Genomic DNA, 55,098 nt, shown 5'->3' with positions numbered 1-55,098 from the left:
CATCTATCCCGGGCGCGCCAAAACGGATACCGAACATGATGCGGATGAAATAGAACAGGAACGCGCCGCCCACGCAGATAATGATCGACGGGATGTACCCATTGCGCGTGAACCCGCTCCGCTCGCTGGCGTAGCCCACGATGCCTGCGATCACCACCGTGCCGAAGAGTTGCAGGAACATCGCGTCACTCCAGTCGCATCCCAGGGGCAAGCGCCATGCCCCGCAGGAACTCGCCCGCATCCTGCGCCGCGCGGCCCGCGCGTTGCAAGCGCAAAAGCCGCACCGCACCGCGCCCGCAGGCCACGGTCGCCACGTCATCCAGCACCTCGCCCGGCGCGCCCTGCCCCTCGGCTAGGCACGACCCCAGAAGCTTCACGCGCTCATCACCGGCCATGCACCACGCGCCGGGAAACGGCGACAGGCCCCGGATCAGCCGATCCACCTCCTCAGCCGGGCGGCTCCAGTCCACCCGCGCCTCGGCCTTGTCGATCTTGGCGGCATAGGTGATCCCGTCTTCCGGTTGCGGCTCGGGCTCCAGACCGTCCAGCCGCCCCAGCGCCTCGACGATGAGCCTTGCCCCCAGCGCCGAGAGCCTGTCATGCAAGCCGCCCGCCGTCTCCTCCGGCGCGATCGTCACCGCCTCGCGTATCAGTACCGGCCCGGTATCGAGCCCCGCCTCCATCCGCATGATGCACACGCCCGTTTCGGCATCGCCCGCCATGATCGCGCGCTGGATGGGCGCCGCCCCGCGCCACCGCGGCAGGAGCGAGGCATGGATGTTGAGACAACCAAAGTGCGGCGCATCGAGCACCTCCTGCGGCAGGATGAGGCCGTAAGCCACCACCACCGCCACATCCGCCCCGAGCGCGGCGAACTCCGCCTGCTCATTCGCGCCCTTCAGGCTTGCAGGATGGCGCACCGGCAGGCCCAGCGCCTCGGCCCGCGCCTGCACCGGGCTCGGGCGTTCCTTCTTGCCGCGGCCCGCCGGGCGCGGCGGCTGGCAATAGACGGTCACCACCTCGTGCCCCGCCGCCGCCAGCGCATCCAGAACCGGCACCGAGAAACCCGGCGTTCCCATGAAGATCACGCGCATGCCGCCCCCTTCATCTTGCCATAAATATCCAAATCACAAGCGTTCCATACGCATCGGCCTCAGGTCAGTTTCCGCGCCCGCCGCAGCAGCATGTCCCGTTTCACCCGGCCCAGCCGGTCGAAATACATCCGCCCCTGCAAATGGTCGATCTGGTGTTGCACGGATGTTGCCCACAGCCCCACGAAATCGCGCTCCTCCATCGCACCATCGGCATTCAGGAACCGCACCGTCACCGCGCGCGGCCGCTCGATCGTCGCCGCGACGCCGGGCAGGCAGGGGCTCGCCTCCTCGTGGGGGCGCAACTCCACGCTCGCGTGCAGGATCTCGGGGTTGGCCATGCGCACCGCCTGCCCCCGTTTCGTGCTCGCATCCACCACCGCCAGCGCGCGCATCTCGCCCAGTTGCACCGCCGCCAGCCCGACACCCGGCATCGCCTCCATGACCGCGATCATCTCGTCCCACAGAGCATGCACCCCGTCGTCGATCTCCGTCACCGGGTCCGCGGCCATACGCAGCCGCCGGTCAGGCCAGCGCAGGACCGCCCGCGCGCTCACGCGCGCGCCTTCTCTCGCTTGAGCTTGACCATCCGGCGGGTGATCATCTGCCGCCGCATGGCTCCAAGATAGTCAATGAACAGCTTGCCGTTGAGGTGGTCGATCTCGTGCTGCACGCACGTCGCCCACAACCCGCCGAAGCCTTCTCGATGCTCGGCCCCGTCGGGATCAATCCAGCGCACCTCCACCTCGGCGGGGCGCGTCACGTCGGCATACTGATCGGGGATCGACAGGCAGCCTTCCTCGTAGGTGTTCATCTCCTCGGAGGACGCCAGCACCTCGGGGTTGATCATCACCAGCGGACGCGGGGCCTCGCCCTCCTCCTTGACGCAATCGAGCACGATCAATCTCGACAGCACCCCCACCTGTGGCGCGGCGAGCCCGATGCCCGGCGCGTCGTACATGGTCTCGAGCATGTCATCGGCGAGCTTGCGCAGATCGCCGGTGATCTCTTCGACCGGCGCACAGACCTTCTTGAGCCGCGGGTCGGGATGGATGAGGATGGGCCGTTTCATGGCGCTGATTTAGGGGATCGGCGCGCGTTCCGCAACGCCCTTGCAGCCGCCGCGCATTCGGCTAGCCTGCGCCTCGGCAACGAGCAGGAGACAGGCATGGATTTCGACGAGATTATCGACCGGCGCGGCACCCATTCCGACAAGTGGGACATGATGCAGGCCAAGTACGGCATCTCGCCGCAGGACGGCATCGCCATGTGGGTGGCCGACATGGATTTCCGCCCGCCCGCCTGCGTGACCGAGGCGCTCAACGGCATGGCCCGGCACGGCATCTACGGCTATTACGGCGATGATCGGGGCTATCGCGCCTCCATCCGCTGGTGGATGAAGGAGCGCCACGGCTGGCAGGTCGAGCCGGAATGGATCTTCACCACCCACGGCCTCGTCAACGGCACCGCGATGTGCGTCGATACCTTCACCGAGCCGGGCGACGCGGTGGTGCTCTTCACCCCCGTCTATCATGCCTTCGCCCGCGTGATCCGCGCGGCGGGACGCGAGGTGCGGGAATGCCCGCTCGTGGATAATAACGGCCGCTACGAGATGGATTTCGCGGCTTATGACGCCCTGATGACCGGCAACGAGCGCATGGTCATCCTGTGCTCGCCGCACAATCCCGGCGGTCGCGTCTGGACGCGCGCCGAATTGCAGGACGTGGCCGAATTCGCTCGTCGCCACGACCTCATTCTCGTCTCCGACGAGATTCACCACGACCTTCTGATGCCCGGTCAGCGTCATATCCCGATGGCCCATATCGACGGCGTCGAGGACCGGCTGGTGATGATGACGGCGACCACCAAGACCTTCAACATCGCCGGGGCCCATCTCGGCAACGTGATCATCGCCGACGAGGGGTTGCGCGCGCGCTTCGCCAAGCGGATGGCGGCGATGGGGATATCGCCCAATTCCTTTGGCCTGTTCATGGCCGAAGCCGCCTATTCACCGGAGGGCGCGGAATGGGTCGATGCGCTCTGCGCCTATCTCGACGGCAACCGAACGCTCTTCGACGCGGGCGTCAACGCCATTCCGGGGCTCAAATCCATGCCGCTCGAGTCCACCTACCTCGCCTGGGTGAATTTCTCCGGCACGGGCATGGACCCCGCCGAGTTCACCCGCCGAGTGGAACGCGAGGCGCGCATCTGCGTCAACCACGGCCCAAGCTTCGGCACCGGCGGCGAGGGCTTCCTGCGATTCAACATCGCCACGCCCCGCGCGCGGGTGGCCGAGGCAGTGGAGCGGCTGCAGGCGGCTTTCGCGGATTTGCAATAGGGCAAGCGCCGCGTCATCCGCGCGTCACGCGACCCGCCCTCTCGCGGAACGCCGCCACGATCTCGCGCGGGTCGCGGTCGGCCTCGATGGCCAGCCGCCGCAGCCCGAAATGCACATGCGCCATGTCCTGGTAGTAGCGTGTATAGGCGTAATTCGTGGCCGCCCCCGCCGCCGCGCCCAACAGCGGCACGCTCTGCGCCGCAAGCTTCTGGCCCAGCACCGCCGCCAGCCTCGGCGCCACCCGCGCGATGAGCGCCCGCAGCGCCGCCCCGGTCAGCGTCACGCGCGCCCCGATGAAGCCCAGGTCGCTGCCGTCGTCATCGCTGAGCGGCCCGGCGGTGCCGAACACCTCGACCGAGGCGAAGCGCACCCCCGGCTCGGCCGGATCAAACCCGTGCGCGGCGGCCTCGTCCTGGATCGCGCGCAACAGCACCGTCACCGTCACCGGTAGTTCGGCGAGCGCCGTGGGCAGACCTCCCATGCCCCCAGCCGCGCCCATCACCGTAGTCAGCAGCCGTGTGCGTCCCTGCGACATGTCGGGCACCGAGTCGCGCGTGCCATGCGCCGCCTCTGCCGCACCCAGCAACGCGCGTTCCGTCACCGTACCCAGCCGCGCCCGCGCCTCGGCCGGCAGCCGGTCGAGCAGCCCCTCGGCCTGCGCGCCGATGAGGTTGAGCACGTCCATCGCGCCACTGCCTGCACGCGCGTGCCGCGCCACCAGCGCGTCGAGCCGCGCTTCGACCGCCGGTTCTTCGATAGGCCGTCCAAGGATTTCCATGCCGTCCGCCTCCCAGCTCCTGCCAAAGAAATGACGGCGGCCGCGCCGGAATTCAAGCTGCGGGCGCCACCGCGCCCGCCACCCCGTCCCACGCACCGGGAGTAAGCGCCAGCCCCAGCACCCGCGCCGGGTTCGTCGGTGGTGGCATCTCGACCTTGTCGAGCCGGGCAAAGCCGAAACGCCCGTAATAGGGCGCGTCGCCCACCAGCATCACCCGCGCCCAGTCAAGCGTGCGCGCGCGCTCGACGCTCTCGCGGATGAGCCAGCCGCCCAACCCCTCGCCCTGATGGGTGGGATGCACCGCCACGGGGCCCAATAGCAGGGCGCGCGCCTCCCCCACCCGCACCGGCCAGTAGCGGATCGCACCCGCGATGATCCCGTCCTCGCGCGCCACGAGGCACAGATCAGCCACCGGCGGCACGCCCTCGCGCAGCCGGTAGGAGGACAGCGCCTCGCGCCCCGGCGCGAAGCACAGGTCATAGAGCGCCTCGACCTCCCACAGATCCTGCGGCCCCTCGGGCCCAAGCTCGACCATGACGCACCGCACCTTTGCGAGAATTGACTGGCACGCCGCGTAGCACGGCGTTACCGCTTGCACAAACCGGATCACCCCCGAAAGGAGACCGCATGTTCTACCGTCCCGAGGATGGGCATGGCCTGCCGCACAACCCGTTCAACGCCATCGTCACGCCGCGCCCCATCGGCTGGATCTCCACCCGCGACGCCGAGGGCCACGACAATCTCGCGCCCTATTCCTTCTTCAACGCGGTGGCCTATGTGCCGCCGCAGGTGATGTTCGCGTCAACCTCGGTCAAGCCCGACCGCGACGGCACCAAGGACAGCGTCGCCAATATCCGGGAAACGGGCGTGTTCTGCGTCAACGTGGTGAGCGAGGCGCTGACCGACGCCATGAACCGCACCTCGGGGCCATGGGGCCGCGAGGTGGACGAGTTCGCCGATGCCGCGCTGGAAAAGGCCGCGTGCCAGACCATCGACTGCGCCCGTGTCGCCGCCAGCCCCGCCGCGCTCGAATGCCGCCTCACGCAGATCGTCCAGCTTCCCGGCGAGGCAAATTTCGTCGTGTTCGGCGAGGTAACCGGCGTGCACATGGACGATGCCTGCCTCAACGATGGCCGTTTCGACGTCACCCGCTACAATCCGCTCTCGCGGCTGGGCTACATGGATTACACGGTTGTGCGCGACACGTTCAGCCTCCAGCGACCGGAATAGGGCGGGCGGGTCTGGCTTGGAGCGGACGTTGAAAAACGGAATCTTGAAAGAGACCTCAGCGAAACGCCTCGTTTGAACGGTGAGGTGGGATTTGTTTCCCCCGGGATGGTTTTGGGCCGGTTGTTAGGCTTCGGTGGTGGCCTTGATTGGCAGGTGAGATTGGTGAGGGAGCCGGGTTATCAGCCGTATCTCGCTTTGAACCCGGCACCTTTCCACAGGTTCCAGCCGATGGCCGCAAGACTGGTCAGGGCTTGCATTTTGGCAGCCCCGAGGAACCGGGTTCGGCGCAGGCCCCAGTGCCGCTTCCAGTGGCCAAAAATCGCCTCCACCCGCCCGCGTGTGACGCCGATTTCAACGTTCCGGGCACGCTCCTGTGGCGTCAGCTTGCGCCTGCGGACCCCGTGCTTCTGAACCCGATCGCACATCCCGTGATGCGCCAGAAGCGCCCGGGTTCGCGGCCCGATATAGGCGCTGTCCGCATAGAGGGCGGTCTCGTCGCCGACCATCAGATCACACAGGCTGTCCACTTCGGCCCGGTTCCCGGGGCTCACGGTCACGCGCCGCACGAACCCGTCCTCGTCGGCATTGACAAAGGCCTGCCAGCCCCAGACCGCCTGCCTGCGGCCCTTCACGGTGATCTTCACCGCCGAGCCCGCCTCCGGGTCTTGCGTCGAGAGCTTGCTGCGGGCCGCCTCGACCACGGTTGCGTCAACGATGGCCACCCGGCCCTCCGCGAGGATCACCCGGGCCTCCTCCAGCATGGCTACGAGTTCCGCAAGAATGCCGTCCAAACGGTCCCCCAGCCGCGCCCGGAACCGCCCCAGCGTCGAGGCCTCCGGCACGCCCGCATCCAGCTCCAGGCGGCAGAACTTGCGAAACAGAAGGTCCCGGGCCAGCTGAGCCGAGAGCTTCACGTCCGACAGATCATACCAAAGCCCCAGCAGCAGCGCCCGGAACAGCGTGAGCGCAGGATAACCGGGACGACCGGTCTGAACCTTCTCTTCTCCCGCAGGCAAAAGCGCCGCAATGCGGTCCCAGTCAATCAGCACCTCCACCTCATCCAGGGCACAAAGCGCCGGGTGGTCGAACAACTCCTGCGGAGCAAACAAGGCGGGCTGGGTCGAAAAACTCTGTCTCATGACAAAACATACCCCACCAAACCATCTCAGGGAATCCCAAGAGTTTCGCTGAGGTCTCTGAAAAGATTCCGTTCAAGAAAGTTTTAAACTTTCTTGACCTTACCTTGCTGTGCGGGTCCCCCGACACTGACGGCCTACGGCGGCTCAAGGCCACAAACGGCCCCGACATCCCTCACCCCGCCGAGATTGCCGCCCCCAGCTTTGCCGCCCGGCGGCTCTGCGCATCGCGCCCCAGCGTTCGGCACAGGATCAGCACGGGGATGAGGCCGAAGGCCACCAGCACCAGCGACGGCACCGCCGCCTCTGCCAGCCGCTCGTCCGAGGCCAGCCGGTGCGCCTGTACCGCCAAGGTCTGGAAGTTGAACGGATGCAGGATCAGCGTCGCGGGCAATTCCTTCATCACGTCCACGAACACGATCAGAAGCGCCGTCAGCACAGAGGTCCGCGCCACCGGCAGGTGCACCCGCCGCAGAAGCCCCGGCCCCGGCTGCCCCAGCGACCGCCCGATCGCGTCTAGATTGTAGGGCACCGTGGCCATGCCGCTGTCATAGGCGTTGAGCGCGGCAGCCATGAACCGCACCACGTAGGCCATCACCATCAGCCAGATCGACCCGGTGATCAGAAGCCCGGTGCGGATGCCGAAATACTCGCGCATCACCGCGTCGAGCGCATTGTCGAACGCCGCCATCGGCACCATCAACCCCACCGCGATCACGCCCCCGGGCACCGCATAGCCCAGCCCCGCGCCCACCACCAGCGCGCGCGAAGCCCGCCCCGGCCGTGTCCGCGCGCGGAAACCCACGAGCACCGCGCCCAGCACCGTCAGCACCGAGGCCACCGAGGCCAGAACCAGCGAGTTGGACATGAAGCCGAGATAGCGCGACGAAAACAGGTCCTGCCCGGAACCCACCGCCATCACCCCCAGCATCACCACCGGTAGCACGAAGCCCAGCAGCACCGGCAGGAAACAGAAGGCGAACGCGCCCGCCGCCGCCGCGCCGCGCAGGTGCGGGCGCTCCATCGTCTCGAACCGCCCGCCACGCCCGGCGGTGCGCGCCCGGCCCCGGCTCGCCCGTTCCAGCCCCGCCAGCAACAGCGCGAAGGCCAGCAGGCAGAGCGCAAGCTGCGCCGCCGCCGCCCGGTCGCCAAGGCTGAACCACGCCTGGTAGATGCCGGTGGCAAAGGTCTGCACGTTGAAGAACGCCACCGTACCGAAATCGGCGATGGTCTCCATGATCGCCAGTAGAACGCCGCCCGCGATGGCCGGTCGCGCCATCGGCAGCGCCACCCGCCAGAACGCCTGCGCCGGCGACCGCCCGAGCGTCCGCGCCACCAGGAATGCATTGGCCGATTGCTGCCGGAACGAGGCGCGCGCCAGCAGGTAGACATACGGGTAGAGAACGATGGTCAGCATTGCCGCCGCGCCGCCAAGCGAGCGCACCTCGGGAAACCAGTACTCGCGCGGGCCCCATCCCGTCACCGCACGCAGCGCCGTCTGCACCGGGCCGGGATGATCGAGCATATGGGTATAGGCATACGCCATCACGTATGCCGGAAACGCCAGCGGCAGCGCCAGCGTCACCTCCAGGAGGCGCACACCAGGAAAGCGGTAGACCGTTACCAACCATGCCGACCCCGCGCCGATGATGGCCGTGCCCACCGCCACGATCGCCACCAGCTTGAGCGTGTTGGCCGTGTAGCGCGGCAGCACCGACCACAGCACGTTCCGCCATGTGTCGAGATCGCCCGTGAACGCCGCGAGCGCCGCCGCGACGATGGGCGCGAGGCACAGGATCACCACGATCCAGGCGAGGCGGTGCAGGAAGGTCTCGCTCATCTCGGGGGACGGGCTCCGGGGCTAATCCGACGAATTCGATCAGTATTCGCCCCGCCCCGCGCGGTCAAGCCGCGCCGCCCTCAGCCGTTCACCGGCAACGCCGTGGTCGAGAACACCGTGCGCAGCGCGAAGCTCGACTGCATCTTGGCCACGCCGGGCAGCCGGGCGAGGTATTGGCGGTGGATGCGGGCGAAATCCTCGGTATCCTCGGCCACCACCTTGAGCACGTAATCCGCCGCCCCCGCGGTCAGGTGGCATTCCAGCACGTCGGGCACCCGCGCAACCGCCTTCTCGAAGGCGTCGAGCACATCGTCAGCCTGCGTGGTAAGCGTGATCTCGACGAAGATAACTGCCGGCACCCCCATCCTGCGTGCGTCGAGCAGGGCGACATAGCCGGTGATATACCCTTCCGCCTCCAGCCGCTGCACCCGCCGGTGACAGGCCGAGGCCGACAGGCACACCGCCTCGGCGAGATCGGCGTTCGAGATGCGCCCGCGTTTCTGAAGCACGCGCAAGAGCCGCCTGTCCGTGTCATCCAGCGCCATCCTGCAAGACCCTCCCCCGAAACACCGTTATCACCGAAGTATATTCACAAGATCGTCCGCCAGGCGAGTGAAATTTCAACCGCCTTGCGAGCCATCCGCGCCACAATGGATCAGAAACCCAAGGAGGAGACCCAAATGAAGATCGGCTGCCCCAGCGAGATCAAGCCCCAGGAATTCCGCGTCGGCATCACCCCCATCGCCGCTCAGGAGGCCGTGGGCCGCGGCCACGAGGTGATCGTGCAATCCGGCGCGGGCGCGGGCGCAGGCTTCGACGATGCCGCCTACGAGGCGGTGGGCGCGCGCATCGTCGCCACCGCCGAGGAAGTGTTCGCCGAAGCCGACATGATCGTGAAGGTCAAGGAGCCGCAGGCGGTAGAGCGCAAGATGCTGCGCGAGGGGCAGCTTCTCTTCACCTATCTGCACCTCGCCCCCGACGAGGCGCAGACTCGTGACCTGCTCGCCTCGGGCTGCACGGCGATCGCCTACGAAACGGTGACGGATCGCTCGGGCGGCCTGCCGCTGCTCGCACCGATGTCCGAGGTGGCAGGCCGCCTCGCGCCGCAGATGGGCGCGTGGACCCTGCAAAAGGCCAATGGCGGGCGCGGCGTGCTGATGGGCGGCGTGCCCGGCGTGGGCCCCGCGCGCGTGATCGTGATCGGCGGCGGCGTGGTCGGCACGCACGCGGCCCGCATTGCCGCCGGGATGGGCGCGGACGTCACCGTGCTGGACCGCTCGCTGCCGCGGCTGCGCTATCTCGACGACGTATTCGGCGACATGTTCAAGACTGGCTATTCCTCCGCCGGGCTGCTGGACGAGTTGCTGCCGCAGGCCGACATGGTGATCGGCGCAGTGCTCATCCCCGGGGCCGCCGCGCCCAAGCTGGTGCGCCGCGACCAGTTTCCGATGATGAAGCCCGGCGCGGCGCTCGTCGACGTGGCTATCGACCAGGGCGGCTGTTTCGAGACCTCGCGCGCCACCACCCATGCCGATCCGGTCTACGAGGTGGACGGGATCATGCATTACTGCGTGGCCAACATGCCGGGCGCAGTGGCCCGCACCTCGACGCTGGCGCTGGGCAACGCCACCATGCCGTTCATGCTGGCGCTCGCCGACAAGGGATGGAAGCGCGCCTGCGCCGACGACCCGCACCTGCTCGCCGGGCTCAACGTTCACGCGGGTCAGCTCACCTACGCCGCCGTGGGCGAGGCGCTCGGCATCGAAACCGTCCCCCCGGAAGCACTGCTCTGACCCGCCGCCTCCGGCCCGCCCGCGCGGGCCGGGGTCGTTTTCAGGATACTCGCGTCGCAATTTGAACTGGACCGGGCGCGCCCCCTCGCTTAGCGTCACTGAACAAAAAAACGCCGACAGGGGGGCGTGACATTGACCAAGTTCATCCTGCGCCGCGTGGGCGTCATGCTGCTCACGGCGCTCTGCCTGACCTTCATCGTCTTTTTCCTGACGAATCTCTATCCCAACCTCGAAAAGCTCGCCAAGACGCAGGGCAATTTTCGCATGACCGACGAGGAGGTAGCGAGCTATCTCGGGCGCAACGGCTATCTGCAGCCGCTGCCGGTGAAATACGGGCAATGGCTGGGCGTCCTGCCGGGCTGGACGCAGGAGGGTCGGGACGGCACCCTGCGCGGGCGCTGCATCGACCAGGACACGCCCGCCGCCGACGCTCCGCGCTTTTGCGGAATCCTTCAGGGCGACTGGGGCTATTCCACCGTGTTCCGCACCGAGGTGAGCGGCATCATCGGCGAGAAGCTGGGGCTGACGGGGCGGCTGATGCTGTGGGTGATGCTGCTGATGGTGCCCTCGGCGCTGATCCTCGGGGTGATGGCGGGGATGCGCGAGGGCTCGCGCACCGACCGGACGCTCTCGACTTTCGCGATTACCACCACGGCAACGCCAGAATACGTCTCGGGCGTGCTGTTCATCGCCATCTTCGCCAGTTCCGCCGTGGGGCTCAAATGGTTCAAGGGCACGGCGACGAGCGCGATGGAGAATCCATCATTCGAGAATTTCTTCCTGCCGGTGTTGACCATCGCGCTTTACGGCATGGGCTATATCGCACGGATGACGCGCGCCTCGATGGCCGAGGTGATGACCGCGCAATACATCCGCACCGCCCGGCTCAAGGGGGTGAGCTTTCCCAACATCGTGCTCAAGCACGCGCTGCGAAACGCGCTGATCGCGCCCTTCACGGTCATCATGCTGCAATTTCCCTGGCTCCTGAACGGGGTGGTGATCGTCGAGACGCTGTTCAACTACAAGGGCTTCGGCTGGACGCTGGTGCAGGCGGCGAGCAACAATGATATCGAGCTGTTGCTCGCGGTGTCGGTGGTCTCGGTCATCGTCGTGCTGGTGACACAACTGATTTCCGATATCGGCTACGTCTATCTCAACCCGCGCATCAGCGTGACCTAGGAGGCTGCCATGGACCTGCTGAGCTGGGGCGAAATCATCCTGCGCATCCTCGGGCAGTTCACGCCGGTATGGATCGCGCTCATCGTCACCTTCGCGCTGTCGGTTACCTTCAAGCGGCGGCTGGGGCTCTACGGCAAGCTGTTTGACAGCCCGATCGGCATGGTGGGCTTCGCGCTCGTGATGTTCTGGGTGTTCACCGGCATCCTCGGCGGCGGCTTCGACATGATCACCACCCATGACGTGCTCGACCAATCCGCCTCGATGAAGAACAAGGTGCCCGGCACCCCCTATACCAAGATGATGGGCGAGGCGGCGGAGGGCGCCTATCCCTATTACCTGCTGGGCGGCGATAACCTCGGGCGCGACGTGTTCAGCCGCATGGTGGTAGGCGCGTGGGAGGTGATCAAGATCGCGCCCTTCGCCAGCCTCTTTGCCTTCATGGTGGGCATCACGCTGGGCCTGCCGGCAGGCTATTATGGCGGGCGGCTCGACACGTTCCTGTCCTTCCTCGCCAACCTCATCCTCGCATTCCCGGTGATCCTGCTCTTCTACCTGCTGGTCACGCCCGAGATCGTGCTCACCGGCATCCCGGTCTACATGGCAGCGGTGCTCTTCATCTTTCCCATCGTGTTCCTGGTGCTCTTGTGGAACTCGCGCTTTCACACGCAGCCCAGAACACGCAACATCTACGTCGGCATCACGCTCGTGGTGGGGCTGTGGCTCTACTCTGGCATCGCGTGGAACGCCGACCCGCTTGGCCTGATCGGCTTTCCGCCCAATTTGCTGGTGGTGTTCGTGGCGGTCGTGTTCGTCAACTCGCCCACCGTGTTCCGCATCGTGCGCGGCCTGACCATGGACATCAAGACGCGCGATTACGTCGCCGCCGCGCAGACCCGCGGCGAGGGGCCGTGGTACATCATGCTGTGGGAAATCCTGCCCAATGTGCGCGGGCCGCTTCTGGTCGATTTCTGCCTGCGCATCGGTTATACCACGATCCTGCTCGGCACACTGGGCTTCTTCGGCCTCGGCCTCAGCCCAGAGAGCCCGGACTGGGGCAGCACGATCAACGAGGGGCGCAAGCTCCTGTCGCTCTACCTCCACCCTGCCCTGCCGCCTGCGCTGGCGCTGCTGAGTCTCGTGCTGGGGCTCAACCTGCTGGCCGACGGGCTGCGAGAGGAAAGCCTGCGGGATTGACGGTATGTGTAACGTGAGAGGATATAGGCAAGCCAATAACGATACGCTTTCGCATATCATCTTTGTAGGTGCTTGCCCAGGCAGAATGGAAGGCGAGGATAACCGACCATTTTCTCCAAGAGGGCGCGCAGGAGCTTCGCTGCGAACACTGCTTTCAGTTTTGCATGATCACTACAATGAGACATTTAGATCAGCATGCATTGATGATTATTCACTCGCTAATGCACATACAAAAGTAAGAGTGAGAGGCACACCATCACTTAAAGAGTTGCGCGATCCTGATAACTTGGAGAGACTCAGAAGGATTTTTAATTCCCACTCCGATACAATACTCATCGCGCTTGGCAAAGACGCGGAAATCGCATGCAGAGAAGTCGGAAAAGAGCCGTCAGTAATTTACCCTCATCCAACCTCGCGTAAAGTAAACAAACCACGCAGAGGATCTTGGGAAAGAAATTGGAGATACTGGGTTGAGACAATAAACAATCCCTTTCTAGGTGGGCCAAACCAATGAATGTTGACAGTCAGCAGCCGATCCTCGAGATCGACAACCTGTCGATTTCCTTCTTCACCCGGCTGCGCGAGATACCCGCGGTGATGGATTTCTCCGTCTCGGTGCAACCGGGCGAGGCTGTGGGCCTCGTGGGTGAATCGGGCTGCGGCAAGTCCACCGTGGCGCTGGGCGTGATGCAGGACCTGGGCGTCAACGGACGCGTCGTCGGCGGCACGATCCGCTTCAAGGGCCGCGACCTGGGACAGATGAGCGCCGCCGAGCTGCGCGACATCCGCGGCAACGAGATCGCGATGATCTACCAGGAGCCGATGGCCTCGCTCAACCCGGCCATGAAGGTGGGCCGTCAACTGATCGAAGTGCCGATGATCCACGAGGGCATATCGGAAAAAGACGCCTGGGCGCGCGCGCTGGAGGTGGTGAACGATGTCAAGCTGCCCGACCCCGAGCGAATCCTCAAGAGCTACCCGCACCAGCTCTCGGGCGGCCAGCAACAGCGCATCGTGATCGCCATGGCGCTCATGTCCAAGCCTTCGCTCCTGATCCTCGACGAGCCCACCACCGCGCTCGACGTCACGGTCGAGGCGGCGGTGGTGGAGCTGGTCAAGGATCTGGGCCGCAAATACGGCACCTCGATGCTGTTCATCAGCCACAATCTCGGGCTGGTGCTGGAAACCTGCGACCGCATTTGCGTGATGTATTCCGGCGAGGCGGTCGAGACAGGCAGCATCAAGGACGTGTTCGACAAGATGCAGCACCCCTACACGCAGGCGCTGTTCCGCTCGATCCCGCTTCCTGGCGCAAACAAGAACGAACGGCCGTTGAAGGCAATTCCCGGCAACTTCCCGCTGCCGCACGAGCGCCCGCCGGGCTGCAATTTCGGGCCACGCTGCGATTACTTCAAGGCAGGGCTGTGCGACGCGGGCGATATCCCGATGGCGGTGATCGAGGGCGACGACCGCCATTTCACCCGCTGCGTGCGCTTTGCTGACATCGACTGGCACGCCCCGGTCGAGGCGATGGCGCAACACGAGGCCAGAGAACCGGGCCGTGTCGTGCTCAAGATGGACAAGCTCAAGAAATACTACGAGGTCGCGGCCAACGCGCTCTTCGGTGGCGGCGGTGCGACCAAGGTGGTCAAGGCCAACGAGACGCTCAGCTTCGAGGCGCGCGAGAGCGAGACGCTGGCCATCGTGGGCGAATCGGGCTGCGGCAAATCCACCTTTGCCAAGGTGCTCATGGGGCTGGAGACGGCGACCGATGGCGAAATCCTGCTCGACAACCGCAATATCGAGTCCACCCCCATCCAGAAGCGCGACACCCAGACCGTCGCCGATATCCAGATGGTGTTCCAGAACCCGTTCGACACGCTCAACCCGTCGATGACCGTTGGCCGCCAGATCATCCGCGCGCTCGAGGTGTTCGGCCACGGTGCCACCGATGCCGAGCGCCGCAACGAGATGCTGCACCTTCTGGACCTCGTCAAGCTGCCGCGTGAATTCGCCGACCGGATGCCGCGCCAGCTCTCGGGCGGGCAGAAACAGCGCGTGGGCATCGCCCGCGCCTTTGCCGGCGGCGCGCGCATCGTGGTGGCCGACGAGCCGGTATCGGCGCTCGACGTCAGCGTGCAGGCGGCGGTGACCGACCTGCTCATGGAAATCCAGCGCGAGCACAAGACGACGCTGCTGTTCATCTCGCACGACCTTTCGATCGTGCGCTATCTCAGCGACCGGGTGATGGTGATGTATCTCGGCCACGTGGTCGAGCTCGGCACCACCGACCAGGTCTTCTCACCGCCCTACCACCCCTATACCGAGGCTCTGCTGTCGGCGGTGCCCATCGCAGATACCAGCGTGGAAAAGACCCACATCGTGCTCGAGGGCGACGTGCCCTCGGCGATGAACCCGCCGCCCGGCTGCCCGTTCCAGACGCGCTGCCGCTGGAAATCCGAGGTCCCCGGCAACCTTTGCGAGCGCGAAGTGCCCCCGGTGCGCGAGCTCGCCCCCGGCCATCAGGTGAAGTGCCACCTCTCCGAGGAGGCGCTCGCGCGGATGGAGCCGGTGATCCGCATCGCCGCAGAATAGCGCGCCGCCCCGTCCCCCTGGCGAAACCGCGCTCAGCCCCGCCGGATATCCGCGCCAAGCGCCGCCATCAGCGGCTCGAAGACAGGGAAGGACGTGGCAATCGGGCTGGCGTCATCGACGCTGACGGGGCTTTGGGCGGCCATACCCATCACCATGAACGACATGGCAATGCGGTGGTCTAGATGGCTGGCGCAGGTCTGTCCGCCCGGCACATTGCCATGCCCGCGCCCCTCGACGATCCACCAGTCGGGGCCATCCTCGACCGCGATGCCACCTGCGCGCAGCCCTGCCGCCATCGCCGCGATCCGGTCGCTTTCCTTGACGCGGAGTTCCTTGACACCGCGCATCACCGTCCTGCCAGTGGCAAAGGCCGCGACGACCGACAGCACGGGGTATTCGTCGATCATGCTGGCGGCGCGTTCGGGCGGCACCTCGACCCCCGACAGGTCGGGCGAGAAGCGCGCGCGCAAATCGGCCACCGGCTCGCCGCCTTCTTCGCGCTCGTTCTCATACGCCAGATCGGCCCCCATCTCGCGCAGCGTGGTGAAAAGCCCCGCGCGCGTCGGGTTGAGCCCGATATTGGGCACCAGAACGTCCGAACCCGGCGTGATAATCGCCGCACAGACCGGGAACGCCGCCGATGAGGGGTCGCGCGGCACCACGATGCTCTGCGGACGCAGCTCCGGCTGCCCGGTCAGGGTGATGACCCGGCCCTCCTCCGTCTCCTCCGTCACGATCTGCGCACCGAACCCCGCGAGCATCCGCTCGGTATGGTCGCGCGTCGCCTCACGCTCGATTACCACCGTCTCGCCCGGCGCATTGAGCCCTGCGAGCAGCACGGCCGATTTCACCTGCGCCGACGGCACCGGCACCTCGTAGCGCACCGGCACCGGGTCGGCTGCGCCCACCACCGTCATCGGCAGCCGACCGCCCGCGCGCCCCACCGCCCGCGCACCGAACAGCGCCAGCGGATCGGTCACCCGCGCCATCGGGCGCTTGTTGAGGCTCGCGTCGCCGGTAAAGGTGGCGGCAATGGGCGATGTCGCCATCGCCCCCATGATGAGCCGCACACCGGTGCCCGAATTGCCGCAATCGATCACCTGATCCGGCTCGGCAAAGCCGCCCACACCCACGCCGTTCACGCGCCATGTGCCGTCCGCGTCGCGCGTCGCCTCGGCCCCGAAGGCGCGCATCGCCTTGGCCGTGTCGAGCACGTCATCGCCTTCCAGAAGCCCGGTGATGACCGTTTCGCCCACCGACAGCGCGCCCAGGATGAGCGCGCGGTGCGAGATCGACTTGTCGCCCGGCACATGCGCCGTGCCGGAGAGCGGCCCGGCGCGGTGCGAGGTCATCGGGATAGGGATGCCGTGGCCGGACATGGGCGCGCTCCGCGAAAGGAAAATCGCCTGCCTGATAGCGCAGGCAGGCGACCGAAGTCCATCGCTCTCGGGTCGAGATCAGCCCACGTCGAATTGCAGCGGGCGGATCTGCTGGAACTTGCCGGTTTCGTGCAGTGCCGCGATCGCCGCATCGGGCACCGGCACGTCCACGTATAGCAGCGCGATCGCCTCGCCGCCCGCGTCCGACCGGCCAAGGGTGAAGTTGGCGATGTTGACGCCGTGCTCGCCCATCGTCTGGCCCAGCGTGCCGATGATGCCCGGCACGTCCTCGTTGGTGGTATAGACCATGTGCCGCCCGATCTCTGCGTCGATATTGATGCCCTTGATCTGGATAAAGCGCGGCTTGCCATCGCTGAACACGGTCCCCCCGATCGAGCGCTCGCGCTTGTCGGTGACCACGGTGATCTTGACATAGCCCTCGAACGCGCCGGACTTGTCCTGCTTGGTGGTGCTGATCTTGACGCCCCGCTCCTTGGCCACCACGGGGGCCGAGACCATGTTCACCTCGGGGTTCACCGATTTCATGATGCCCGCCACGGCGGCACAGGTCAGCGCCTCTAGGTTCATCTCGGACGCGACGCCGTCATAGAGGATGTTGATCGCCTTGATCGGCTCGTCGGTCATCTGCCCGATGAAATTGCCCAGGTGATCCGAGAGCTTGATCCACGGCCCCATGATCTTGGCCTCCTCGGCAGTGACCGAAGGCATGTTGAGCGCGTTGGTCACGGCCCCGGTCAGCAGGTAATCCGACATCTGCTCGGCCACCTGAAGCGCGACGTTCTCCTGCGCCTCGGTGGTGGCCGCGCCGAGATGCGGTGTGCAGACCACGTTAGGCAGCCCGAAGAGCGGGTTATCCACGGCGGGTTCCTCGGCGAAGACATCGAACCCCGCGCCCGCCACATGGCCCGATTTCAACAGGTCGGCCAGCGCATGCTCGTCCACCAGACCGCCGCGCGCACAGTTGATGATGCGCACGCCCTTCTTGGTTTTCTCCAGGTTCTCGCGGCTCAGGATGTTGCGGGTCTGGTCGGTCAGCGGCACATGCAGCGTGATGAAATCCGCGCGCTTGAGCAGCTCCTCAAGCTCGACCTTCTCCACCCCCATCTTGTCGGCCTTCTCCTGGCCCAGGAACGGATCATAGGCCACCACCTTCATCTTCAGCCCGCGCGCACGGTCGCAGACGATGCCGCCGATATTGCCCGCGCCGATCACACCCAGCGTCTTGCCGGTCAGTTCCACCCCCATGAAGCGGGATTTTTCCCACTTGCCCGCATGGGTCGAGGCCGACGCCTCGGGTATCTGCCGCGCCACGGCGAACATCATCGCGATGGCGTGCTCGGCGGTGGTGATCATGTTGCCAAAGGGCGTGTTCATCACGATCACGCCCTTCTTGCTGGCCGCGACCTTGTCGATATTGTCGGTACCGATGCCCGCCCGCGCGATCACCTTGAGATTGGTTGCGTTGGCGAGGATCTTCTCGGTGACCTTGGTGGCCGAGCGGATGGCCAGACCGTCATAGTCGCCGATCACCTCGGCCAGCCTGTCCTTGTCCTTGCCCAGGTCGGGCTGGAAATCCACGTCGATGCCGCGGTCGCGAAAGATCTGCACGGCGGTTTCAGAGAGTTTGTCGGATACGAGAACCTTGGGAGCCATGTGTCTGGTCCTTTGATGAAACATTTGGGGGAAAGGCCCGAATTCCTCAAAGGAATTCGGACCGATTTCTTTTCAAGAAATCGGCGTCACGCCGTCTCTGACAGCGCCACGATCTCGGCCTCGTAGGCCCATTCGATCCACGGCATCAGCGAAGCGACATCCGTGGTCTCGACCGTGCCGCCGCACCAGATGCGCAGTCCCGGCGGCGCGTCGCGGTAGGCGCCGATGTCATGGGCCACGCCCTCGGCGTCCAGCCGCTTGACCACCGCCTTGGCGAAGGCAGCGCCGTCGGTGATGCGCCCATCGGTGAACTTGAGGCACACGGATGTATTGGACCGCACCGCCGGATCGGCGGCGAGAAAGGCCAGCCAGTCGTGGTTGGTGACAAAGGCCTGCACGGCGGCGAGATTGGCGTTGGCCCGGGCGCGCAGACCCTCGAGCCCCCCCACGGACCGTGCCCAGTCGAGCGCGGCGAGGTAGTCCTCCACCGCCAGCATCGAGGGCGTGTTGATCGTCTCGCCTTTGAAAATACCCTCGTTGAGCTTGCCACTCTTCGTGAGCCGGAAAATCTTGGGCAGCGGCCAGGGCGGGGTATAGCTTTCCAGCCGCTCCACCGCGCGGGGGCTGAGGATCAGCATGCCGTGCGCCGCCTCGCCACCCAGCACCTTCTGCCAAGAGAAGGTGGTGACATCCAGCTTGTCCCACGGCAGGCGCTGCGCAAAGGCGGCGGAGGTGGCATCGCAGATCGTCAGGCCCTGCCGGTCGGGTTTGATCCAGTCGCCGTTGGGCACGCGCACCCCCGAGGTGGTGCCGTTCCATGTAAACACCACGTCGTTGTCGGTATCGACCGATGCAAGGTCCACGATCTCGCCATACTCGGCGGTTTTCACCTGCGCCTCGAGCTTGAGCTGCTTGACCGCGTCGGTCACCCACCCTGCGCCAAAGCTCTCCCAGGCGAGCATTTCCACGGGCCGCGCGCCCAGCAGCGACCACATCGCCATCTCCATCGCGCCGGTATCCGAGGCGGGCACGATGCCAATCCGGTAGTCGTCCGGGACGCCGAGTATCTCGCGCGTGCCGTCGATGGCGGCCTTGAGCCGCGCCTTGCCCACGGCGGCGCGATGCGAGCGCCCGAGCGGCGCGTCGGCCAGCATATTTACATTGTATTCGGGGAACTTGGCGCAGGGGCCAGAGGAAAAACGCGGATTTTCCGGCCGCGCGACCGGTTGTTCAATAGCCATTTCTGCTATCCTTCCAGATAAGCGCCCCTCGTTGGGGAGGGGTGTCCCACGGACGCCTCTACAGAAACCCCTTAAAATCAGCAAGTCCTAAAGCATCTTGCCCTGCGGGTTCTGGCGACTTGTCGCAGAATGAAACGGGAACATTCGGGACCAAGTGGCACAAAACTGACACAGGATGTTCGCGGATTGTTGCTGCGAGGGCGGCGGCATGAGCGGGCGCGTCGGGGAAATCGCGGCTGGCCGTAAATGTGACACGGATCAAATCGCGGCTGGGTGTAAATCTGGCAGGGCGCGCGGATACATCAGCGATTATCGGCCCTACGCCAAGACCCGCGCGCTCCTTGATCAGGTGCAGGCGGTGCTGGACGAGTATCGTCAATACTGGCCCCTGACCTGTCGGCAAATCTTCTATCGCATGGTGGGGGCGCACGGATACGACAAGAGCGAATCCGCCTATGGCCGCTTGTGCAACCATCTGGCCAATGCGCGGCGGGCGCGGTTCATTCCGTTCGACGCGATCCGCGACGATGGCGTGACGACCTATCGCCGCGATCACTTCGACGACCGCGACGACTTCCTGCGCCACGTGCGCAGCATGGGCCGGAGATACACCCGCAACAAGCTGGCAAGCCAAGAGCTTCATATCGAGGTCTGGTGCGAGGCGGCGGGCATGTTGCCCCAGATCGACGATGTATCAGCACCCTTTTCAGTGCGCGCCTATTCGTCGGGCGGCTTCGATAGCCTGACTGCCAAGAAGGATTTGGCTGACCGTATCGTCAGGATCGAGAAACCCGCGATCATCCTGCACCTGGGCGACTATGACCCGAGCGGCGTTTCGATCTTCGATAGCGTAGCGCAGGACGTGACTGCCTTTGTCGAGGCCGACCGGCCACACGGGCACGTGACAGTGGACTTTCACCGTATAGCGCTGACCCGCGCGCAGGTGGCCGAATACGATCTGCCCACCGCACCAGCGAAGGCGAGCACTCATTCCAAGAACTGGAACGGCGGCACGTGCCAGCTTGAAGCACTGCCCCCCAACATCATCGCGGACATTCTCAAAGAGGCGCTTTGGCAGCACATCGACCCTAGCCAATACCTTGAGGATTGCGAGGCCGAGAAGGCCGACCGCGAACAGATAACCCAGCTGCTTTTGCCAGCGAGTTGAACACCACCGCGCCCCAGCATCATGGGCGTGGTGCTGGAGCGTCAACCCACCGGAGCAGACCGGCCAGACCGGGCATATCCTCAACCCGCCCTAGCTTCTGACCGCTGAGCGAAATCAGCGGGGAGGTTGCCGGTCCTCTGTCCATCCCGGCCCAAGGTGATCTGGCCCGCCCCATCGGAAATAGCGGGCAATGAACAATCAAATCCCGGCTCTGGTGTCCCCATTCCAACCGGGTCCGTGGCGCGGAAGCCCCGTGAGGGTCCAACGCCGTGGCAACCGAGAGCACCGGAATAGACCCCCGGTGAAGTCGGCCCACGGTGGTGCAGCCCTAGAAAATGCACCGGCAGACACGTCGAGAGGCGTGGCCCGCGAGGGCGAGGCAACCGAGTATGCGGCCCGAGCGGCCCCGGATGGTCCCCGGCGTGGCAACCCTGAGCCCAGGGCATACCACGGCAGAAAGGGGGAGAGGTGTGTCTATTCGCATTTGGGGTATTATAATACCGCAATCCATGATAGAACACACCGTGAACGCTCACTTATCGAGGCGGCACCATGTTCAACATCGACGATATGCTCATGTGCAAGCGCGGCGGGCATTTCCGCGTGGAGGTCGCACCTTCAGGCCGGGCCGTGATCACCGTTGATCGACCGGGCGAGCCGCAAGAGCACATTCTCTGCGTCAGCCCCGGCCATGCCAACCAAGCCCGGATGCAGCTGACCGATGAGGGACTGACCGGCTACGTCAGCGCCGCGAGGTAAGCCATGGCGCGTGCGCGGCCTGTGGTCCTCACCTTATGCCCGGCTTGCCCACTACGGCAGCGGCAACCGCAAGGGCACGTTCTGGCGCGACGATGCGGCCGCACAATGGCGACGGATCGTGCAAGAGGCCGTGGCCGAGGCCAAGAGGGCGCATCCATGAGCGGTTTGGTCCCAATGCCCGGCGTTCTGTCGTGGGGAGGTGTCGCGGTGCGGGGTGTTCCTTTCTCTCTCCGAAAAATTCGGGGGAAAAATAATGGCTAGGGCATCGAAAGAGGCATCGGCGGCGCTGCGGTTTCTGTCACGATTGACGGTGCCCGAGGGGCGGCGGGCTGGCCGCAAGCTGCGGCTGGCGAGTTTTCAGAAAGACTTTGTGCGCGGTGCTTTTGCCAAGGATTGCGCGGTGGGGTGCCTGTCCATCGGTCGCGGCAATGCCAAGACGGCGCTTTCGTCGGGCATCGCTCTTGGCCACCTCATGGGCGAAATCGCGCCCCAGCCGAAACGCGAGATCATATTCGCGGCGAGGAACCGCGATCAGGCAAAGACGGCGTTCGGATTCCTGATCGGGTTTATCGAGGGTCTGCCCGAGGAGGAGCAAGAGCAATTCACGATCCGGCGCGGGTCCAAGCTGGAGGTGGAGACGGCAGAGAACGGCGGCGGGCTGGCGCGCGTCATCGCGGCGGATGGCAAGTCGATCCTCGGGGGGGCACCGACGCTGGCCATACTTGATGAGCGGGCCGCATGGGAGCGTGAGAAAGGCGACAATCTGGAGAACGCTATCTTGTCCGGTCTGGGCAAGCGCGATGGCCGGGCGCTGATTATCTCGACCAGTGCCCCGGATGATGTGAACACCTTTTCGCGGTGGCTTGATGAACCGCCCCCCGGCACCTTTGTGCAGGAGCATCGGCCCGAGCCGGGCCTGCCCCCTGACGATCTGGAAAGCCTGCTGGTGGCGAACCCCGGCGCGCGTGAGGGCATAGGTTCATCGCCCGAATGGCTGGTGGCGCAGGCGCGGCGGGCCATAGCGCGGGGCGGGTCTGCCCTGTCGAGCTTCCGCAATCTCAATCGCAATGAACGTGTCGCGTCCGATGATAGGTCGGTGCTGATCACAACGGATGAATGGCTGGCCGCTGAGGTCGCGCCGGATGCTCTGCCCCCGCGTGAGGGGCCGTGTGTCCTGGGCGTCGATCTGGGCGGCAGTAGGAGCATGTCTGCGGCAACGCTTTACTGGCCCGAGTCGGGACGGGTGGAGGCACTGGGGGCATTCCCCGGCACCCCCGGCCTTGCGGATCGTGGCGCGGCTGACGGCGTGTCGAGCCGGTATTGCGAGATGGCCGAGCGCGGCGAGTTGATCACCATGGGCGAGGCCATTGTGCCGCTCGACAAGTTTCTGAGCGCGGTGGTGGCGCGTCTCGACGGGCAGGCGCTGGCCGCGATTGTCGGAGACAGGTTTCGCCATGCCGAGTTTGTGGACGCGCTGCGCGGGGCCGGTCTGGAGCGGGTGCCCTGCGTCTGGCGCGGCATGGGATGGCTCGACGGCGCGGCGGATGTTGAAGGATTCCGGCGGGCGCTATTCGAGCAAAAGGTGCGCACGGTGCCGTCGCTTTTGCTGCGCTCTGCCTTTGCGGACGCGATCACGCTGATTGACCCGGCGAACAATCACAAGCTGGCAAAGGGCAGATCGACGGGCCGGATCGACGCGGCGGCGGCAACGGTGCTGGCCGTGGCGCAGGGCGCGCGGATGCTGGCCCGGCCAGCGGCAAGAGGAGGCCGGATAGCATGGGCATGAAGGACGCGGCATCGCGGATCATCGCGCGTTTCGGGCAAGCGGGCACGCTGCGCCAGATCGTCAACACCGGCCCTGAGTGGGCACCAGTCCAGACCGAAGTTGATACGGCAATCACGGTGGCGGTTGTCGATTATGCGCAAGAGGTGCGCGACGGAACGCTCATTCAAAGCGGCGATCTGCGGGCGCTGGTGAGCGTCGAGGGCCTGAGCGTCACCCCGACAACGGCGGACAAGCTCATCGTCGGCGGCGTCGAGTATGTCATCGCGCGGGTTTCACCGCTGGCACCGGACGGCGTGGCGCGGTTCCATGAATTGCAGGTGCGGACATGAGGCCCCGTTATGATCGGCACGGGGCCAAGGTCTACCGCGATAAGCGGTGGCCAGCTCTGCGCCTTGCCGCCAAGCGGCGGGACGGCTGGTGCTGCGTCCAGTGCGGCTCACGATATCGGCTGGAGGTCGATCATATCAAGCCGGTGCGCGACCGCCCCGATCTGGCCTTCGATCTGGACAATTTGCAAACGCTCTGTGGCGTCGATCACGGACGCAAGACACGGCTGGAGGCCGGGCATCCCGAGCTTTCCCCCGAGCGCCAAGCGTGGCGCGATCTTGTCGCTGACATGCGGCGGAACCCTTCGAGCAACATAGGAGAATGACATGCTTGAGAGTGTGAAAATCCAGCGTCGGCAATCGGAAATCCGATCCGCGCTGGCCGAGCTGGTCGGCAAGGAAAGCCCGGCCGAAGATGAAACCCGCCAGATGGAGACGCTCGACGGCGAGTATCGGGCAAATGAGACCCGCTATCGCGCGGCTCTGGTGGCCGAGGACACCGAACGCCGCGAGGCCGGGGCCGATCTGGAGACCCGCGAGGGCCGGGAATGGGATGATCTAGTATCCGGTTTCGAGCTCCGGCAGGCGGTGTTCCACCTGGACGAGGGCCGCGCCTTCACCGGGCGCACTGCCGAGGTGATCGAAGAAATGCGCAGCGCCGGCGGTTATCGCGGCGTGCCGATTCCGCTGGCGGCGATGCTCGAAACCCGCGCGGGCGAAACGATTGCCTCGGGCACGCCTGACCCGGTGCAGACCATGCCTATCGTTGACCGGCTGTTCGCGCAGACCGTGGCCGGGCGCATGGGAGTTGCAACGATCAATATCGGCCAGGGCGAGCGAGAATATCCCGTGGTGTCGTCCAGCATCGCGGCGGGCTGGGCCGATGGCGAGCTCGCCAACGTGGCGGGGCCGACCGCCTTTACCACGGTGGACAAGTCCCTCGCCCCCGATAGCAATTTCGGGGTGCAGCTGCGCATGTCGCGCAAGGCGATGAAGCAAAGCGGGGCCGGGCTGGAACAGGCCATGCGGCGCGACATGCTCAACGCCATGCAGGTGGGGCTCGACAAGGCGGTGTTCCTCGGGACCGGGGCCAACGGCCAGCCGCTGGGCATCATTCCGGGGAAAACGACCTACGGGATCACCGAAACCGACGCGGCGGCGGCGGCAACCTACTCGCTGTTCCGGGCGGCGGCGATCCGCTTCATGCTCAACAATGCAGCGGCCAGCCCGGCGGATGTGCGGCTCCTGATGCGGCCCGAGGTCTGGGGCGATCTGGACGGCGCAATTTTCGATAGCGGCTCCGGCATCACCGAATGGGACCGCCTGTCGCGGGCCATGCCGAACACCGTCACCACGTCCAACGCGCTCGACGCTCCGGCGGGGTCGCCTCTTGCCAGCACGGCGGTGATGAGCACCACGGCGGGCGGGCTTCCCCCGGCCTTCATGGCGATCTGGGGCGGCATTGACCTGATCCGCGACGTCTACACCGACGCGCAATCGGGCGGGCTGCGGATGACGGGGATCGTGACGGCGGATGTCACCGTGCCGCGCGGGTCTCAGATCGAGATCATCACGGGCATCGAATAATGCTCTGGGGTGGCGTGGCAGGCGGCGGGCTTGAGGTCCGCCGCAAGAAAGGTGGGGGCGTCCGATTGGCCGGGCGCTTCCCCTACAATTCGCGTGCGGTCCTGTCGGATGGCGGCAGGACCGGCAGGCCGCGCAAGGAACAATTCGCCTCGGGCGCATTCCGGCATTCCATCGAGACAATGCAGGAGGTGCACCTGCTGGTGGGGCACAGTTTCGACCGGCCCCTTGCCAGCCGCGGCGCGGGCACCCTTGAGCTGACCGATACACCCGAGGCGCTCACTTTCGCGGCGGATATTGCCTCGGAATTGGAGGATGTGTCCTACGTCCGGGATGCTCTGGCGCTCTTGGCCGTAGGGCAGATTGCCGGGATCAGCCCCGGTTTCAGGATTCCGCCCGAGCGGACGGTGCCCAACGCCGAGACGGTGGAGGAGGAAGACCCGGCTGAGGGTAACGCGCTGATCCGCACGATCAACGAGGCGATCCTGTTCGAGCTGTCGCTTGTGACACGTCCGGCCTACTCGGAAACGCAAATCGAGGCGCGCAACTGGAGCCTCGCACCGCAAGCTCGGATATTCACGCGCAAGCGTCATGCAATCGAGAGGTGGCGGTGATGGATATTCTCAAACGACAAGAGGCGATTCCGGCCAGCTATCCTGCAACCCCGGCGGGCTTGTCAACGGCAGCGGCGGCGCTCGACGCTGACATGATCTGGCAGCGGATCGAAAGCTACATCGCGCACCGCTGGACCGAGCGGCAAGTGATCTGGACGGTGGAAGGGCCGGGCGAGTTTGTGCCCGATCTGACCCCGGCGACGATCACGGCGCAAGAGGTCTGGGACGGCACGGCATGGATCACGGCCAGCCTTGATGCGTCATTCATGGGCGGCGTCGTGCTGGCCGGTGATGGCCCCTACCGGATCACGGCGGACGTGGGCGGCGGCACGGTGCCTGCGGCGGTGGACGAGGCGTTTATCAGGCTGGCCGGTTATATGGCCGACGTCTCGGATCGAGCGGGCGTGTCGAGCTATTCGGTCGGCATGGGCGGCGCTATCGAGGAAAGCTATCAGCGCAACCCGGCATGGATGGCGCGGGCGATGCAAAACTCAGGCGCGGGCGATCTGCTGCGCCCATATCGGAGGGCGTGACATGGGCCTACTCGACATATTCAAACGCAAGGCCGAGCCTGTAGAGCAACGGGCCATGGGCACCGGCTTCACGGCTGAGGTGCTGACCGCGCGTGAGGCGTATATCTCGGGCACCCGAGGCATCGGGGAGCTTACGAGCACCGTGCAAAGCTGCGTGTCGCTCTGGGAAAACGGGCTTTCGCTGGCCGATGTAGAGGGCACCGATCTACTCGACCGGCGAACGCTGGCAATGGCCGCAAGGGCGCTGGCACTGCGCGGTGAAGCGGTGTTCGTGATCACCGATCAGGGGCTGGTGCCAGCATCCGATTGGGATTTGAGCACTCGCAACGGCAGGCCGCGCGCCTATCGTCTGAGCATCCCCGAGGTAGGAGGTGGCAGGAGCGAAACCCGGCTTGCCGCCGAGGTGCTGCATGTCACCACGGGCACCGACATTGCAGCCCCATGGGCCGGGCAGGCACCGCTGCGCCGGTCGCAGCTCACGGCGGCAACGCTCGACGCGATCGAGCGGGCGCTGTCGGAGATTTACGCGGATGCGCCTATCGGTTCGCAGGTCGTGCCCATGCCTGAGCAACCGGATACAGATAACGCGACGCTGGCCCGAGGTTTTCGCGGGCGGCGTGGTCGCGTCCTGTTGCGTGAGAGCGTCACCGTCACGGCGGCGGGTGCCCCGGCCCCGCAAACCGACTGGCACCCGCAAGACCTGACGCCCGATCTGGACCGTGCCAAGCTGGGCGAGGCGCTCACGGCTGCGCGCGGCGCGATCTGCATGGCCTATGGCATTCTGCCGTCGCTCATGAGTCCGAACCTTACCGGGCCGCAAACTCGCGAGATACAACGCCAGCTCGCCACGTGGACCTTGCAACCTATCGCCGGACTTATCGCGCAAGAGGCAAGCGAAAAGCTGGGCCAGCCGGTCCAGATAGACGTGATGCGCCCGCTCCAAGCCTTCGATGCAGGCGGGCGTGCCCGCGCGGCGGCGGGGATCGTCCAGGCGCTCGCGATGGCGAAAGAGGCGGGCGTCGATCCTGACACGGCGATGAAGCTGGTGGGGTGGGGCGATGAGTAATGGCCAAAGCAGAAACCAAAGCGAGAGAGGCCGAGCGGGGGCGTCTCGCAAAGCAGCGCGCGGATGCTCTGGAGGAGCGTCTCGCCAATGCCATGCGGGCCGCGTTCGCCTCGGGGGAGATTGCCTATATTGGCGGGCTGGAGGGGCCGCTGCGCCATGGCATCCGGGCCAGCCTGTGCCTTTCGGGCTGGAATTGGTTCGACGCTGACAGGGCCGCGCAAGCGACGGTGGAGGGCGCGCTGCGCAGGGTCCGTGCGGTGCGGCCAAGCTGGTATGAGGGCCAGCCCGAGCACACCATACAGGCGGGAACGCTGATCGAGCGGACGCGGTGTATCAGGTGCCACAACCCCCTGCCCGAGGGGCACCACAAGTATTGCGGGAGGCTCTGCGCCAACGCGCATTTCAAACAGATGGAGAACCTTCGGAACGGGAGCGAGGAAACGGTTGTGCGGGTGGTGACATGGAACCTCTAGACATGCGGCCCCGTTGCATCATCTGCGGCGTCGATATGTGGCCATGCAAGGCCAACAAGGTCTATTGCAGCCCGAGGTGCATCCGGGCGCACAACACCATGCTGGAGCGCGAGGCCAAGGCCGAGGCGCTCAAGGATCGTCGGTGCGAGACCTGCCACGCGCTCATGCCCGTAACCATGCGGGCCGATGCGCGGTGGTGCAGCAAGGCGTGCAAGAATGCGGTGCCGCACTACTACCGGGGCACCCGCACCTGCGGCTGGTGCGGCGGCTCTTTCCGGGCGGTGAACAAGGATCAGGTGACGTGCTCGCTCAGCTGCGGCCAGCGGCTCCGGCAGAGTAAGCGACGGGCCAAGGGGTGATCGGTCAATTTCCACCCTAGGCTATCAACCTTCACAATCCGAGGTCTGACTTTGCCATCTGATGAATGCGGTTGAGCTCTTCCTTCGGCAAATCCAGAATCGCTAAGGCTGCGCTTACCTCACTAAGAGCAATATTTGCAATTTTCCTTACGTCTTCAGCGTTCCATGGCGAGTTGTCCAACTTGATGGATTCCTCGACGGTTGTGAGTTTTATCATCAGCGTCATGAGAATATGGGCCAAGTCTTCACTGCTCTGGCCGCTTAACGAAATGGTGTGTTGCATTCGTGCATTTCCTTTTGTGCCTTTGGTTTTTCTTCGTCTCGCGCCAAGGGTCGAGCGTATGTCCCAAGTTGGGACAGACGGGGAAGCTATTCATCCCGAAGCTTCACGCCGGGAATAAGCCCGTCTCTAATGTCGTCGTCAGAAATTCCGCGCCTCTTGAGTATATCGGTTACGAACGCCTCAACTTCATCCTTTGGGACGTTCTCAAGCATGAATTGAATCAATGCTTCATCCCTCTCTGACAATCGCGGCGCGGGATACTTCTCTTCAAGCGTGGCAACGATCTCGGCATTCATGCTGCGATTATTCGCCTTCGCAGCTGCCTTCACCCGATCCTTCAGGTCGGGCGGCATCCGTAGACCATAGGGCGGCTCTTGCTTAGGCGCTGAGTCTGACATGGTTTCTATTAGTAGAAAAAATCCCTTGCACGCAATGCCTACTAATAGTAGTTTTTTGAGAGACTACGGAGGCGACCAATGACGCAACAACTCAAACCCTACGGGCTGCGTATGCCCGACGATCTGAAAGACCAGGTGAAAGACGCGGCGGCGCGTGAGGGCCGTTCCATGAATGCGCAGATCGTCCAGCACCTGCGCGAAATCTATCAGCCCAGCCAAGAGGAGACGGCGGCATGAGCGATCAGACACTTTCGACGATGGGACATGACGCCTGCAAGCTGGCTTCCATGCTTGAGGGGTTGGACGTTCTCATCAATGAGGCCGATGGTGATCGGGCGGACCCCATCGTGAGAATGGCGAGAAATGCCCTGCCCCCGATGATTGAAGCTCTGATTGCCAAGGCGTGGCAGCTGCAAGAGGGTATCGAGTTTTACGAGAGGCAGACCAAAAATCTCGAAACCGAGCCCCAAGAAGTGAGCAACTGACATGCCCAGCACCCGCGCCGCTCTGCTTCCCGATCACGTCACGCCTGCCGATCTGGCAGCGCATATCGACGTTTCCGAGCGGGAGTTGCGAAGGCTGGCGCGGGCGCTTGGGGCTTGCCGGATCATAGGAAAAGCCATGATCCTGTTGCCCGAGGACGTGGAAACCATTCTGGAGGCGTCGAGGCCATGCCAATCGAACTCTACAAGCGCGGCGACTTCTGGCACTACCGAGGGACAGTTTCCGGACGGCGACTTCGCGGCTCTACAAAAACGACTGACAGAAAAATCGCGGAGCGGATCGCGGCAGAAATCGAGCACAAGGCGTGGCAGCGTCGTTTCGATGGACCGGGCGCGGGGCTGACCATGTCGCAGGTGTTCACCGCCTATCTGGACGCTCAGAAGCCCGAGAGGTTCCTGTTGAAGCTGGCTGAGCACTGGAAGGATACACCAGTTGAACAGGTTCGGCCCGAGACGATCCGGCAGGCGGCGCGGCGGATATATCCTCATGCCACGGAGCCGACATGGAATCGGCAGGTGATCAAGCCCACGCAGGCGGCGATCAACTACGCGGCGGAATTAGGCTGGTGCCAGCGTATATCCGTGAAGCGGTTCACCGAAAATCCCGAGACGAAAACACCGGCCACAATCGAGTGGGTTCTCGCCTTCCATGAGCAGGCCAAGAGCGACGGGCTACCGCACCTTGGCGCGCTCTGCATGTTCATGTTCGGCACCGCGGCGCGCGTCGGGGAAGCCTGCCGCCTGACGTGGCAAAATGTTGATCTAGCCGATGCGACTGCAACGCTGCACCTGTTGAAGCCGACGCCATGGAGCCGCACCGCGCATCTGCCGCCTGACGTGGTGGCCGCGATTGCGAACATCCCTTCCAACCACAAAATTGACGAGCTGGTGTTCGGCTACTCGGGCCGGGGCAGTGTCAGGGGACCATGGAACAACGTGTGCGAGCGGGCAGGCATCGAGCGGCTGACCCCGCACTGTTGCCGCCATGGGTTCGCCACGTCCATGTTGCACTTGGGCTTTGACCCCAAGACCGTGGCCGAGCGCGGCGGCTGGAAGGACGCGACCACGGTTCTGCGCACCTATGCCCACGCCATGAAGGACCGCACCGTCACCAATGCCCTGTTTGGCACAAAACTGACACAGGGCGTGATCGCGGATGATGTAAGAGCAGGAAAAAGAAAGGGAAAATCGCAATGACTGCAACCCCTCGTTGGGAGGGGTGTCCCACCGACGGGATTACGGCCAAGCGAGGCCTTTCGCAAGTGCAGAAATGACGCTAGAACGCCGCTTGAGTGAAAAAATGCGACACTGCGCGTCTACGACCGGAAACTGCCCCCATGTTCACAGCCACCCTGATCGCCGCCGCCGGGGCGCTCGACCCCGCACTTGTCCATGCGCTCCGCGATGCGTGGGGCGGCGGCGACGCAATCTGGCTCGCCCCCGACGAGGCGGCGGAATTTGCCCTGCCCCACCTGCCCGGCAACCGCGCCGAGGTCTGGCGGAACCTACAGGTTCAGGGCGTGGACCTTGTGGTTCAGCCCGCCGAGGGGCGACGCAAGAAGATGCTCCTCGCGGACATGGACAGCACCATGATCCGACAGGAATGCATCGACGAGCTGGCCGAGGTGGCGGGCGTCGGCGCGCATGTCCGCGACATCACCGCGCGCGCGATGAATGGCGAGCTGGATTTCGAGGGCGCTCTGCTGGAACGGGTCGCTCTACTCAAGGGCCTGCCGGAGACGGTGATCGCCGAAGTGCTGGAACAGCGGATCACGCTCATGCCCGGCGGCGCCGAACTGGTCGCGACGATGCGCGCGCATGACGGCCACGCAGCGCTCGTTTCAGGCGGGTTCACGGCCTTCACGGAGGCGATCGCCAAGCGCCTCGGCTTCGACGAGCACCGCGCCAACACGCTGCTGGCGGAGGACGGGCGGCTCCTCGGTGATGTCGCCCGGCCCATCCTCGGGCGCGAGGCCAAGGTCGCGGCGCTGGCCGAGATCACCACGCGGCTCGGGATATCGGAGGCGGATGTGATCGCCGTGGGCGACGGGGCCAACGACCTCGGCATGCTGGACCGCGCGGGGACGGGCGTGGCGCTCCATGCCAAGCCCTCGGTGGCCGCGCAATGCGATATCCGCATCCATCACGGAGACCTGACCGCGCTGCTCTATCTTCAGGGTTACGCGCGGGAAGAGTTCGTCGCACCTGACCGGGACGGGCAATAGCCCGCCCCGGCGGGGGGGAACGGAAAGATCAGCCTTCGCTTGACGGCAGGACACCCGCGTCCTGCGCGGCGGCAAACTCTTCCTCGCTGAGCGCGCCATCGGCATTGGCGTCGGCCTCCATGAAGGCGTCTGCCGTGGCTTCAGGCATGGCCTTCTGGAATTCGGACATGGTGACGTAGCCATCCCCATTGGCATCCGCGCTCGTGAACTCGGCCGCCTGCGCGATGGAAGGCAGGGCGAGCGTCAGGGCGAAGCCTGTGGCAAGCGTTGTCTTGGTCATCTCGATCATCCTTTCGTTTCAGGTTTCCAGGCAGCGCCGTTGCGCCACCGTGAGCGGACCATGAAACGCGCCTCGGCGATTGTCGCGATGCACTGAGAAGATCCTGAAAAACATGCGAAAATCAGCCAGAATCGACAAGTGGCATCGGCGGGCCTTCGCTGCCCCGCCGCATCGCGCGGAAAGCCGCGCGCGTGCCTGACCGTGTCAGGCGAACCGCCGCTCGAAATGCCGGGCCGCGCCGGTAGGTGGAACATCGCCGAGGATCGATTCGCCCGACTCAGGCCACCGCAGTAGCAGGCATGATCGCCCGTCCTGATCCCGCGCACGAATGGATAGTGTGGTGATCCACGATGGCGGGATCGAGGCGGAGGTCCTTGGCCGGATCGGCTCCCTCACAGGTCGTAAATATCGGGGGGTCGATGGTAGCGGAGGAGGGACTTGAACCCCCGACACGCGGATTATGATTCCGCTGCTCTAACCACCTGAGCTACTCCGCCGGACCGCGGGCTAGGTATGCCAGCGGTGCCGAAGCGTCAAGGCGGAAAATGCGCGGCGTTAAACTTGTGGGCGCAGCGCGGATGACGCACACTCGCTAGTATGGATGATGCCGCCCCGCCCCCGCTCGACGAGATCGCCCGCCTCATCGGCCCGGCACATGTGCTGTGCGGCGACGAGGCCGCGCGCTGGTCGGGGGATTGGGCAGGACACATGCGCTGGCAGCCGCTGGCAGTGGCGCGGCCCGCCGATACGGGCGAGGTGGCGGCGTTGGTACGGCTAGCGAACCGGCACCTGCTGCCGCTGGTGCCGGTGTCGGGCAACACCAACCTCGTCAAGGGCACGGCGGCCGAGGGCGCACTGATGGTGTCGCTCGACCGGTTGTCAGAGATACGCGAAATCCGCCCGGCGGCGCGGGTGGCCGCGGTGGGGGCGGGGGTGGTGATCGAGGCGCTGAATGCCGCGCTCGCCGCGCATGATCTCATGTTTCCGCTCAGCTTCGGCGCGCGCGGCTCGGCGATGGTGGGCGGGGTGCTGTCGACCAACGCGGGCGGGGCCAACGTGCTGCGCCACGGCAACACGCGCGACCTGTGCCTCGGGATCGAGGCGGTGACGCCGACGGGGGAGGTGATGAACCTGATGGGCGCGCTGCACAAGAACAACTCGGGCTATGACCTGCGCCATCTGTTGATCGGGGCCGAGGGCACGCTGGGGATCATCACCGCCGCGATGCTGCGGCTTGTCCCGCGCCCGCGCGCGCAAGCCACGGCAATGGTTGCGCTGCCCTCGCTCGACGCGGCGCTTGGCCTGCTCAACCGGCTTCAGGACGAGACCGGCGGCGCGGTCGAGGCGTTCGAATACATGCCCGCGAGCTTTCTGCGCGCGCTCCTGAATCGCTTTCCCGAGATGCGCCCGCCGTTTGACACCATGCACGAGGTCAACGTGCTGGTGGAACTGGGCGCGCGGGCGCCGCGCGACGTGACCCCGGATGAGGCCGGGCAGGTGCCGCTCGCCGCGCATCTGGAGGCGGTGCTGGCCGCGCTGTGGGAGGCGGGGCATATCCACGATGCCGTTGTCGCGCAGAGCGAGGCGCAGCGCGCCGAGATGTGGGCGCGGCGCGAGGCGTCGGCATATGTCCTGCGCGCGCGCAGCCCGGTGGTGGAGGGCGATATCGCGGTGGCCACCGACCGTGTGGCCACGCTGGTTGCGCGCGCCGAGGCGGCCTGCCGCGCGCTCGATCCCGGGATCGAGATCACCGGCGTCGCCCATCTGGGCGATGGCAACCTGCATTTCGTGGGCTGGCCGTCGCGCGCTGATCCCGCACTCTGTGCCGAACTGTCACGCGCCGTCGAGACCGAGGCCACGGCGCTTGGCGGCAGTTTCTCCGCCGAGCACGGGATCGGCCTGTCCAAGCTGGGGGCGATGGCGGCGCACAAGGACCCGGTGGCGCTTGAGACGATGCGTGCCATCAAGGCGGCGCTCGACCCCAACGGCATCCTCAATCCCGGCAAGCTGCTGCCCGGCGGCTGACCGGCCTCAGCCGCGCCAGTCGAAGAAGCCGGGCCCCGCCCGCGCCAGCAGCCCCGCGGCCATCTCGGCCCCCAGCGCCGCGCCATCCTCAACCGGGGCGCTGGCGTCGTCGGCGTGGGATTCGCTACCATCGGGGCGCAGGATCTCGCCGCGCAGGCGCAGCGTGCCGCCATCGATCTCGGCCAGCCCCGCGATCGGCGTCTCGCACGATCCGTCGAGCGCGGCGAGAAAGGCGCGCTCGGCGGCGAGGCGCTGGCCGGTGAACGGATCGTGGATCGCCTCGAGCATCGCCGCCACCCGGCTGTCGTCCTCGCGCCGCTCGATGCCGATGGCGCCTTGCGCCACCGCCGGAAGCATCACCTCGGGCGCGATCGCGGCCGTGGCCACGTCGGCGCGGTCCAGCCGGTTGAGCCCGGCCATGGCCAGGAAGGTGCAGGCCGCCACGCCCTCGTCGAGCTTGCGCAGCCGCGTCTGCACGTTGCCGCGAAACTCCACCACCTCGAGATGCGGGTACGCCACCAGAACTTGCGCCCGCCGCCGCAGCGACGAGGTGCCGACGCGTGCGCCCTCGGGCAGGTCGCCAAGGCCGCTTGCACCGGGTGAGACAAACGCGTCGCGTACATCCTCTCGCGGGAGGTAGGTGTCGAGCGTGAGCCCGGCCGGTTGCAGCACCGGCATGTCCTTCATCGAGTGCACCGCGATGTCGATACCGCCCGTCAGGAGCGCATCCTCGATCTCGCGGGTGAACAACCCCTTGCCGCCGATCTCCTTGAGCGGTCTGTCCTGCACCCGGTCGCCGGTGGTCTTGATCACCGATATCTCGAACGCCTCCTCGGGCAGGTCGAACGCAGCCTGCAGCCTGCAGCGCGTCTCGTGCGCCTGCGCCAGCGCCAGCGGCGAGCCGCGCGTGCCGATCTTGAGAGGGCGGGTCGGGGAGGGCAGATCCTGTGTCATGCCAGCGGGTTTAGTCGCGACAAACCGGCGTGGCAAGCGCACCGCAGCTTGACAACGCACGCTGTCAGGGAGACCACACCCGAAACGGAGGACACCATGCCCGACACGACCCCGCCCAAGACCAAACCGATCCTGCGCGCGCTCGCAGGCGAGACGCTGCCCACCCCGCCCATCTGGATGATGCGGCAGGCGGGCCGCTACCTGCCGGAGTATCGCGCGACCCGGGCCGAGGCTGGGGATTTCCTGTCGCTGTGCTACAACAGCGACTTGGCGACCGAGGTGACGCTGCAGCCGATCCGGCGCTACGGCTTCGACGCGGCGATCCTGTTTGCCGACATCCTGCTGGTGCCGCAGGCGCTGGGGGCTGACCTGTGGTTCGCGACCGGCGAAGGGCCGCGGCTCTCGACCATCACCGACCGGGCGGGGCTCGACCGGCTGAAGCCTGCGGCCGACATCCATGAGACGCTCGCACCGATCTACCAGACGGTGCGTAACCTGTCGGGCGTGCTGTCGCCGGAGGTGGCGCTTATCGGCTTTGCCGGGGCGCCGTGGACCGTGGCCACCTACATGATCGCCGGTCGCGGCACGCCCGACCAGGGGCCCGCCCATGCGCTGAAAGACAGCGATCGCGCGGTGTTCGACGCGCTGATGGAGCGGCTCACCGAGGCGACGATCGAATACCTCTCGGCGCAGATCGAGGCCGGCGCCGAGGTGGTCAAGATATTCGACAGCTGGGCCGGATCGCTCAAGGGCGCAGATTTCGACCGCTACGCTACCGACCCCGCCCGCCGCATCACCGCCGCGCTCAAGGCGCGGCACCCCGGCATTCCAGTCATCGCCTTCCCGCGCGAGGCGGGAGAGAAGTATATCGGCTTCCACGCGAAAACCGGGGCCGATTGCGTCGCGGTGGACGATTCAGTGAGCGCCGAATGGGTGGCCGAGCATGTTCAGGTGGATGGCTGCGTGCAGGGCAACCTAAAGTCGTCGCATATGGTCACGGGCGGCGAGGAGATGATCCGCGACACCCGCCGCATCGTCGCAGCGCTGTCGGGCGGCCCGCACATCTTCAACCTCGGCCACGGCATCACGCCCGATGCCGACCCCGATAACGTGCAGCGGATGATCGACGCGGTGCGCGGCTAAGTCTCTGGGTTCAGTGGTGAGCCGTGCAAGATTCGAACCTGCGACCCACTGATTTGTCAACGGCGGCGTAAAACCGGGCCATTTGGCGGGCGCTCGGACCGGCATGGCGCCGTCAGGGGCCATTCAATTGGAGGGATCAACCTTCGCCGCTGGCCTTTCGGGCGCGACTTTGCGCGAGCCGGTAGCTTTCGCCGTGCATCTCGAGGATGTGGACATGATGGGTCAGTCGATCCAGGAGAGCGCCGGTGAGGCGCTCGGACCCGAAGGTTTCTCGAAGGGCAGGTTGCTGGTGATCAGGGTGGCACCGCGCTCATAGCGCTGCGATACTCGCCTTCCTGCACCCGGTCTTCGTGGACCTGATGATGGACAACCCGAATGAGGACTGGGGGCGGCCATTTTATCCAGTGGTCGAGTAGCAACATCGGCCGGTCAACGCCATGCCTCCGACCGTTCGCGCACTCGCGCCTGTTCCCGCATTACAGCGTAGTCCGCCAGCATCTCTGCGATCACCGAGCCGTCCGGTGACAGCGCCAGCTCCTCAGCCGCCCGCGCCTAGAACTCCCGGCCGTACTCGACGATAGGCGGACAGGCTCCAATCTAGTCCTCCTCATAAGCGCCCGTCGCGCCGCTGCCTCGAGCATCGGCCGTTGGGCCTCAAGGGTTCTCTCCATGGTCTCGAGTTGCTCGGCATGCCGGTCGGCGCGCTGAGCTGGCCCCATTTTCGACCGAACACCTGGGCCTGAACTAGGAGGCTTAGGCATATCCCTAAGCACGTGCTGATGTCTGAAGTTGAAATCATCACGGATGGTGGCCGCCGGCGCCGCTGGAGTTCTGCCGAAAAGCTGCGGGTTGTCGAGGAGACGCTGGATGACAGCGAGAGCATCTCGGCCAGCACCTGCTGCGCCACCTCGACGTCAGCCGCGCCGCGCGTCGCGATGCCCGCCGCGGGCTCATCCCGCCGCTAGCCTAGCTTGCGGTTCCTTTCGCCGATATCCCAGAACAGCCCCGCCATCAGCCGCAGCGCGTCACGGCAGACGGGTTTCAGGACATGCTCGTCAGGCGCGTGCTGTGAACAGCCGCGATAGGAATGCGGCACCCAGACCGTGGGCAGCCCGAGTATCTCGGCAAAGGCGTCATTGGGCAGCGACCCCGCGAGGTTGGGCAGCACATGCGGCGCCTGCCCCGATGTCCGCTCCAGTGAGGCGGCGGTGAACCTGACCCAAGGATGATCCGGGTCGAGCCGCGTCGCCCGGAAAAACCCGCGATCATGCGGCACGATCTCAACCGCCTCGAACCCCTGCGCATCCAGATGCCGCCGCAGCGCGGGCAGAATGTCCTCGGGTGTCGTGCCCACCACGTAACGCAACTGACAGGTCGCGCGCGCATGGGCCGAAATGGCGTTGACCGGGGCCTCCGGCACGCCGCTCTTCATCGCGAGGATGGCAAAGCTGTTCCAGCCATAGGCGCGCTCGGCGGGGGTCAGGCTTTCCTCGCCCCAATCCGGGTCGATCGCCGGGCCGTCGCCGCCCTCGATGGGCAGGCCGCCAAGCGCCGCACGCACGCTGTTGCTCAGGCTGTCGGGCCGCCATTCGGGAATGCGGATCTGCCCGCGCGCATCGGTGATGGATGAGAGCGCCTGCGCCAGGATCATCGCTGGATCGGCCAAGAGCCCCCCCCAATTGCCCGAATGATGCGCCCCCTCGCGCAGGTCCACCACCAGATCGAATGTGACCCCCCCGCGCGAGCCCATGAACATGGTGGGCGTCTCGGGCTGCAGACGCGGCCCGTCCGAGGCGATCAGCACATCGGCCTTCAGCGCGTCCTTGTGGGCCGCAAAGAAATCGTGCAGCCCCGGCGATCCGGTTTCCTCGCCGGTCTCGATCACGATCCGGCAATTGAACCCCAACTGCCCGCGCGCCGCGATCACCGCCTCCATCGCCGCGATGTTGATCAGGTGTTGCCCCTTGTTGTCGGCGGTGCCCCGCCCATAGAGCCGGTCACCCTCCTCGACCAGCTTGAACGGATGCAGCCCCTCGCGCCACTGATCGGTCTGCGCGCGGATCACATCGCCATGCCCATAGCTCAGGATCGTGGGCAGGTCGTCGCCCTCGTGCCGTTCCCCCACCAGCAGCGGGCCCGCCCCCGGTGCGGGATTATCGTGGATGGCACAGGCAAAGCCCATGCCCGTCAGCCGTGGCAACATCGCCTCGTTCAGATAGCGCAGCAGTTCCGAGGCCTGATCGGGGTTCTGGCTCTCGGTCTCATAGGCCACCAGATCGGCCAGGTCGGTCTGAAACCGGCCGTCGTCGAAATAATCTGAAGTCGTGGTGATCGCGGCATCTCTGGTCATGATGGTCCTGTCTGTTCTTCTGAAACGGCGTCACCCCAGGGTGACATGATCTCGGTGCAGCCGGTGTTCACACGACCGCGCCGCATCACCCCCGCAGGGCAGGCAAAGGCATAGGGGAACGGGCTGCGCCGGGTGGTGTGCACGACATGCTCGGCGCGCAGGCGCGCCAGCACCTCGGGCGGCAGGGTCTCGTCGGCGACCACCGCAGCGCCGCCAGAGACGTCGATGCGCGGATGATGAAAGGCCGCGCCGATCGCCATCCCGTAATCCGCGACGAAGGACGCCAGCTGCACCATCGCCGAAACGATCTTGCGCCCGCCCGATGCGCCGAAGGCAAACCGCGCCCCGCCTGCGTCGCCCAGGATGGGGCAGACATTCATCAGGCAGCGCTTGCCGGGGGTCAGCGAATTGGGTCGCCCCGGCACCGGGTCGAACCACATGATCCCGTTGTTCATGGTGAACCCGGTCGAGGGCGACACCACCCGCGACCCGAAGATCGACAACAGCGTCTGCGTCTGCGCCACCATGTTGCCGTCCCGGTCCACCACCGAGAAATGCGTGGTGCAGCCCTCATGCGTCTCGCTCTCTCCGCTGTCGCCCATCGTCTCCAGCCGCTCGGCATAGGCCGCGTTCAACCCGTCGGCATAGGCGGCAAAGGCTTCGGCGCCGGGCGCAGCACCCATCTCCCGGCCCTCCATCACCCGCAGGGCATGGGCAAAGGTCGGCCCGGCGGTCAAACCCGGCGGCACATCGAAGCGCGCGCCGCGATAGGCGACACGCAGCGGATCGCGGAACACCGCCTCATAGCCGCGCAGATCGTCATGGCTCAGGCTGCCGCCCTTGGCCTGCATGTCGGCGGCCATTGCCACACCCAGATCGCCGTCGTAAAGCGCCCGCGCCCCGTGCCGCGCGATCTGATCGAGACTGTCGGCCATGCGCGCCTGATCCAACCGCTTTTCCGCCAGCGCCGTCCAGCCCGAGATCGTGGGCCACTGCCCGTCCTCGAGAAACAGCGCCGCTGCATCGCTGTCCTTGGCCAGTTCCCGCGTGGTCGAGGCGATGATCAGCGCGGCATACCAATCCACCAGCATTCCCTCGCGCGCATGGGCGATGGCAGGGGCCAGCAGATCGGCCCAGGGCATCCGGCCATGGCGGGCATGCAGCCGCCCCATGCCATCGACCAGCCCTGGCACCGCCACGGCGGTCGCGCCCTGCACGTTGCGATCGCCCTCGACCTGCTCCCACGGGAAAAGATCGCCCGCCACCCCCTTGCCCGTCAGCGGATAATCGGCGGGGTCGAGCCCTGCCGGCGCGCGCATCCCGTAATCCAGCGCCTGTGCCCGGCCCTCCTCGGCGCGCCACAGCATCAGCGCGCCGCCCCCCGCCGGGCCGCTCATCCACGGCTCCAGTACGCCGATGGCAAAGGAGGTGGCGATCGCGGCGTCCACCGCATCGCCCCCCGCCGCCAGCACCTCGGCCCCCGCCTGCGCGGCCAGCCGGTGCTGCGCTGCGACGATGCCGTGTTCGGTTTCGATGACGGTCTTGGTCGTGGTCGCCGTGCGCGACAGGTTCACCGACATGTCACGCCGCCTTTGGATTGTGCATCGGGCTTTGCGGGTCGTGCAGGTGGCACTCCACTCGCCCCGCCGAGGTCTCTACGGCGCGCGGTGCGGTGGTCTTGCACAGATCGGTCGCCATCGGGCAGCGCGGATGAAAATGACAGCCCGAGGGCGGGTCGATGGGGTTGGGATAGGCCATGCCAAGCTGCGTGTCGGGCACGCCCAGCCCCGGCTCTGGCGTCAGCACCGACTTGAGCAGGGCCTGCGTGTAGGGGTGGCGCGCCTCGTCGAACAAGCCCGCCACATCCGCCTCTTCGACGATCCGGCCCAGATACATCACCGCGACCCGCGTCGCCAGGTGCTCCACCACCGCCAGGTCGTGGCTGATGAACAGATAGGTCAGCCCGAACTCGCGGCGCAGATCGCCCAGCAGGTTCAGGATCTGGCTCTGCACCGACACATCCAGCGCCGAGGTGGGCTCGTCGCAGATCACGATCTCGGGCTTCATGATCAGCGCGCGGGCAATCGCCACGCGCTGCCGCTGCCCGCCCGACATCTGGCTGGGAAAGGTGTTCATCACCCGCGCGGGCAGGCCCACGATATCGAGGATCGAGCGCACTTCCTTCTCCCAATGCGCCCGGTCGCCGATCCCGTGCACCCGCAAGGGCAGCGACACGATATCAAAGATGCTCTTTCGCGGGTTGAGCGAGGAATAGGGATCCTGAAAGATCGGCTGAATCCGCCGCGCCAGCGTCATGCGGTCCTGCGCGCCGATCTCTTCGCCATCGACCAGGACCTGCCCAGCCGTGGGCGCCTCCAGCCCCAGCAGGATCTTGGCCAGCGTGGACTTGCCACAGCCCGACTCGCCCACCAGCCCCAGCACCTCGCCACGCGGCAGCGAGAGCGACACGTCATTAACCGCCGTCAGAGGCCGCGCGGTGCCAAAGAGGCCCTGCTTGACGCGGTAGGTCTTGGTCACGCCGCGCAATTCCAGAACGGCGGGGGATTGCGTGCTCATGCGGGAACCTCCTCTTCGGCGTGGCGTGCGCCGTCGGGGTGAATGCAGCGAAAGGCATGCGTGCCGGTCTCGTGGCGGGGGATCTCGGCCCGGCATTGGGCCTCGGCATAGGGGCAACGGGTGCGAAAGGCGCAGCCTTCCACGTCACCGATCAGCGACGGCACGATGCCCGGAATGGTGCCAAGCGTGCTGCCCCGCTCGGTCTTGCCCGGCTGCGGGATGCAGCGCAGCAGCCCGCGCGTATAAGGGTGCGACGGGGCGTTGAACACGTCTTTCGCGGGGCCGGTCTCGACCAGTTCGCCCGCATACATCACCGCCACCTTGTCGGCGACTCGCGCGACCACGCCCAGATCATGGGTGATGAGGATCATCGCCATGTTCATTTCACGCCCCAGATCATAGAGCAGCCGCAGGATCTGCGCCTGAATGGTCACGTCGAGCGCGGTCGTCGGCTCGTCCGCGATGATCAGTTCCGGCTCGCACATCAGCGCCATTGCGATCATCACCCGCTGCCGCAAACCACCCGACAATTGATGCGGATACTGGCCCAGGCGGCTGCGGGCGGCGGTGATCCCGACCTTTTCCAGCAATTCCACGGCCCGCTCCCGCGCCGCCTCGCGGTCGACAGATTTGTGCAAGAGCAGCGCCTCGGTCAATTGATCGCCAATCGTGTAGGCCGGGTTGAGCGAGGTCATCGGTTCCTGAAAGATCATCGCCATGCGATCGCCGCGCAGCGCGCGCATGGCGCGCGGCTTGGCGGTCAGGATGTCCGTACCGTCGAAATCCATCCGGTCGGCGCTGCGCAGGATGGTCTTGCCCAAAAGGCCCATCAGCGCCAGCGAGGTCAGCGACTTGCCCGACCCGCTCTCACCAACGATGCACAGCGTCTCGCCGCGCATCAGGTCGAAATCGATGCCGCGCACCGCGTGCAGGGTGCCGCCGCCCACGGGAATATCCAGCATCAGGTTGCGCACACTCAGCAGGGGGTTCTCCATGGTCTCAGCTCCGGTTTTCGGGGGCGGTGACGTCGCGCAGACCGTCGCCCATCAGGTTGATCGCCAGCACGAGGATGAACAGCACGGCCCCGGGGATAAGCACCATCCACGGCTCGAACAGCATCATGTTCTTGCCCTCCGACACCATCAGACCCCAGCTTGGCGTGGGCGGCTGAACGCCCAGCCCGAGGAAGGACAGCGCCGCCTCCAAGAGGATCGCATGCGCCATTTCCAGCGTCACCACCACGATCAGGTTATTGGCGATATTGGGCATGATTTCGGACAGGATCACGCGCGGGGTCGAGGCGCCAATGGCGCGCGCGGCGGCCACGTATTCCCGCCCCCGCACCTGTAGGGTCGAGGCCCGCATCACAACCGCGAACCGGTCCCAGAGCAAGAGCCCCAGCACCACGATCACCACTTGGAGCGATCCGCCAAGGATCGCCACCACCGCGAGCGCCACCAGAACCACTGGCATCGCCAGCCGCACGTTGATGAGAAACGTCACCACCATGTCCACGCGCCCGCCGAAATAGCCGGCGGCCACCCCCATCGCGGTGCCGATCACACCCGAAATGAGCGCCGCGATCCCCCCGATCATCAGCGACACGCGCGCGCCGTAGATCAGCCGCGACAGGTAATCGCGCCCCAGGTGATCGGTGCCCAGCGGATGCTCCCAATCGCCACCCAGAAACACTGGCGGCTCCATCCGGGTCATCAGGCTTTGGGCATAGGGGTCATGCGGGGCCAGCAGCGGCGCGAAAACCGCGATCAAAGCCAGGATCACCAGTACACCCGCGCCAATCATCAGCCCCTGATGGCCGAACACGCGCTTGCGCAGCATCTGACCGGGCGTTGGGCCGGTGATCTCTGCCAAAATGGGATCCTGAGTATCGAATTGGGTCATCTCAGCTGCTCCGCATACGGGGGTCGAGCCAGGCATTGAGCACATCGGCCAGGAAGGTGAAGACAATGTAGAACATCGAGAAGACGAGGATCAGCGCCTGCACCGTCGGCAGGTCGTTGCGCGCGATGCTCTCCCACGCGAGGAACCCCGCGCCATGCAGCGCAAAGATCGACTCGACCACGATCGAGCCGCCCAGCATGAAGCCCATCTGCACCGCCGCCAGCGACACCACCGGGATGATCGCGTTGCGCAGCGCATGGCGGAACAGCACCCGCCCCTCCGGCGCGCCCTTGGCCCGCGCGGTGCGGATATAATCCGAGGACAGCACGTCGAGCATCCCCGCCCGCGTCAGCCGCATGATCGCGGGCATCGCGTAATAACCCAGCACGATGGTCGGCATGATGAAATGCGCCGGTGTCGATGCGCCCGAGGGCGGCAGCCATCCCAACTTGATGGCGAAGATCACGATCAGGATCAGGCCGAACCAGAAGCTTGGCATCGCCTGTCCCGCCACCGACAGGAACAGCGCCACCCGGTCGATGATCGAATTGGGGCGGATCGCGGCGGCCACGCCCAGCGGCACGGCTGTCAGCAGCGCGAAGGTGATCCCGCAAACCCCCAGCGTCATGGTCACGCCCAGCCGGTCGACGATCAGCGACGACACCGGCAGGCGGAAATAATAGCTTTCCCCGAAATCGAATTGCAGCGCCGAGACCAGCCAGTCGCCATATTGCACCAACATCGGGCGATCAAAGCCATAGAGCTTTCGGATCGCCTCGATATCCTCGCCGCTCGCGGTCTCGCCCGCCAGCGCGGCGGCCGGATCGCCCGCCATGAACAGCAGGCTGAAGCTGATGAAGGACACGGTAAAGGCCACCAGAACGGCAAGGCCAAGTCGTTTCAGGATGAATAAGAGCACGGGAAGGCCCCTCGATTTCTGGCAGGTCGCTGGATGCGCTGAGGGCGGGGGGCCGCGGACGCGCCCCCCCGGTTCAGTCGGCGTGGATCAGTTCCACCCCATCGTGGTGAAGCGCAGCACCTCGTCGGCGGTCGGCGTGTATTCCACCTCCTTGGTGGACACGTAGTTGGTGTTGTACGAGAACATCGGCGCCCAATAAGCCTGCTCGGTGATCCGCTCGATGGCCTTGGTGTAATGCTCCACCCGGGTGTCGGGATCGGTCGCGCTGTCGGCCACTTCGAGATCGGCCAGCACCTGATCGTCGCGCGCATCGTCAAGCGAGCCATGCTTGAAGAACTGACTGACCATCGCCGAGGCATCGTTGACCGAGAAGCTGCCCCAGGTCAGAAACGCCAGCGGCACATCGCCGGTCATGTTCAACTCGCGCAGTGCAGAGTACTGCAAGAACTTGAAGTCTGACTTGATGCCAACCGCGTTCAGATAGCTCAGGATCGCCTCGGCATATTCCCGATCACGATAGGCGTAGAACTCGGTCGTGAACCCGTCGGGGTAGCCCGCCTCGGCCAGCAGGGCCTTGGCCTTCTCGGGGTCGTATTCATACTGTGTCGCGGCCTCTTCCACGCAGCCGAATTGGCTGGGGAAACACGGCGTCCAGACGACCTTTGATTTACCCTTGAGCAGCGCCGCCACCAGCTCTTCGCGGTTGATCGCGTGGTTGACGGCTTGGCGCACTTTGAGGTTGGTGAACGGCGTGTCGCCCGAGCGCCCGGCGGCATCCATCGAGAGATACCCCACCCGCATGGTCGACTCGTTGGTGACGGTGAACTGATCCATCTCCGCCAGTTTCTCCGCCTGGTCCGCAGGCACCTGCCAGATCAGATCGAGCGAGCCGCTGAACAGCTCCGCCATCTGCGTGTTGACGTCCGGGATGGTGCGGATGTCGATATTGGTGATCTCGGGCTGGCCCTTGGGGCTGTCATGGTAATTCTCGTTCTTCTCCAGAACGAAATGCTGCCCCGGCGTGACCGACACCACCTTGTAGGGGCCGGTGCCCACGGGCTTCAGTCCCATGCCCGACGGGCCCGCCTCGGCGTAATACTCGTCGGGATACATCGAGACGGGGCCGGAAAGGAATTCGATGGCCGCCGGGAACTTGTCCTTGAGGTGGATGCGCACAGTGTAATCGTCGACCTTCTCGGCCGATTTCATCCAGTTCACGTTGCGCTGCGTCTTTACGCCGTTCTCTTCCCTGGCGACGAAATTGACCGTGTAGACCACGTCATCGGCGTTGAACGGCTCGCCGTTGTGAAACTTCACGCCCTCGCGCAGTTTCAGCTCCAGCGTCAGGTCGTCGATCCATTCCCACGACGTGGCGAGGTTTCCGGAATACTCGTTGGTGATCGGATCGCGATAGATCAGGCCATCCCACACCGCGCGTTGCAGCACGACGCCCTCACGGGAGGAATTGAAGTAGCTGTCGACGTTCTCGAGCTCCTTGGTGAACGCCACGCGCAGGGTGTCGTTGGCCTTTTCCGCATATGCCGCACCCGAGGCCGCGACGATGGCCAAACCAGCGAGGGTATGTCTCAAAGAGGACTGTTTCATGTCTCTCTCCCTATTTTGGTCGCGCGCCGATATGGCGAGGCGCGTGAAATTGGTATTTTGTTGACGTATCATATTATGATACTTATAATCGCCATGTGATCCATTAACGCGAACATCACGTATAGCGTCAAGCCCCGCATCGGGGACCCGGGAACATTTTGTGAGAGGCTTATGAAAACAAAGCAGGATACGCTCTATGTCGGCTCTCTCGCCAAGGGGCTGCGCCTGTTGCGCGCCTTCGACGAGGGCCATACCGAGTTGTCGCTCGCAGAACTGGCGCAGCGGACCGGCCTCGACAAGAGCGCCACGCAGCGCCTCGCCAACACGCTGCATGTCGAGGGCATGCTCGACAAGAATTCGGTCACGCGCCGCTTTCGCCCCTCACATGCGTGGCTGCAAATGGCCTATGCATATTACTGGTCCGATCCGCTCATCGGGCAGGCCATGCCCAAGCTCATCAGCTTGAGCCAGGACCTGGGCGAGACAGTGAACCTCGCCGAAATCTCCGGCGACCACATCATCTATGTCAGCCGACTGCCCTGCAAACGCACCTATTTCGCGGCCACCATCATCGGCCGCCGCCTACCGGCGCTCTCGACATCCGCCGGACGCTCAATGCTCGCGACATTCCCCGAAGAGGAAAGGCAAAAGGCGATCGAGACATGGCCCATCATCCCCTTCACGCCCAGCACGACGCTCGACCGCGCACAGATCGCCAGCAGTATCAAGGAGTCCGCCAGAGATGGCTATGCGATTTCGACCGGTCAGATGATCCTTAACGAAATCGGCGTCGCCAGCCCGATAATCGGTCATGACGGACGCGCATTCGCGGCCGTGCAATGCTCGGTTTCCGCCCATACATGGACGCGCGAGCGCATAGTGGCCGACATCCTGCCCAAGCTGCAGGACACCGCCAACGCTATCTCCCCTGCATTCCACGCGCATCATGCGGGTTGGGACTGAAAATCTACTCGTCAAGCACGAAGAGGCGCTCAATTATGGTGGATACATGGGGGCAAGTGGTGTCCAGTGGCGTGGTGTAGGAACTGGGGTTCACCTGGCTCTGGAGTGCACCCCTCGGGCTGGAGCAGTCACGCGGCTCTTTTTGACCAGGGCGCGGCGCCGTCGATAAGGTCGACCGATCCCCACCGGACCGCCGGTTTAGCTTACCCAAACATGAAGAAGCATCTTGCGTCCTCGGAGTTCCACCGGGCCAAGGTCGCGCAGGGCGAGTTCGTCGATCCAGCGAGCGGGCGTGCCGCTTTGCTGTAGCAGCGTGTCCGATATGGCAATCCGCGCACCGGCGCCCTTGGCCACCTCCTGTAATCGGCTGGCGGCGTTCATCGCATCCCCTACCATCGTGACATGGCTATGGTCCGCGCCGCCGAGCGCGCGCACCTCGACCGGCCCGTAATGCGCGCCAAGACGCAGTGAATGCGCCGGATCGTCCTGGGTTTGCGTAACATCCGCCGCAAAGGAAAGCGCCGCCGCGGCGTCGCCGGGCGCGGGTTCAGGCAGGCCGAAGGTCACCAGCGCGGCATCCCCGACGATTTGATCTACCACGCCGCCATGCACGGCGGCCAGCCGGGCAATCCGTTGGTGGAACTGGTCCAGCAGATCGCCCGTGCCTTTCGGTCCGATCTTTTCACTGCGGCCGGTGAAGCCCGAGAGGTCAACGAACAGGGCCGCGGCGTTCATCTGGCGGCCCGTGAGGGCGGAGAGATCACTTTCGGCGAGCGAGCTGCGCAGACTTGGGGCGTGGTACTGCGCAAGGTTGCGCGCGTGGCGGGCGTGCTTCACGGCCTGCACCGCGATACCGAGGCCCGCCGCAAGCGTGAAACAGATCAGCACGGTCGTCGCATCGAGCCACCAGCCCGCCAGGAATGCCACTTGCAGGGCCACGCAGGTGGCGAGGGCGAGGGCGGTCAGAGCGGGCAGAACGAAGCGGGCGCGCTGGCGGGCCGCGGGATAGGCGATGCCCGCCACGATGAGGGCGAGCATCCCGCCGAGGGCCCAGGCCACATGGTCGCGCCGGAGTGTGCGGCCTTCGATCAGGTTGGCGGCGAGTGTTGCGTGGGCCTCGACCCCCGGCATGGCCGGATCGAAGGGCGTGGGGTAGCGGTCCCGTGCGCCCTGTGCCGAGACGCCGAGAAAGACGATCCGCCCCTCAAGGTTTGCCTGGTCGAGATCGCGCAGAGGCCATGTCGGTACGGCTCCGGTGTCGCCATAAAACACGAGCGGGATTGCGCCGAACTGGTCGAGCGGTACGGTGGTTCGCCCGAGGCTGATCGTCCCGCCCGCGCGCGCGCCGCGCAGCACAATTGGCGTGAACCGCTCGGGGTCGGCGGCGCGAAGTGAGGCCAGTGCCAATCCAGGGATCCATGCGCCGCCGTCGACCGCGACGAAGGGTAGTGCGGCGGGCAATCGACGCAGTTTTCCATCCGGCTCAAGCGCAAGGTTGACATGGCCGAGCGTCGAGGATGCCGCAAAGGCTGGCAGCGGCCCAATCGGCATTTCCAGAGCGCCAGATGTTGCGGAGACGGCGGCCTCCACAGCGCTGCGGTCGATGGCGTGGGCCAGCGCGTCGTCCACGAAGGGTGGCCCGCCGCGTGCGGTCGCAAGCACGACCGGACCCGGGCGCGCCAGCGCCGCATTCAGCGCGTCATCCCCAGGGGTAGGGTCGGCCAGCAGCAGGTCCAGCACGATGGCCGAGGCGCCTTGCGCGCGCGCGGCGTCGATGGCCGAAGCAAGCACCGATCTTGGCGGCGGGAACTGCCCAATCTGGCCGATGTCAGTATCGTCGATCAATATGACCGCCACGCCTTTGGGCGGTGGCAACGGGCCGCGCAGCGTGACCCGTGCGTCAAGAAGTTGCCCTTCGAGCGCTCCCACTATGCCCGCCCGCTCGCCCGGATGCCAGAGAACTGTGGCGATCACCAGAAGCGCCACAAGGGCCGGAACGACCCGCCGACGCCACGGGCCTACGCCTACCAATCGGGCCCCAAGCGTTCGGACTGCCCGTCAATCCGGCCTTGGCCCCATTGCTTGACCGGGCCGCCGCTGCCATCCGCAGCCACGTCTACCCCATCGCCGGGCGTGAGGCGAACAGTGTCCTCGGCGAAGCCTACAAGAACGACGCCGTCGCGCACGAAGGCCGCTGTTGCGTTGTCGTCAACTTCGATCGTCCATTCCGTAGAACGCACGGCCGCCACGGCGGAGGGCGTTCGCACGACGAAGCCATCGCGCCGCCCGCCCGGACGAAGAAAGCCCACGATCCCGCGGAAAACATCAATGCCCGACGTAGACGTTGCATCACCCTCGGGGCGCAGCAGCCGGTCTAGTCCGATCCGGGTTTGTGCGCCCACGACGATGGCGACTTCGCCGGTGCACCGGATCGTCACCTGCGCCCTGCGGCGCGTGATGATCCTGTCGCCCGATCGAACCATCTCACCGGCGGTGAGACGATCCCGGTCGTCACCGCGTTCAACGAGCACGCGGCCGGCAGTCCGCGTGACCTGACATTGGTCGGCTGATTGTGCAGAAGACGCGCCGGGCGTCGCCAAGATCGCGCATGAAAGCGCCAGGGCGCTGGCGCAACGCGTCCCGCAATTTTTCAGAATCAAAAGAACCTTATACATCATGCCGGATACTAACTCTGGCATACCCCGTGTTGTCTACTGTTCTGACATTCTGCAAGAGCATCAGCCTTGCCCGCCTGCTCAGGTCACAGGCTTTGCACATTTTCGAAAGCGTCCAGTGGCATTGGCATGGCCAGGGTGAAGGTCTTCATCGTCTTCCCGGCATGGTGCCCGCCAACCAGCTTGAGCAATCCCGCATCTTCGAGCGCCCACCGCTTGGCCAAGAATCGCCTCTTTGACAGGGATGTCAGCCCTGCCTCTCTCATGGCGCGGCGACAAAGCGGAAATGCCTTGCCGGGACCATGGGCTCCACCCGACATCACGCGGGTTGAGCCTCCTGCGTTTGCGCGGCGTTCGCGACGAGCCGCTTGGTGACCGTGCGCATCACGGCCATGGCGAACTTGGGGTCTTCATACTGCAATCGCGTAAAGCGTTTCTCGTCGAGTTCATAGACAACCGTATCCTCCAGGCACCGAACCGTCGCCGATCGCTCGGCACTGGCATTGAAGAAAGCCATCTCGCCGAAAATCTTGCCTGCGGCCACAGTTACATTCTGGTCCTCAATTTCAACGCGACCCTCGGCCAAGTAATAGAGGCAGTCGACCGGATCACCCTTTGTGAAAATGACATTGCCCGCTTGGATGACACGTTTTTTTCCATACGCCATGGCGGCGGAGAAGTCAGGTTCCGACTCGTCCGTCATATGCGTCACCAACCTGCGCAGTGCGATGATTTCATAGAGGCGATAGGCGTTGATGGGTAGCAAGGTGAGTTCGATCACCAGAAGCGGCCAGACCTGAAACACGCCGCTATAGATGATGAAGCAGACGGACGACGCCATCGCCAGGAGCCGCAGCGGGATCATCGAACTCGTTGCGAAGGTGGCCACCTTCAATACGACAGCGAGCCAGCCAACGGCCTGAATGATATGGTGTGCAGTGATTGGTTCCATTGACTTTTTCTCCTAATGAGCCCGTCGAGCTTGGGTCCAATCATGAATTGGTTCAGGCAATGCCGCGGCGTTGCCGCTTCCTCGCGGTAATATATAGGTCAAGGGGCGCGACTCATAGTCAATAGATGATGGTCGCAGCACGGGCGCGGGCGGAAACGCAGACCTTCGGGCCGCTGTCATATCGGACCACGACGCGGACCAGAAGCCGCAAAACTCTCGCCAAGGGCGGTAGAAGGTTCGGGGGCGGACCAACAAATCCTTGTGATCCGGTCCCGCGTGGCGGAAAGTCGGGTGGCAGGTCAGGGGCGCGACAGTCTGAACGCGTCGGGACCATGGGCCGCCGCAAGGAAGTGTTGGACTAATCCTGCATGCCCCGCTCGCGTGCCTCGGTCAGGATCATCGGTGTCCCGCGTGCTTGTGTAGAGTATGCGCGATGAGGCTGCCATGACCAAACACGGGGTGATGGTGGCGGAGCACGCCGCGATTATCCGGCGGGTTGTTGATCAGCCGCCAGCCCAGCCATATCGCGATTGAAGCGAATACGACGCTCCCGATAGCCTGCCCGATCAACACTCCCTGCGCGCCGAGGAGCATACCGCCAACGACGACGAAGGGCCAGGTGCCCAGGGTGTTCTGCCCCCAACTCAGCCATGTCGAATAAGACGGGCGGCCCAGCGTATTGAACGAGGCACTGGCGACGAAAATCGCACCATTGAAGAAGGAGGCAAGCGCCAAGGGGAAGCAGAAGAGGAATATCAGCGACTTCGTCAGGTTCTCGGCACCGAACAGCGCGGCGATCGGGCCACGGAACACCAGCAGGACCAGGGTGATGAACAGCACGTAGATCGCAACGAACTTGAGAGCGTCGACATAAGCCCTCTTGACCCTCTCCATGTCGCCGGCGCCGAAATTCTGGCCGATTATCGGCCCGATGGCGCCCGCAAGCGCCCAGATCACCGAAAATGCAACCGGCGTCAGCCTCCCGATCACCGCCATGCCGGCGACCGCCTCAGGGCCAAATTTCGACATTTCGCGGGTAACGATCGCGGTGCCGATTGGCGTGGCCACGTTTGTCAGTACAGCCCGAAAGGCGAAGTATGAAACCGGCTGGTAATCACGCCAGAGCAACCTGAGTTTAGGAGCGACAAAGGCGTTGTGGCGGCGCATCGCCGGATAAAGCGCGAAGCCGAGCGTCACGAACCGTGCCGCCACCGTCGCCCAGGCCGCGCCCTCCATTCCCATATTCAGACCAAAGATCAAGATTGGATCCAGTACGGCGTTGGTCACCGCCCCGAAAAGCGATGGGAACATCGCCAACCGGTTCTCACCATAGCCTCGCAGGACCGTTACGGTGACCATGGACAGCCCCGATACCCACGTAAACGGGATGATTATCCAAAGATAGGTTGCAGCCAGTTCGGCCACCTTGCCCTCGGCACCCAGCAGCCCCAGGAAAAACTTTATATTTGACAATAGAATCAGCGGTATGATGATGGAGGTTAACACAGAAAACATCGCTGTACTGGTGGCGTATTCCCGGGCCTCCAGCTTGTCACCCGAGCCGATTGACCGCGATGCCAAGACTCCCGCAGCGACCGACACCCCGATATTGATAGCGCTGGTAAAGAACATGAGGGCGCTGGCATAGCCCGCTGCGGCGGCCAACACCTCATACCCGAGCATCGAAATGAATATCAGGTCGATCAGATCGACCGCATAGATCGCCATCAGGCCGATGCTCGCCGTAAAAGATGAAACCGACACGTGACGCATAATGCTGCCAGTGGTGAACACCGCATTGTTCTCGGTCGTCATCTCAAATCTCTCTTAGTTGGGCCGGCCATCAACCATGCAAGCATTCCGGGGCCGCATAATTTCCCCTTTGCACTCGATTAGTGTACAGGCCAAAATCATAGGCGGATAGCCTCAGTTTACGTTGGGACCACCCAACCAGACCGCTCGCTACGAAACCTGTCTGCCGTCTAGGCGTTCAGTCCCGCCACCTGGTGGATTGGGTCGAGGATGAAGCGATCCAGCTCTGAGGTCCAGATTTTGCAGATGTATTCGTAGGGCGTGAGATCGCTGAGCGTCTTGAGACGCCGGGCGGAATTGCAGGCTGCCATGAAGTCTGTGAGATGTGCGCGCAGCTGATCGTGGCTGTCGTAATGGAAGTGTGACCATATCGTTTGACGATACAGTCACTCAGACTTCGGTGATCTTGCCTCTCGAAGAGGCCAAGGATTCTCATCCTGAGGTCGTGTCTCGGGCGTTCTAACTGATACTCAGACTCCAGCCAGAGGCTGATGAAGTCGACAGTGGTCGATACCGCTCGCTGTTCAGCGAAGGAAGGTGTCCCATGCGATGACCGCGGAGAGAACCAAGGAACCCGGCGCGCAGGATGAACCGCAGAGAAATAAGCGCTTGACCATGGCGATTAGAGAACCCCGTGGGCACTGCCCGCCTAGGCACAGGAATCGATGATCCCTGCCGCAGATGTCCATGGTGACCGCCCGCAGCCTTGCCGCAGCCCGAGACCTCTGCGACCGGATCACGGTCACCGCGAGGCAGACCAGCAATTGAGGCATTGCCCAAGTCGCGGCGAAACACGCGGCGCTGACCGTCAGAGTCCGTAAGGCACCAAACTTACTGCGCGGTTTTGTCAGCGTGGGTCATCTCCAATGCCTCGGAAACGATGCGCTCTACGGTGATCCCGAAATGCGCATAAAGCGTGTCTGAGTGATCCGAGGTCCCGAACCCCGACATACCGACAAACCTGTCGGCCGGTCGCAGCCACGTGTCCCAGCCAAAGGGCATTGCGGCCTCGACCCCGATGCGGGGCGCGTCGCCCAGAACGGCCTCCCGGTAAGCCTGGTCCTGTTCCGCAAAGAGCTCCCAACAGGGCATCGAGACGACAGCGGCATGAATACCTTGTTCGGCAAGCGCATCACGCGCCTGAACGGCAAGGCCGACTTCGGTTCCCGTGGCCAGAAGCGTAATGTCCCGCGGACCCTCGGCCTCGTGCAGAACATAGGCACCGCGCGCGGTCAGGTTTTCGTCGGTCGCTGTCCGCACCTGTCGGGCGGCTTGTTTCGACAGTGCAAAGAGGCTCGGGCCAGTGGTGGTGCGCATCGCGATGTCCCACGCCTCGGCCGTTTCAACCGCGTCGGCGGGGCGAAAGACGCGCATGTTCGGCATGCAGCGAAAGCTCGCCAGAACCTCGATGGGTTGATGCGTGGGACCGTTCGACCCGACCCCGATGCCATCGTGACTGAACACAAAGAGCGCGGGCAGGCCCATCAGCGCGGCCATGCGCATCGCCGGGCGTTCGTAATCCGCAAAGGCGAGATAGGTGACATTCACCGGACGCAGCCCGCCATGCGCCGCGATCCCGTTGCACATCGCGCCCATCAGATGCTCGCGCACGCCGCAATGGACATAGTCCCCCGACCGGTCCGTCGCGGTAAAGGCGGTGCGGTGGCGTTTGTGATTGGTGGGGGCCTCCAGATCGGCGCAGAGCACCATGCTCTCGGGCAGCGGTATGGCAAGCGCGTCGCAGATGTCACCGGAGGAGGTGATCGTCGGGCGCGGCTCGCGGTCGGCGGCCTGTGACTCAAGGATTCCGCGGATCGTGTCCGACCACTCCGACGTCAGCTCACCCGCGATCCAGCGCTGGATTTCGGCGGCCTCGGGATGCCCATCACACCGCTTGCGCCAGTCTGAATGAGCCCGCGCACCGCGCGCCATCGCAGCGGCCCAATCCGCGCGAATAGCTTCGGGAATGACGAAAGGCGGATGATCCCAGCCAAGTGCTGAACGCGCTTCAGTTGCGTCCGTCGGGATCAGCGGCGCGCTGTGCCCGCCGCGCTGTCCCTGAAACCGAGAAATGCCGCGCGCGATCACGGTCCGGCATGCGATGAGCGACGGGCGCACATCGGCGCGTGCTGCGTCCATCGCCGCCGAAATCGCCTCGATGTCATGCCCGTCGACCTCTGCGACATGCCAGTTCGCGGCGCGGAACCGGGCTGGCACGTCATCGCTGATCGAGAGCGCGGTGTCGCCGTCATCGGTGATATGGTTGTCGTCCCACAGGAAGGTGAGCTTGCCCAGTTGCAAGTGACCGGCAAGCGAGATCGCCTCTTGCCCCACGCCCTCTTGCAAACAGCCATCGCCGACAAAGGCCCAGGTGCGATGATCCACCAGAGCGGGCCCAAAGCGCGCGGCCAGCCGGGTCTCGGCCACGGCCATGCCGACGGCGCTGGCAATCCCCTGCCCCAAAAGGCCGGTGGTGATCTCGATCCCTGCCTTCTGCTCGATCTCCGGGTGCCCGGCACAGACCGAGCCGAGACGGCGGAAGCTCTTCAACGCGTCCGTGGTGACATGCTCGTATCCCGAAAGATGCAGCAAGGCGTAAAGCAGCATCGACCCATGCCCATTGGACAGCACCACGCGATCCCGGTCTGGCCACAGCGGCGACTTTGGATCAACCTTGAGGTGCCGGGCATAGAGTGTCGCGGCGATCTCGGCCATGCCGAGGGGCACGCCCTGATGGCCTTCACCCGCATTCAGGATCGAATCGAGGGCGAGAAAGCGAATGGCATGCGCCATTGATTGAATGTCAGTCATTGGTTTGGCTCGTTGTCAGAGGATTGCACGAATACGATCAATCGCCTTCTCGATGGCCTCGATCGAGTTGGCATAGGAAAACCGCAGGAACCCCGCGCCCTCCGCGCCAAAGGACGTGCCGGCGATGGTCGCCACCCCCGCCTCGTCGAGAAACCGGTCCTGCGCCTCGCCCGCGCTCATCCCCGTCCCTTGGATATTGGCAAAGGCATAGAACGCCCCGCCCGGATCGGTACAGCGCACCCCCGGCAGCGCATTCAGCCGCGCCACGATCAGCCGCCGCCGCGCGTCGAATGCGCGCATCATCTCGTCCACCGCGTCCTGCGGCCCGGTGAGCGCGGCGATCCCGGCATGTTGCGCGGCGGCATTGACGCAGGAATGATCGTTGATGCACAGCCGCGTGACATGCTCCACAAGGCTCTCGGGCCAGACCGCATAGCCCAGCCGCCAGCCGGTCATCGCGTAAGTCTTGGACCAGCCGTCGAGCATGATGAGCCGGTCGCGGATCTCGGGGTATTGCAAGAGCGAGACATGATCCCGCCCGCCATAAAGCATCCGGCTGTAGATCTCGTCCGACAGCACCGCCAC

Annotated in this window: 56 protein-coding genes, 1 tRNA gene and 3 pseudogenes (1 of these 60 only partly in view); 27 read left to right on the top strand and 33 right to left on the bottom strand. The window is 65.0% G+C overall.

The genetic code is table 11. The features are described from left to right. The 4 genes in view from CRJ03_RS08530 to def (CRJ03_RS08515) are tightly spaced (at most 59 nt apart) and all read right to left on the bottom strand, a layout consistent with a single transcriptional unit that may run on beyond the window. Positions 1 to 181, bottom strand: partial view of a hypothetical protein gene (locus CRJ03_RS08530; protein ID WP_104018467.1) — the 5' portion only. The gene continues 62 nt to the left of window position 1, outside the view; only the first 181 of its 243 coding nucleotides appear in the window; it begins with the start codon at positions 179 to 181; its stop codon lies beyond the left edge, outside the window. A 4-nt stretch (positions 182 to 185) separates the two neighbouring features. Then, positions 186 to 1,094 (bottom strand): methionyl-tRNA formyltransferase, encoded by a 909-nt coding sequence (gene fmt / locus CRJ03_RS08525; protein WP_104018466.1) that lies wholly within the window; start codon positions 1,092 to 1,094, stop codon positions 186 to 188. A gap of 59 nt (positions 1,095 to 1,153) precedes the next feature. Then, positions 1,154 to 1,648: a peptide deformylase gene (gene def, locus CRJ03_RS08520; RefSeq protein ID WP_104018465.1), complete on the bottom strand. Its 495-nt coding sequence runs from the start codon at positions 1,646 to 1,648 to the stop codon at positions 1,154 to 1,156. After that, complete coding sequence (gene def, locus CRJ03_RS08515; protein ID WP_104018464.1) at positions 1,645 to 2,163, bottom strand: peptide deformylase; 519 nt, start codon at positions 2,161 to 2,163, stop codon at positions 1,645 to 1,647. The genes def (CRJ03_RS08520) and def (CRJ03_RS08515) overlap by 4 nt, the downstream gene beginning before the upstream one ends. 96 nt (positions 2,164 to 2,259) lie before the next feature. Here def (CRJ03_RS08515) and CRJ03_RS08510 point away from each other — a divergent pair, with 96 nt between their 5' ends. After that, positions 2,260 to 3,429, top strand: a complete 1,170-nt coding sequence (locus tag CRJ03_RS08510; RefSeq protein WP_104018463.1) for a MalY/PatB family protein — start codon at positions 2,260 to 2,262, stop codon at positions 3,427 to 3,429. A 13-nt stretch (positions 3,430 to 3,442) separates the two neighbouring features. Here the strand turns inward: CRJ03_RS08510 and CRJ03_RS08505 are convergent, their stop codons facing one another. Both CRJ03_RS08505 and CRJ03_RS08500 read right to left on the bottom strand, forming a co-directional pair. Further along, positions 3,443 to 4,207, bottom strand: a complete 765-nt coding sequence (locus CRJ03_RS08505; RefSeq protein ID WP_104018462.1) for an EcsC family protein — start codon at positions 4,205 to 4,207, stop codon at positions 3,443 to 3,445. Between the two features lie 52 nt (positions 4,208 to 4,259). Then, positions 4,260 to 4,742 (bottom strand): GNAT family N-acetyltransferase, encoded by a 483-nt coding sequence (locus CRJ03_RS08500; protein ID WP_104018461.1) that lies wholly within the window; start codon positions 4,740 to 4,742, stop codon positions 4,260 to 4,262. A 92-nt stretch (positions 4,743 to 4,834) separates the two neighbouring features. Between CRJ03_RS08500 and CRJ03_RS08495 the strand changes: the two genes are divergently transcribed. Then, positions 4,835 to 5,437 carry a flavin reductase family protein gene (locus tag CRJ03_RS08495; RefSeq protein WP_104018460.1) on the top strand — a complete coding sequence of 201 codons (603 nt, stop codon included), beginning with the start codon at positions 4,835 to 4,837 and terminating at the stop codon, positions 5,435 to 5,437. 179 nt (positions 5,438 to 5,616) lie between these two features. Here CRJ03_RS08495 and CRJ03_RS08490 read toward each other — a convergent pair whose 3' ends face one another. The 3 genes from CRJ03_RS08490 to CRJ03_RS08480 all read right to left on the bottom strand — a co-directional run bounded on the left by CRJ03_RS08490 (position 5,617) and on the right by CRJ03_RS08480 (position 8,958). Then, positions 5,617 to 6,576 carry an IS5 family transposase gene (locus CRJ03_RS08490; RefSeq protein ID WP_104018459.1) on the bottom strand — a complete coding sequence of 320 codons (960 nt, stop codon included), beginning with the start codon at positions 6,574 to 6,576 and terminating at the stop codon, positions 5,617 to 5,619. Between the two features lie 172 nt (positions 6,577 to 6,748). Continuing rightward, positions 6,749 to 8,413 (bottom strand): ABC transporter permease, encoded by a 1,665-nt coding sequence (locus CRJ03_RS08485; protein ID WP_104018458.1) that lies wholly within the window; start codon positions 8,411 to 8,413, stop codon positions 6,749 to 6,751. 80 nt (positions 8,414 to 8,493) lie between these two features. Beyond that, on the bottom strand, positions 8,494 to 8,958 hold the full coding sequence (locus CRJ03_RS08480) for an Lrp/AsnC family transcriptional regulator (protein WP_104018457.1): 465 nt from the start codon (positions 8,956 to 8,958) through the stop codon (positions 8,494 to 8,496). 135 nt (positions 8,959 to 9,093) lie between these two features. Here CRJ03_RS08480 and ald point away from each other — a divergent pair, with 135 nt between their 5' ends. The 5 genes from ald to CRJ03_RS08455 all read left to right on the top strand — a co-directional run bounded on the left by ald (position 9,094) and on the right by CRJ03_RS08455 (position 15,174). Further along, positions 9,094 to 10,206: an alanine dehydrogenase gene (gene ald / locus CRJ03_RS08475; protein WP_104018456.1), complete on the top strand. Its 1,113-nt coding sequence runs from the start codon at positions 9,094 to 9,096 to the stop codon at positions 10,204 to 10,206. Between the two features lie 132 nt (positions 10,207 to 10,338). Further along, positions 10,339 to 11,385 (top strand): ABC transporter permease, encoded by a 1,047-nt coding sequence (locus CRJ03_RS08470; protein ID WP_104018455.1) that lies wholly within the window; start codon positions 10,339 to 10,341, stop codon positions 11,383 to 11,385. Between the two features lie 9 nt (positions 11,386 to 11,394). Next, positions 11,395 to 12,579 (top strand): ABC transporter permease, encoded by a 1,185-nt coding sequence (locus CRJ03_RS08465; RefSeq protein WP_104018454.1) that lies wholly within the window; start codon positions 11,395 to 11,397, stop codon positions 12,577 to 12,579. 4 nt (positions 12,580 to 12,583) lie between these two features. Next, positions 12,584 to 13,093, top strand: a complete 510-nt coding sequence (locus tag CRJ03_RS20570) for a uracil-DNA glycosylase family protein (protein WP_104018453.1) — start codon at positions 12,584 to 12,586, stop codon at positions 13,091 to 13,093. Continuing rightward, entirely contained in the window at positions 13,090 to 15,174 is a 2,085-nt protein-coding gene (locus CRJ03_RS08455; protein WP_104018452.1) for a dipeptide ABC transporter ATP-binding protein, read from the top strand. Before CRJ03_RS20570 ends, CRJ03_RS08455 begins: the two co-directional genes overlap by 4 nt. 32 nt (positions 15,175 to 15,206) lie before the next feature. On the opposite strand, the gene aroA is transcribed toward CRJ03_RS08455, so the two are convergent. The 3 genes from aroA to CRJ03_RS08440 all read right to left on the bottom strand — a co-directional run bounded on the left by aroA (position 15,207) and on the right by CRJ03_RS08440 (position 19,468). Further along, positions 15,207 to 16,553 carry a 3-phosphoshikimate 1-carboxyvinyltransferase gene (gene aroA, locus CRJ03_RS08450; RefSeq protein ID WP_104018451.1) on the bottom strand — a complete coding sequence of 449 codons (1,347 nt, stop codon included), beginning with the start codon at positions 16,551 to 16,553 and terminating at the stop codon, positions 15,207 to 15,209. A gap of 78 nt (positions 16,554 to 16,631) precedes the next feature. After that, a complete protein-coding gene (gene serA / locus CRJ03_RS08445; RefSeq protein ID WP_104018450.1) occupies positions 16,632 to 18,227 on the bottom strand; it encodes a phosphoglycerate dehydrogenase in 1,596 nt (531 codons plus the stop codon). An 86-nt stretch (positions 18,228 to 18,313) separates the two neighbouring features. Beyond that, positions 18,314 to 19,468: a phosphoserine transaminase gene (locus tag CRJ03_RS08440; protein ID WP_104018449.1), complete on the bottom strand. Its 1,155-nt coding sequence runs from the start codon at positions 19,466 to 19,468 to the stop codon at positions 18,314 to 18,316. 208 nt (positions 19,469 to 19,676) lie between these two features. Between CRJ03_RS08440 and CRJ03_RS08435 the strand changes: the two genes are divergently transcribed. The 12 genes from CRJ03_RS08435 to CRJ03_RS08385 all read left to right on the top strand — a co-directional run bounded on the left by CRJ03_RS08435 (position 19,677) and on the right by CRJ03_RS08385 (position 28,136). Continuing rightward, positions 19,677 to 20,636 (top strand): hypothetical protein, encoded by a 960-nt coding sequence (locus CRJ03_RS08435; protein ID WP_240611616.1) that lies wholly within the window; start codon positions 19,677 to 19,679, stop codon positions 20,634 to 20,636. A 552-nt stretch (positions 20,637 to 21,188) separates the two neighbouring features. Next, entirely contained in the window at positions 21,189 to 21,395 is a 207-nt protein-coding gene (locus tag CRJ03_RS08430; RefSeq protein WP_104018448.1) for a hypothetical protein, read from the top strand. Between the two features lie 10 nt (positions 21,396 to 21,405). Further along, positions 21,406 to 21,555 carry a hypothetical protein gene (locus CRJ03_RS19875; RefSeq protein ID WP_165375286.1) on the top strand — a complete coding sequence of 50 codons (150 nt, stop codon included), beginning with the start codon at positions 21,406 to 21,408 and terminating at the stop codon, positions 21,553 to 21,555. A 93-nt stretch (positions 21,556 to 21,648) separates the two neighbouring features. Next, a complete protein-coding gene (locus CRJ03_RS08425; RefSeq protein ID WP_240611615.1) occupies positions 21,649 to 23,181 on the top strand; it encodes a terminase large subunit domain-containing protein in 1,533 nt (510 codons plus the stop codon). After that, positions 23,172 to 23,510, top strand: a complete 339-nt coding sequence (locus CRJ03_RS08420) for a hypothetical protein (RefSeq protein WP_104018447.1) — start codon at positions 23,172 to 23,174, stop codon at positions 23,508 to 23,510. Before CRJ03_RS08425 ends, CRJ03_RS08420 begins: the two co-directional genes overlap by 10 nt. Then, positions 23,507 to 23,833: an HNH endonuclease gene (locus CRJ03_RS08415; protein ID WP_104018446.1), complete on the top strand. Its 327-nt coding sequence runs from the start codon at positions 23,507 to 23,509 to the stop codon at positions 23,831 to 23,833. Before CRJ03_RS08420 ends, CRJ03_RS08415 begins: the two co-directional genes overlap by 4 nt. Before the next feature lies 1 nt (position 23,834). Continuing rightward, a complete protein-coding gene (locus CRJ03_RS08410) occupies positions 23,835 to 25,094 on the top strand; it encodes a phage major capsid protein (RefSeq protein WP_104018445.1) in 1,260 nt (419 codons plus the stop codon). A 65-nt stretch (positions 25,095 to 25,159) separates the two neighbouring features. Next, on the top strand, positions 25,160 to 25,705 hold the full coding sequence (locus CRJ03_RS08405; RefSeq protein ID WP_240611614.1) for an HK97 family phage prohead protease: 546 nt from the start codon (positions 25,160 to 25,162) through the stop codon (positions 25,703 to 25,705). Then, entirely contained in the window at positions 25,705 to 26,238 is a 534-nt protein-coding gene (locus CRJ03_RS08400) for a hypothetical protein (RefSeq protein WP_104018443.1), read from the top strand. Before CRJ03_RS08405 ends, CRJ03_RS08400 begins: the two co-directional genes overlap by 1 nt. Before the next feature lies 1 nt (position 26,239). Further along, positions 26,240 to 27,304: a phage portal protein gene (locus tag CRJ03_RS08395; RefSeq protein ID WP_104018442.1), complete on the top strand. Its 1,065-nt coding sequence runs from the start codon at positions 26,240 to 26,242 to the stop codon at positions 27,302 to 27,304. Continuing rightward, on the top strand, positions 27,304 to 27,777 hold the full coding sequence (locus tag CRJ03_RS08390) for a hypothetical protein (RefSeq protein WP_104018441.1): 474 nt from the start codon (positions 27,304 to 27,306) through the stop codon (positions 27,775 to 27,777). Before CRJ03_RS08395 ends, CRJ03_RS08390 begins: the two co-directional genes overlap by 1 nt. 2 nt (positions 27,778 to 27,779) lie before the next feature. Beyond that, complete coding sequence (locus CRJ03_RS08385) at positions 27,780 to 28,136, top strand: hypothetical protein (protein ID WP_104018440.1); 357 nt, start codon at positions 27,780 to 27,782, stop codon at positions 28,134 to 28,136. A 31-nt stretch (positions 28,137 to 28,167) separates the two neighbouring features. On the opposite strand, the gene CRJ03_RS08380 is transcribed toward CRJ03_RS08385, so the two are convergent. Continuing rightward, the gene (locus tag CRJ03_RS08380) at positions 28,168 to 28,419 is read right to left on the bottom strand and encodes a hypothetical protein (RefSeq protein WP_104018439.1); all 252 of its coding nucleotides are present in this window, start codon (positions 28,417 to 28,419) and stop codon (positions 28,168 to 28,170) included. Positions 28,420 to 28,505: 86 nt separating this feature from the next. After that, a complete protein-coding gene (locus CRJ03_RS08375) occupies positions 28,506 to 28,817 on the bottom strand; it encodes an Arc family DNA-binding protein (RefSeq protein ID WP_104018438.1) in 312 nt (103 codons plus the stop codon). 78 nt (positions 28,818 to 28,895) lie between these two features. Between CRJ03_RS08375 and CRJ03_RS08370 the strand changes: the two genes are divergently transcribed. The 4 genes from CRJ03_RS08370 to serB all read left to right on the top strand — a co-directional run bounded on the left by CRJ03_RS08370 (position 28,896) and on the right by serB (position 31,545). Next, complete coding sequence (locus CRJ03_RS08370; RefSeq protein ID WP_104018437.1) at positions 28,896 to 29,054, top strand: Arc family DNA-binding protein; 159 nt, start codon at positions 28,896 to 28,898, stop codon at positions 29,052 to 29,054. Continuing rightward, a complete protein-coding gene (locus CRJ03_RS08365; protein ID WP_104018436.1) occupies positions 29,051 to 29,302 on the top strand; it encodes a hypothetical protein in 252 nt (83 codons plus the stop codon). The genes CRJ03_RS08370 and CRJ03_RS08365 overlap by 4 nt, the downstream gene beginning before the upstream one ends. A gap of 186 nt (positions 29,303 to 29,488) precedes the next feature. Then, positions 29,489 to 30,517 (top strand): tyrosine-type recombinase/integrase, encoded by a 1,029-nt coding sequence (locus CRJ03_RS08360; RefSeq protein WP_104018435.1) that lies wholly within the window; start codon positions 29,489 to 29,491, stop codon positions 30,515 to 30,517. 140 nt (positions 30,518 to 30,657) lie between these two features. After that, positions 30,658 to 31,545: a phosphoserine phosphatase SerB gene (gene serB, locus CRJ03_RS08355; RefSeq protein ID WP_104018434.1), complete on the top strand. Its 888-nt coding sequence runs from the start codon at positions 30,658 to 30,660 to the stop codon at positions 31,543 to 31,545. Positions 31,546 to 31,573: 28 nt separating this feature from the next. Here serB and CRJ03_RS08350 read toward each other — a convergent pair whose 3' ends face one another. Further along, positions 31,574 to 31,825: an EF-hand domain-containing protein gene (locus CRJ03_RS08350; protein WP_104018433.1), complete on the bottom strand. Its 252-nt coding sequence runs from the start codon at positions 31,823 to 31,825 to the stop codon at positions 31,574 to 31,576. A 420-nt stretch (positions 31,826 to 32,245) separates the two neighbouring features. Further along, a tRNA-Met gene (locus CRJ03_RS08345) sits at positions 32,246 to 32,322 on the bottom strand. A 100-nt stretch (positions 32,323 to 32,422) separates the two neighbouring features. Between CRJ03_RS08345 and CRJ03_RS08340 the strand changes: the two genes are divergently transcribed. Further along, positions 32,423 to 33,850, top strand: a complete 1,428-nt coding sequence (locus CRJ03_RS08340) for an FAD-binding oxidoreductase (RefSeq protein WP_104018432.1) — start codon at positions 32,423 to 32,425, stop codon at positions 33,848 to 33,850. 6 nt (positions 33,851 to 33,856) lie between these two features. On the opposite strand, the gene hemC is transcribed toward CRJ03_RS08340, so the two are convergent. Further along, positions 33,857 to 34,804 (bottom strand): hydroxymethylbilane synthase, encoded by a 948-nt coding sequence (gene hemC, locus CRJ03_RS08335; protein WP_104018431.1) that lies wholly within the window; start codon positions 34,802 to 34,804, stop codon positions 33,857 to 33,859. Positions 34,805 to 34,900: 96 nt separating this feature from the next. On the opposite strand from hemC, the gene hemE reads away from it, so the two are divergent. Then, positions 34,901 to 35,947: a uroporphyrinogen decarboxylase gene (hemE, locus tag CRJ03_RS08330; RefSeq protein WP_104018430.1), complete on the top strand. Its 1,047-nt coding sequence runs from the start codon at positions 34,901 to 34,903 to the stop codon at positions 35,945 to 35,947. 136 nt (positions 35,948 to 36,083) lie between these two features. Here hemE and CRJ03_RS08325 read toward each other — a convergent pair. Next, positions 36,084 to 36,274 (bottom strand): annotated as a pseudogene (locus CRJ03_RS08325) (ATP-binding protein); the annotation flags it as partial. 434 nt (positions 36,275 to 36,708) lie between these two features. On the opposite strand from CRJ03_RS08325, the pseudogene CRJ03_RS08320 reads away from it, so the two are divergent. Continuing rightward, positions 36,709 to 36,834: pseudogene (locus CRJ03_RS08320) on the top strand (IS3 family transposase); the annotation flags it as partial. Positions 36,835 to 36,908: 74 nt separating this feature from the next. Here CRJ03_RS08320 and CRJ03_RS08315 read toward each other — a convergent pair. The 7 genes from CRJ03_RS08315 to CRJ03_RS08285 all read right to left on the bottom strand — a co-directional run bounded on the left by CRJ03_RS08315 (position 36,909) and on the right by CRJ03_RS08285 (position 45,300). Further along, complete coding sequence (locus CRJ03_RS08315) at positions 36,909 to 38,297, bottom strand: M20 family metallopeptidase (RefSeq protein WP_104018429.1); 1,389 nt, start codon at positions 38,295 to 38,297, stop codon at positions 36,909 to 36,911. After that, on the bottom strand, positions 38,294 to 39,877 hold the full coding sequence (locus CRJ03_RS08310; protein WP_104018428.1) for a gamma-glutamyltransferase: 1,584 nt from the start codon (positions 39,875 to 39,877) through the stop codon (positions 38,294 to 38,296). Before CRJ03_RS08310 ends, CRJ03_RS08315 begins: the two co-directional genes overlap by 4 nt. Before the next feature lies 1 nt (position 39,878). Then, positions 39,879 to 40,874: an ABC transporter ATP-binding protein gene (locus tag CRJ03_RS08305; RefSeq protein ID WP_104018427.1), complete on the bottom strand. Its 996-nt coding sequence runs from the start codon at positions 40,872 to 40,874 to the stop codon at positions 39,879 to 39,881. Further along, the gene (locus tag CRJ03_RS08300) at positions 40,871 to 41,869 is read right to left on the bottom strand and encodes an ABC transporter ATP-binding protein (protein ID WP_104018426.1); all 999 of its coding nucleotides are present in this window, start codon (positions 41,867 to 41,869) and stop codon (positions 40,871 to 40,873) included. The genes CRJ03_RS08305 and CRJ03_RS08300 overlap by 4 nt, the downstream gene beginning before the upstream one ends. A 4-nt stretch (positions 41,870 to 41,873) precedes the next feature. Continuing rightward, positions 41,874 to 42,776 (bottom strand): ABC transporter permease, encoded by a 903-nt coding sequence (locus CRJ03_RS08295; RefSeq protein WP_104018425.1) that lies wholly within the window; start codon positions 42,774 to 42,776, stop codon positions 41,874 to 41,876. A 1-nt stretch (position 42,777) separates the two neighbouring features. Next, entirely contained in the window at positions 42,778 to 43,695 is a 918-nt protein-coding gene (locus tag CRJ03_RS08290) for an ABC transporter permease (RefSeq protein ID WP_104018424.1), read from the bottom strand. 87 nt (positions 43,696 to 43,782) lie between these two features. Continuing rightward, entirely contained in the window at positions 43,783 to 45,300 is a 1,518-nt protein-coding gene (locus CRJ03_RS08285) for an ABC transporter substrate-binding protein (protein ID WP_104018423.1), read from the bottom strand. Between the two features lie 171 nt (positions 45,301 to 45,471). On the opposite strand from CRJ03_RS08285, the gene CRJ03_RS08280 reads away from it, so the two are divergent. Beyond that, positions 45,472 to 46,263: an IclR family transcriptional regulator gene (locus CRJ03_RS08280; RefSeq protein ID WP_104018422.1), complete on the top strand. Its 792-nt coding sequence runs from the start codon at positions 45,472 to 45,474 to the stop codon at positions 46,261 to 46,263. Between the two features lie 198 nt (positions 46,264 to 46,461). On the opposite strand, the gene CRJ03_RS08275 is transcribed toward CRJ03_RS08280, so the two are convergent. The 8 genes and pseudogenes from CRJ03_RS08275 to CRJ03_RS08245 form a co-directional block, all read right to left on the bottom strand. Then, positions 46,462 to 48,237, bottom strand: coding sequence for a CHASE2 domain-containing protein (locus tag CRJ03_RS08275; protein ID WP_165375284.1), 1,776 nt, complete (start codon positions 48,235 to 48,237; stop codon positions 46,462 to 46,464). Between the two features lie 50 nt (positions 48,238 to 48,287). Then, on the bottom strand, positions 48,288 to 48,941 hold the full coding sequence (locus tag CRJ03_RS08270) for a FecR family protein (protein WP_206018336.1): 654 nt from the start codon (positions 48,939 to 48,941) through the stop codon (positions 48,288 to 48,290). Positions 48,942 to 49,024: 83 nt separating this feature from the next. Further along, positions 49,025 to 49,162, bottom strand: coding sequence for a hypothetical protein (locus tag CRJ03_RS19870; RefSeq protein ID WP_165375282.1), 138 nt, complete (start codon positions 49,160 to 49,162; stop codon positions 49,025 to 49,027). Between the two features lie 95 nt (positions 49,163 to 49,257). Then, the gene (locus CRJ03_RS08265; RefSeq protein WP_104018419.1) at positions 49,258 to 49,890 is read right to left on the bottom strand and encodes a cyclic nucleotide-binding domain-containing protein; all 633 of its coding nucleotides are present in this window, start codon (positions 49,888 to 49,890) and stop codon (positions 49,258 to 49,260) included. A gap of 396 nt (positions 49,891 to 50,286) precedes the next feature. Next, a complete protein-coding gene (locus CRJ03_RS08260; RefSeq protein WP_104018418.1) occupies positions 50,287 to 51,705 on the bottom strand; it encodes an MATE family efflux transporter in 1,419 nt (472 codons plus the stop codon). Positions 51,706 to 51,872: 167 nt separating this feature from the next. Then, a pseudogene (locus CRJ03_RS08255) lies at positions 51,873 to 52,061 on the bottom strand (IS481 family transposase); the annotation flags it as partial. Positions 52,062 to 52,533: 472 nt separating this feature from the next. Then, positions 52,534 to 54,513 (bottom strand): transketolase, encoded by a 1,980-nt coding sequence (gene tkt, locus CRJ03_RS08250; RefSeq protein WP_104018417.1) that lies wholly within the window; start codon positions 54,511 to 54,513, stop codon positions 52,534 to 52,536. A 15-nt stretch (positions 54,514 to 54,528) separates the two neighbouring features. After that, positions 54,529 to 55,098: pyridoxal phosphate-dependent aminotransferase (locus tag CRJ03_RS08245; RefSeq protein ID WP_129590262.1), on the bottom strand; the 570-nt coding region annotated here is incomplete at its 5' end.

Origin of the sequence: Roseovarius nitratireducens (assembly GCF_002925845.1) — a bacterium.
In the GTDB taxonomy this organism is placed as follows: Bacteria; Pseudomonadota; Alphaproteobacteria; order Rhodobacterales; family Rhodobacteraceae; genus Roseovarius; species Roseovarius nitratireducens.
Note: the sequence above shows the minus strand (reverse complement) of the source record. Positions and strands in the feature narration are given on the sequence as shown.

Excerpts from the sequence above, each read along its gene's own strand:
- fmt (WP_104018466.1), bottom strand. The coding sequence starts at position 1,094 with ATGCGCGTGATCTTCATGGGAACGCCGGGTTTCTCGGTGCCGGTTCTG.
- def (WP_104018464.1), bottom strand. The coding sequence starts at position 2,163 with ATGAAACGGCCCATCCTCATCCATCCCGACCCGCGGCTCAAGAAGGTC.
- CRJ03_RS08510 (WP_104018463.1), top strand. The coding sequence starts at position 2,260 with ATGGATTTCGACGAGATTATCGACCGGCGCGGCACCCATTCCGACAAG.
- CRJ03_RS08505 (WP_104018462.1), bottom strand. The coding sequence starts at position 4,207 with ATGGAAATCCTTGGACGGCCTATCGAAGAACCGGCGGTCGAAGCGCGG.
- CRJ03_RS08500 (WP_104018461.1), bottom strand. The coding sequence starts at position 4,742 with ATGGTCGAGCTTGGGCCCGAGGGGCCGCAGGATCTGTGGGAGGTCGAG.
- CRJ03_RS08495 (WP_104018460.1), top strand. The coding sequence starts at position 4,835 with ATGTTCTACCGTCCCGAGGATGGGCATGGCCTGCCGCACAACCCGTTC.
- CRJ03_RS08490 (WP_104018459.1), bottom strand. The coding sequence starts at position 6,576 with ATGAGACAGAGTTTTTCGACCCAGCCCGCCTTGTTTGCTCCGCAGGAG.
- CRJ03_RS08485 (WP_104018458.1), bottom strand. The coding sequence starts at position 8,413 with ATGAGCGAGACCTTCCTGCACCGCCTCGCCTGGATCGTGGTGATCCTG.
- CRJ03_RS08480 (WP_104018457.1), bottom strand. The coding sequence starts at position 8,958 with ATGGCGCTGGATGACACGGACAGGCGGCTCTTGCGCGTGCTTCAGAAA.
- ald (WP_104018456.1), top strand. The coding sequence starts at position 9,094 with ATGAAGATCGGCTGCCCCAGCGAGATCAAGCCCCAGGAATTCCGCGTC.
- CRJ03_RS08465 (WP_104018454.1), top strand. The coding sequence starts at position 11,395 with ATGGACCTGCTGAGCTGGGGCGAAATCATCCTGCGCATCCTCGGGCAG.
- CRJ03_RS20570 (WP_104018453.1), top strand. The coding sequence starts at position 12,584 with ATGTGTAACGTGAGAGGATATAGGCAAGCCAATAACGATACGCTTTCG.
- CRJ03_RS08455 (WP_104018452.1), top strand. The coding sequence starts at position 13,090 with ATGAATGTTGACAGTCAGCAGCCGATCCTCGAGATCGACAACCTGTCG.
- aroA (WP_104018451.1), bottom strand. The coding sequence starts at position 16,553 with ATGTCCGGCCACGGCATCCCTATCCCGATGACCTCGCACCGCGCCGGG.
- serA (WP_104018450.1), bottom strand. The coding sequence starts at position 18,227 with ATGGCTCCCAAGGTTCTCGTATCCGACAAACTCTCTGAAACCGCCGTG.
- CRJ03_RS08440 (WP_104018449.1), bottom strand. The coding sequence starts at position 19,468 with ATGGCTATTGAACAACCGGTCGCGCGGCCGGAAAATCCGCGTTTTTCC.
- CRJ03_RS08435 (WP_240611616.1), top strand. The coding sequence starts at position 19,677 with ATGAGCGGGCGCGTCGGGGAAATCGCGGCTGGCCGTAAATGTGACACG.
- CRJ03_RS08430 (WP_104018448.1), top strand. The coding sequence starts at position 21,189 with ATGTTCAACATCGACGATATGCTCATGTGCAAGCGCGGCGGGCATTTC.
- CRJ03_RS08425 (WP_240611615.1), top strand. The coding sequence starts at position 21,649 with ATGGCTAGGGCATCGAAAGAGGCATCGGCGGCGCTGCGGTTTCTGTCA.
- CRJ03_RS08420 (WP_104018447.1), top strand. The coding sequence starts at position 23,172 with ATGGGCATGAAGGACGCGGCATCGCGGATCATCGCGCGTTTCGGGCAA.
- CRJ03_RS08415 (WP_104018446.1), top strand. The coding sequence starts at position 23,507 with ATGAGGCCCCGTTATGATCGGCACGGGGCCAAGGTCTACCGCGATAAG.
- CRJ03_RS08410 (WP_104018445.1), top strand. The coding sequence starts at position 23,835 with ATGCTTGAGAGTGTGAAAATCCAGCGTCGGCAATCGGAAATCCGATCC.
- CRJ03_RS08400 (WP_104018443.1), top strand. The coding sequence starts at position 25,705 with ATGGATATTCTCAAACGACAAGAGGCGATTCCGGCCAGCTATCCTGCA.
- CRJ03_RS08395 (WP_104018442.1), top strand. The coding sequence starts at position 26,240 with ATGGGCCTACTCGACATATTCAAACGCAAGGCCGAGCCTGTAGAGCAA.
- CRJ03_RS08390 (WP_104018441.1), top strand. The coding sequence starts at position 27,304 with ATGGCCAAAGCAGAAACCAAAGCGAGAGAGGCCGAGCGGGGGCGTCTC.
- CRJ03_RS08385 (WP_104018440.1), top strand. The coding sequence starts at position 27,780 with ATGCGGCCCCGTTGCATCATCTGCGGCGTCGATATGTGGCCATGCAAG.
- CRJ03_RS08380 (WP_104018439.1), bottom strand. The coding sequence starts at position 28,419 with ATGCAACACACCATTTCGTTAAGCGGCCAGAGCAGTGAAGACTTGGCC.
- CRJ03_RS08375 (WP_104018438.1), bottom strand. The coding sequence starts at position 28,817 with ATGTCAGACTCAGCGCCTAAGCAAGAGCCGCCCTATGGTCTACGGATG.
- CRJ03_RS08370 (WP_104018437.1), top strand. The coding sequence starts at position 28,896 with ATGACGCAACAACTCAAACCCTACGGGCTGCGTATGCCCGACGATCTG.
- CRJ03_RS08365 (WP_104018436.1), top strand. The coding sequence starts at position 29,051 with ATGAGCGATCAGACACTTTCGACGATGGGACATGACGCCTGCAAGCTG.
- CRJ03_RS08360 (WP_104018435.1), top strand. The coding sequence starts at position 29,489 with ATGCCAATCGAACTCTACAAGCGCGGCGACTTCTGGCACTACCGAGGG.
- serB (WP_104018434.1), top strand. The coding sequence starts at position 30,658 with ATGTTCACAGCCACCCTGATCGCCGCCGCCGGGGCGCTCGACCCCGCA.
- CRJ03_RS08350 (WP_104018433.1), bottom strand. The coding sequence starts at position 31,825 with ATGACCAAGACAACGCTTGCCACAGGCTTCGCCCTGACGCTCGCCCTG.
- CRJ03_RS08340 (WP_104018432.1), top strand. The coding sequence starts at position 32,423 with ATGGATGATGCCGCCCCGCCCCCGCTCGACGAGATCGCCCGCCTCATC.
- hemC (WP_104018431.1), bottom strand. The coding sequence starts at position 34,804 with ATGACACAGGATCTGCCCTCCCCGACCCGCCCTCTCAAGATCGGCACG.
- hemE (WP_104018430.1), top strand. The coding sequence starts at position 34,901 with ATGCCCGACACGACCCCGCCCAAGACCAAACCGATCCTGCGCGCGCTC.
- CRJ03_RS08315 (WP_104018429.1), bottom strand. The coding sequence starts at position 38,297 with ATGACCAGAGATGCCGCGATCACCACGACTTCAGATTATTTCGACGAC.
- CRJ03_RS08310 (WP_104018428.1), bottom strand. The coding sequence starts at position 39,877 with ATGTCGGTGAACCTGTCGCGCACGGCGACCACGACCAAGACCGTCATC.
- CRJ03_RS08305 (WP_104018427.1), bottom strand. The coding sequence starts at position 40,874 with ATGAGCACGCAATCCCCCGCCGTTCTGGAATTGCGCGGCGTGACCAAG.
- CRJ03_RS08300 (WP_104018426.1), bottom strand. The coding sequence starts at position 41,869 with ATGGAGAACCCCCTGCTGAGTGTGCGCAACCTGATGCTGGATATTCCC.
- CRJ03_RS08295 (WP_104018425.1), bottom strand. The coding sequence starts at position 42,776 with ATGACCCAATTCGATACTCAGGATCCCATTTTGGCAGAGATCACCGGC.
- CRJ03_RS08285 (WP_104018423.1), bottom strand. The coding sequence starts at position 45,300 with ATGAAACAGTCCTCTTTGAGACATACCCTCGCTGGTTTGGCCATCGTC.
- CRJ03_RS08280 (WP_104018422.1), top strand. The coding sequence starts at position 45,472 with ATGAAAACAAAGCAGGATACGCTCTATGTCGGCTCTCTCGCCAAGGGG.
- CRJ03_RS08270 (WP_206018336.1), bottom strand. The coding sequence starts at position 48,941 with ATGATGTATAAGGTTCTTTTGATTCTGAAAAATTGCGGGACGCGTTGC.
- CRJ03_RS08265 (WP_104018419.1), bottom strand. The coding sequence starts at position 49,890 with ATGGAACCAATCACTGCACACCATATCATTCAGGCCGTTGGCTGGCTC.
- CRJ03_RS08260 (WP_104018418.1), bottom strand. The coding sequence starts at position 51,705 with ATGACGACCGAGAACAATGCGGTGTTCACCACTGGCAGCATTATGCGT.
- tkt (WP_104018417.1), bottom strand. The coding sequence starts at position 54,513 with ATGACTGACATTCAATCAATGGCGCATGCCATTCGCTTTCTCGCCCTC.